Annotated in this window: 61 protein-coding genes (2 of these 61 running past the window's edge); 19 read left to right on the top strand and 42 right to left on the bottom strand. The window is 62.1% G+C overall.

Annotation, left to right across the window (positions count from 1 at the left end):
- The 13 genes from ISG32_RS23055 to ISG32_RS22995 form a co-directional block, all read right to left on the bottom strand.
- Positions 1-52, bottom strand: partial view of a formate dehydrogenase subunit gamma gene (locus ISG32_RS23055; RefSeq protein ID WP_194773373.1) — the start only. It extends 434 nt beyond the left edge of the window; 52 of the gene's 486 nt are visible here — the first part of the coding sequence; it begins with the start codon at positions 50-52; its stop codon lies off the left edge, out of view.
- 205 nt (positions 53-257) lie between these two features.
- Entirely contained in the window at positions 258-1814 is a 1557-nt protein-coding gene (locus ISG32_RS23050) for a Rieske 2Fe-2S domain-containing protein (protein ID WP_194773372.1), read from the bottom strand.
- A gap of 97 nt (positions 1815-1911) precedes the next feature.
- The gene (gene ilvC, locus ISG32_RS23045) at positions 1912-2928 is read right to left on the bottom strand and encodes a ketol-acid reductoisomerase (protein WP_194773371.1); all 1017 of its coding nucleotides are present in this window, start codon (positions 2926-2928) and stop codon (positions 1912-1914) included.
- Positions 2929-2953: 25 nt separating this feature from the next.
- Positions 2954-3799 carry a class II aldolase/adducin family protein gene (locus tag ISG32_RS23040; RefSeq protein WP_194773370.1) on the bottom strand — a complete coding sequence of 282 codons (846 nt, stop codon included), beginning with the start codon at positions 3797-3799 and terminating at the stop codon, positions 2954-2956.
- Positions 3800-3993: 194 nt separating this feature from the next.
- Positions 3994-4248, bottom strand: a complete 255-nt coding sequence (locus tag ISG32_RS23035) for a hypothetical protein (protein ID WP_194773369.1) — start codon at positions 4246-4248, stop codon at positions 3994-3996.
- Positions 4249-4275: 27 nt separating this feature from the next.
- Positions 4276-6153: a TRAP transporter large permease gene (locus tag ISG32_RS23030; protein ID WP_194773368.1), complete on the bottom strand. Its 1878-nt coding sequence runs from the start codon at positions 6151-6153 to the stop codon at positions 4276-4278.
- 127 nt (positions 6154-6280) lie between these two features.
- Positions 6281-7183: an L-threonate dehydrogenase gene (ltnD, locus tag ISG32_RS23025; RefSeq protein WP_194773437.1), complete on the bottom strand. Its 903-nt coding sequence runs from the start codon at positions 7181-7183 to the stop codon at positions 6281-6283.
- Positions 7174-8757 (bottom strand): acyl-CoA synthetase, encoded by a 1584-nt coding sequence (locus tag ISG32_RS23020; RefSeq protein ID WP_194773367.1) that lies wholly within the window; start codon positions 8755-8757, stop codon positions 7174-7176. Before ISG32_RS23020 ends, ltnD begins: the two co-directional genes overlap by 10 nt.
- Complete coding sequence (locus ISG32_RS23015; protein WP_194773366.1) at positions 8754-9914, bottom strand: acetyl-CoA acetyltransferase; 1161 nt, start codon at positions 9912-9914, stop codon at positions 8754-8756. Before ISG32_RS23015 ends, ISG32_RS23020 begins: the two co-directional genes overlap by 4 nt.
- Positions 9915-9948: 34 nt before the next feature.
- On the bottom strand, positions 9949-10959 hold the full coding sequence (locus tag ISG32_RS23010) for a TRAP transporter substrate-binding protein (RefSeq protein ID WP_194773365.1): 1011 nt from the start codon (positions 10957-10959) through the stop codon (positions 9949-9951).
- A gap of 52 nt (positions 10960-11011) precedes the next feature.
- Entirely contained in the window at positions 11012-11809 is a 798-nt protein-coding gene (locus tag ISG32_RS23005; protein ID WP_194773364.1) for an SDR family NAD(P)-dependent oxidoreductase, read from the bottom strand.
- A gap of 72 nt (positions 11810-11881) precedes the next feature.
- Positions 11882-12898, bottom strand: coding sequence for a PDR/VanB family oxidoreductase (locus ISG32_RS23000; protein WP_194773363.1), 1017 nt, complete (start codon positions 12896-12898; stop codon positions 11882-11884).
- Positions 12899-12964: 66 nt separating this feature from the next.
- On the bottom strand, positions 12965-14491 hold the full coding sequence (locus tag ISG32_RS22995) for a Rieske 2Fe-2S domain-containing protein (RefSeq protein ID WP_194773362.1): 1527 nt from the start codon (positions 14489-14491) through the stop codon (positions 12965-12967).
- Between the two features lie 334 nt (positions 14492-14825).
- Between ISG32_RS22995 and ISG32_RS22990 the strand changes: the two genes are divergently transcribed.
- Positions 14826-15722: a LysR substrate-binding domain-containing protein gene (locus tag ISG32_RS22990; RefSeq protein WP_194773361.1), complete on the top strand. Its 897-nt coding sequence runs from the start codon at positions 14826-14828 to the stop codon at positions 15720-15722.
- Positions 15723-15770: 48 nt separating this feature from the next.
- On the opposite strand, the gene ISG32_RS22985 is transcribed toward ISG32_RS22990, so the two are convergent.
- The 5 genes from ISG32_RS22985 to ISG32_RS22965 all read right to left on the bottom strand — a co-directional run bounded on the left by ISG32_RS22985 (position 15771) and on the right by ISG32_RS22965 (position 20775).
- Entirely contained in the window at positions 15771-15959 is a 189-nt protein-coding gene (locus ISG32_RS22985; protein ID WP_194773360.1) for a DUF2970 domain-containing protein, read from the bottom strand.
- Positions 15960-15991: 32 nt separating this feature from the next.
- Positions 15992-17269 carry a c-type cytochrome gene (locus tag ISG32_RS22980; RefSeq protein ID WP_194773359.1) on the bottom strand — a complete coding sequence of 426 codons (1278 nt, stop codon included), beginning with the start codon at positions 17267-17269 and terminating at the stop codon, positions 15992-15994.
- On the bottom strand, positions 17266-17976 hold the full coding sequence (locus ISG32_RS22975) for a c-type cytochrome (protein WP_194773358.1): 711 nt from the start codon (positions 17974-17976) through the stop codon (positions 17266-17268). The genes ISG32_RS22980 and ISG32_RS22975 overlap by 4 nt, the downstream gene beginning before the upstream one ends.
- A 55-nt stretch (positions 17977-18031) precedes the next feature.
- Positions 18032-19186, bottom strand: a complete 1155-nt coding sequence (locus tag ISG32_RS22970; protein ID WP_194773357.1) for an acyl-CoA dehydrogenase family protein — start codon at positions 19184-19186, stop codon at positions 18032-18034.
- Positions 19187-19347: 161 nt separating this feature from the next.
- Positions 19348-20775, bottom strand: a complete 1428-nt coding sequence (locus ISG32_RS22965) for an aminotransferase-like domain-containing protein (protein ID WP_194773356.1) — start codon at positions 20773-20775, stop codon at positions 19348-19350.
- 316 nt (positions 20776-21091) lie between these two features.
- Between ISG32_RS22965 and ISG32_RS22960 the strand changes: the two genes are divergently transcribed.
- The 8 genes from ISG32_RS22960 (at position 21092) to ISG32_RS22925 (ending at position 27769) form a co-directional block, all read left to right on the top strand.
- Positions 21092-21493 carry a CidA/LrgA family protein gene (locus ISG32_RS22960; RefSeq protein WP_194773355.1) on the top strand — a complete coding sequence of 134 codons (402 nt, stop codon included), beginning with the start codon at positions 21092-21094 and terminating at the stop codon, positions 21491-21493.
- A complete protein-coding gene (locus tag ISG32_RS22955) occupies positions 21490-22185 on the top strand; it encodes an LrgB family protein (protein ID WP_194773354.1) in 696 nt (231 codons plus the stop codon). The genes ISG32_RS22960 and ISG32_RS22955 overlap by 4 nt, the downstream gene beginning before the upstream one ends.
- A gap of 336 nt (positions 22186-22521) precedes the next feature.
- The gene (locus ISG32_RS22950; RefSeq protein WP_194773353.1) at positions 22522-22749 is read left to right on the top strand and encodes a hypothetical protein; all 228 of its coding nucleotides are present in this window, start codon (positions 22522-22524) and stop codon (positions 22747-22749) included.
- Between the two features lie 235 nt (positions 22750-22984).
- Positions 22985-23923 carry a LysR family transcriptional regulator gene (locus ISG32_RS22945; RefSeq protein ID WP_194773352.1) on the top strand — a complete coding sequence of 313 codons (939 nt, stop codon included), beginning with the start codon at positions 22985-22987 and terminating at the stop codon, positions 23921-23923.
- 69 nt (positions 23924-23992) lie between these two features.
- Positions 23993-24964, top strand: a complete 972-nt coding sequence (locus ISG32_RS22940) for a tripartite tricarboxylate transporter substrate binding protein (protein ID WP_194773351.1) — start codon at positions 23993-23995, stop codon at positions 24962-24964.
- A gap of 11 nt (positions 24965-24975) precedes the next feature.
- Positions 24976-25974, top strand: coding sequence for a Bug family tripartite tricarboxylate transporter substrate binding protein (locus ISG32_RS22935; protein WP_194773350.1), 999 nt, complete (start codon positions 24976-24978; stop codon positions 25972-25974).
- Positions 25971-26855: an HpcH/HpaI aldolase/citrate lyase family protein gene (locus ISG32_RS22930; RefSeq protein ID WP_194773349.1), complete on the top strand. Its 885-nt coding sequence runs from the start codon at positions 25971-25973 to the stop codon at positions 26853-26855. Before ISG32_RS22935 ends, ISG32_RS22930 begins: the two co-directional genes overlap by 4 nt.
- Positions 26852-27769: an isocitrate lyase/PEP mutase family protein gene (locus ISG32_RS22925; protein WP_194773348.1), complete on the top strand. Its 918-nt coding sequence runs from the start codon at positions 26852-26854 to the stop codon at positions 27767-27769. Before ISG32_RS22930 ends, ISG32_RS22925 begins: the two co-directional genes overlap by 4 nt.
- A gap of 34 nt (positions 27770-27803) precedes the next feature.
- On the opposite strand, the gene ISG32_RS22920 is transcribed toward ISG32_RS22925, so the two are convergent.
- From ISG32_RS22920 to ISG32_RS22860, 13 genes are all read right to left on the bottom strand, one after another.
- The gene (locus tag ISG32_RS22920; protein WP_194773347.1) at positions 27804-27947 is read right to left on the bottom strand and encodes a DUF2474 domain-containing protein; all 144 of its coding nucleotides are present in this window, start codon (positions 27945-27947) and stop codon (positions 27804-27806) included.
- On the bottom strand, positions 27947-28957 hold the full coding sequence (gene cydB / locus ISG32_RS22915) for a cytochrome d ubiquinol oxidase subunit II (RefSeq protein ID WP_194773346.1): 1011 nt from the start codon (positions 28955-28957) through the stop codon (positions 27947-27949). The genes ISG32_RS22920 and cydB overlap by 1 nt, the downstream gene beginning before the upstream one ends.
- Before the next feature lie 3 nt (positions 28958-28960).
- Positions 28961-30388, bottom strand: a complete 1428-nt coding sequence (locus tag ISG32_RS22910; RefSeq protein ID WP_194773345.1) for a cytochrome ubiquinol oxidase subunit I — start codon at positions 30386-30388, stop codon at positions 28961-28963.
- A gap of 26 nt (positions 30389-30414) precedes the next feature.
- Entirely contained in the window at positions 30415-31845 is a 1431-nt protein-coding gene (ccoG, locus tag ISG32_RS22905; protein WP_194773344.1) for a cytochrome c oxidase accessory protein CcoG, read from the bottom strand.
- Positions 31846-32019: 174 nt separating this feature from the next.
- Entirely contained in the window at positions 32020-34011 is a 1992-nt protein-coding gene (locus ISG32_RS22900; RefSeq protein ID WP_194773343.1) for a relaxase/mobilization nuclease domain-containing protein, read from the bottom strand.
- Between the two features lie 634 nt (positions 34012-34645).
- Positions 34646-35197, bottom strand: a complete 552-nt coding sequence (locus ISG32_RS22895; RefSeq protein WP_194773342.1) for a S26 family signal peptidase — start codon at positions 35195-35197, stop codon at positions 34646-34648.
- Positions 35194-35718, bottom strand: a complete 525-nt coding sequence (locus tag ISG32_RS22890) for a DUF2840 domain-containing protein (protein ID WP_194773341.1) — start codon at positions 35716-35718, stop codon at positions 35194-35196. The genes ISG32_RS22895 and ISG32_RS22890 overlap by 4 nt, the downstream gene beginning before the upstream one ends.
- Positions 35715-35987 (bottom strand): chromosome partitioning protein ParB, encoded by a 273-nt coding sequence (locus ISG32_RS22885; protein WP_194773340.1) that lies wholly within the window; start codon positions 35985-35987, stop codon positions 35715-35717. Before ISG32_RS22885 ends, ISG32_RS22890 begins: the two co-directional genes overlap by 4 nt.
- The gene (parA, locus tag ISG32_RS22880) at positions 35984-36622 is read right to left on the bottom strand and encodes a ParA family partition ATPase (protein WP_194773339.1); all 639 of its coding nucleotides are present in this window, start codon (positions 36620-36622) and stop codon (positions 35984-35986) included. Before parA ends, ISG32_RS22885 begins: the two co-directional genes overlap by 4 nt.
- A gap of 289 nt (positions 36623-36911) precedes the next feature.
- Complete coding sequence (locus ISG32_RS22875; RefSeq protein ID WP_194773338.1) at positions 36912-37778, bottom strand: replication initiator protein A; 867 nt, start codon at positions 37776-37778, stop codon at positions 36912-36914.
- A 26-nt stretch (positions 37779-37804) separates the two neighbouring features.
- A complete protein-coding gene (locus tag ISG32_RS22870; RefSeq protein WP_194773337.1) occupies positions 37805-38086 on the bottom strand; it encodes a helix-turn-helix transcriptional regulator in 282 nt (93 codons plus the stop codon).
- Between the two features lie 83 nt (positions 38087-38169).
- Positions 38170-38931 (bottom strand): DUF2285 domain-containing protein, encoded by a 762-nt coding sequence (locus ISG32_RS22865; RefSeq protein WP_194773336.1) that lies wholly within the window; start codon positions 38929-38931, stop codon positions 38170-38172.
- Positions 38932-39271: 340 nt separating this feature from the next.
- Positions 39272-39622, bottom strand: a complete 351-nt coding sequence (locus ISG32_RS22860; protein WP_194773335.1) for a DUF2958 domain-containing protein — start codon at positions 39620-39622, stop codon at positions 39272-39274.
- A gap of 309 nt (positions 39623-39931) precedes the next feature.
- Here ISG32_RS22860 and ISG32_RS22855 point away from each other — a divergent pair, with 309 nt between their 5' ends.
- The 4 genes from ISG32_RS22855 to ISG32_RS22840 all read left to right on the top strand — a co-directional run bounded on the left by ISG32_RS22855 (position 39932) and on the right by ISG32_RS22840 (position 42845).
- Positions 39932-40339, top strand: coding sequence for a transposase (locus tag ISG32_RS22855; RefSeq protein WP_194773334.1), 408 nt, complete (start codon positions 39932-39934; stop codon positions 40337-40339).
- Positions 40336-40677 (top strand): IS66 family insertion sequence element accessory protein TnpB, encoded by a 342-nt coding sequence (gene tnpB / locus ISG32_RS22850; protein ID WP_194773333.1) that lies wholly within the window; start codon positions 40336-40338, stop codon positions 40675-40677. Before ISG32_RS22855 ends, tnpB begins: the two co-directional genes overlap by 4 nt.
- A gap of 101 nt (positions 40678-40778) precedes the next feature.
- Positions 40779-42401 (top strand): IS66 family transposase, encoded by a 1623-nt coding sequence (tnpC, locus tag ISG32_RS22845; protein WP_194773436.1) that lies wholly within the window; start codon positions 40779-40781, stop codon positions 42399-42401.
- A gap of 150 nt (positions 42402-42551) precedes the next feature.
- Complete coding sequence (locus ISG32_RS22840; RefSeq protein ID WP_194773332.1) at positions 42552-42845, top strand: helix-turn-helix domain-containing protein; 294 nt, start codon at positions 42552-42554, stop codon at positions 42843-42845.
- A gap of 126 nt (positions 42846-42971) precedes the next feature.
- On the opposite strand, the gene ISG32_RS22835 is transcribed toward ISG32_RS22840, so the two are convergent.
- Positions 42972-43352 (bottom strand): hypothetical protein, encoded by a 381-nt coding sequence (locus tag ISG32_RS22835; protein WP_194773331.1) that lies wholly within the window; start codon positions 43350-43352, stop codon positions 42972-42974.
- 101 nt (positions 43353-43453) lie between these two features.
- Positions 43454-43768 (bottom strand): DUF736 domain-containing protein, encoded by a 315-nt coding sequence (locus ISG32_RS22830; protein ID WP_194773330.1) that lies wholly within the window; start codon positions 43766-43768, stop codon positions 43454-43456.
- 290 nt (positions 43769-44058) lie between these two features.
- On the opposite strand from ISG32_RS22830, the gene ISG32_RS22825 reads away from it, so the two are divergent.
- A complete protein-coding gene (locus ISG32_RS22825) occupies positions 44059-44202 on the top strand; it encodes a hypothetical protein (protein WP_194773329.1) in 144 nt (47 codons plus the stop codon).
- 283 nt (positions 44203-44485) lie between these two features.
- Here ISG32_RS22825 and ISG32_RS22820 read toward each other — a convergent pair whose 3' ends face one another.
- Together ISG32_RS22820 and ISG32_RS22815 are read right to left on the bottom strand one after the other, a co-directional pair.
- On the bottom strand, positions 44486-44878 hold the full coding sequence (locus ISG32_RS22820) for a YkvA family protein (RefSeq protein ID WP_194773328.1): 393 nt from the start codon (positions 44876-44878) through the stop codon (positions 44486-44488).
- Entirely contained in the window at positions 44875-45213 is a 339-nt protein-coding gene (locus ISG32_RS22815; RefSeq protein WP_194773435.1) for an antibiotic biosynthesis monooxygenase family protein, read from the bottom strand. The genes ISG32_RS22820 and ISG32_RS22815 overlap by 4 nt, the downstream gene beginning before the upstream one ends.
- Before the next feature lie 359 nt (positions 45214-45572).
- On the opposite strand from ISG32_RS22815, the gene ISG32_RS27930 reads away from it, so the two are divergent.
- Entirely contained in the window at positions 45573-45737 is a 165-nt protein-coding gene (locus ISG32_RS27930) for a hypothetical protein (protein ID WP_407645088.1), read from the top strand.
- A 209-nt stretch (positions 45738-45946) separates the two neighbouring features.
- Here the strand turns inward: ISG32_RS27930 and ISG32_RS22805 are convergent, their stop codons facing one another.
- From ISG32_RS22805 to radC, 7 genes are all read right to left on the bottom strand, one after another.
- The gene (locus ISG32_RS22805) at positions 45947-46165 is read right to left on the bottom strand and encodes a hypothetical protein (protein ID WP_194773327.1); all 219 of its coding nucleotides are present in this window, start codon (positions 46163-46165) and stop codon (positions 45947-45949) included.
- A gap of 62 nt (positions 46166-46227) precedes the next feature.
- Complete coding sequence (locus ISG32_RS22800) at positions 46228-48270, bottom strand: ParB/RepB/Spo0J family partition protein (RefSeq protein ID WP_194773326.1); 2043 nt, start codon at positions 48268-48270, stop codon at positions 46228-46230.
- Between the two features lie 63 nt (positions 48271-48333).
- Entirely contained in the window at positions 48334-49158 is an 825-nt protein-coding gene (locus ISG32_RS22795; RefSeq protein ID WP_194773325.1) for a DUF932 domain-containing protein, read from the bottom strand.
- 857 nt (positions 49159-50015) lie between these two features.
- Positions 50016-50294: a hypothetical protein gene (locus ISG32_RS22790; RefSeq protein WP_194773324.1), complete on the bottom strand. Its 279-nt coding sequence runs from the start codon at positions 50292-50294 to the stop codon at positions 50016-50018.
- 64 nt (positions 50295-50358) lie between these two features.
- A complete protein-coding gene (locus tag ISG32_RS22785) occupies positions 50359-50709 on the bottom strand; it encodes a DUF2958 domain-containing protein (RefSeq protein WP_194773323.1) in 351 nt (116 codons plus the stop codon).
- A gap of 327 nt (positions 50710-51036) precedes the next feature.
- Positions 51037-51426 (bottom strand): ATPase, encoded by a 390-nt coding sequence (locus ISG32_RS22780; RefSeq protein WP_194773322.1) that lies wholly within the window; start codon positions 51424-51426, stop codon positions 51037-51039.
- A 281-nt stretch (positions 51427-51707) separates the two neighbouring features.
- The gene (gene radC / locus ISG32_RS22775; RefSeq protein ID WP_194773321.1) at positions 51708-52217 is read right to left on the bottom strand and encodes a RadC family protein; all 510 of its coding nucleotides are present in this window, start codon (positions 52215-52217) and stop codon (positions 51708-51710) included.
- A gap of 486 nt (positions 52218-52703) precedes the next feature.
- Here radC and ISG32_RS22770 point away from each other — a divergent pair, with 486 nt between their 5' ends.
- The 4 genes from ISG32_RS22770 to mutS all read left to right on the top strand — a co-directional run.
- Entirely contained in the window at positions 52704-52907 is a 204-nt protein-coding gene (locus ISG32_RS22770) for an excisionase (protein WP_194773320.1), read from the top strand.
- Positions 52908-53031: 124 nt separating this feature from the next.
- Positions 53032-53262 (top strand): helix-turn-helix transcriptional regulator, encoded by a 231-nt coding sequence (locus ISG32_RS22765; protein WP_194773319.1) that lies wholly within the window; start codon positions 53032-53034, stop codon positions 53260-53262.
- A 3-nt stretch (positions 53263-53265) separates the two neighbouring features.
- On the top strand, positions 53266-54528 hold the full coding sequence (locus ISG32_RS22760) for a tyrosine-type recombinase/integrase (protein WP_194773318.1): 1263 nt from the start codon (positions 53266-53268) through the stop codon (positions 54526-54528).
- Between the two features lie 5 nt (positions 54529-54533).
- Positions 54534-54666, top strand: partial view of a DNA mismatch repair protein MutS gene (mutS, locus tag ISG32_RS22755; protein ID WP_228530036.1) — the beginning only. The gene runs 2483 nt beyond the window's last position; 133 of the gene's 2616 nt are visible here — the first part of the coding sequence; its start codon is at positions 54534-54536; the stop codon falls past the right edge of the window.

Genomic DNA, 54666 nt, shown 5'->3' with positions numbered 1-54666 from the left:
CCACCAACGAAGCGACAGCATCCAGCCCTCCAAGGGTTGTGGCAGTGGTCATCTTGTCTCCTGACTGCGGTGCAGCCTTATATTTCTTGCGATGCGTGTGAGCTACCACACGCACTCCCAGGCTGACTATCGTGGGCCAGTCGCCGGAATATCAACCTCCCAGAAACAGGCCTCCGCAAAGAGACCTGTCATCCGAGAACCTCCGCCCCGGAAGCCAGCATGGCTGAACTTCCGAGGCAGAGCTTTGACAAGAGGCGTCAGCGCTGCTGCTGCGCCTCAGCTTCGAGCGCTTCGAACTTCTCGCGCACAAACTTGGCGCGCTCTTCGCCCTTGAGCTTGTCACTCTCCGTCAGGATGGTGACCACTCCCTTGGCCAGGAAGCGGCGGCGCTTGACCTCCTGCTCCATGGTTTCACCCTCGGGCAGTTCGAACACGTTGCCGGAACAATAGCTGTTCGGCGCACCACCCATCGAGCGGAACCATTCAGCAAAGCCCTCTGCTCCAGCTGCGGGATTGGTGCCGCGCACCGCGTCCCGCAGCATCTTGCGGAACTGATACAGGCCGGCATCCAGCTTCGTCGGGTTCTCCAGCGCGTGGACAGCGATGGGACGCTGGCTGATGATGGCCTCGTAGTCGCCAGGGGCATACTGGGCGCTCTTGTAGCTCGCGCGCGCACGGTGATCGGAGGGGATAGGAACGATGTCCTGCGAGGTCTTGCCGTTGGCAAAGCGATCCGGGCGACGCAATGCCACTTGGCCATCGAGGAAGTCGATGGTTTCGTAGCCCACCAGCGCCTTGTTACCGACATTGCGGGTGTCGATGCCGGGGCCCATCACACGCCAGCCGATCATCTTGGCATTCTCGTCATCGACGGGAACCGTCCAGCGGATGATGTGGAAGCGGCTGAAGAGCTTTTTCTTCTGGCCGTCCTCGGAGGTGTAGGCGTGCAAGCTCAGGTTCGGCAGCACCTGATGCTGGACGCGCACGAACATGTGATCCTTGCTCGACCGGCGAGCGCCGGCGCATGCCAGGCCGCGGCCACCGTGGATCGGGATGAACTGCATGTCGGGGCCAACCTCCATCGAGGCAGCACCAACTTCGTCGAAGGTCGTTTCCTGGTAGTGCCCGCCCACCACGTTTTTGGACGAATGCAGCGCGGCGGTGTGGAAATTGTCGGCAGCGTTATCTTGCACCTGCAGCCAGTTGCAATGCTGGAAGTTGCTGTAGGCAACCAATTCGTCGCCCTCAGCCACGGTGAAATTGCCCTCCCATTCGGGGAACGGAGGCTCTTTCTCCGGCGGCCCCATGTAGGCGAAGATCAGGCCGTGACGCTCCACAGCCTTGTAGGCGCCTTGGCGGATAGAGCAAGCGTATTTTTCAGCTTCCTTCTCTTCCCCCTTAGCGAAGGGAGCATGCAGGCAGGTGCCGTCGACGTCAAAGACCATGCCGTGGTAGCAGCAGCGAATGCCGTGCTCCATGATGGCGCCATACTCCAGCGAAGCGCCGCGGTGCACACAGTGCGCGTGCAGCAGGCCGATAGCGCCACTGCCGTCACGGAAAGCCACCAGCTCTTCGCCGAGAATCTTGAGGTAATGCGGCGTGTCGGTCAGCTCGATCGACATGCAGACCGGATGCCAGAAGCCCCGCAGGTACTCGCCCATGGGCGTACCCGGCCCAACTTCGGTGAGTTCCGGATCATGCGCCGGAACCCGGTTCTGGTAATAGCCGCCGTAGGGAATCAGCTTCTTGACCACAGCAGCAGCACCGCCGCCGGTGCTGCGATGGGCTTCTTGCTGTTCTTGCTTCGTGCTCATGGAGTGTCTCCTGGTGATTCAGCAATAGGAAAGAAATGCCGCGCGCCCAGTGCTGGAGGCTGCGCGCACGGCGCATGGGAAATGGGCTGAAGCCCTTTCAGTTGCGTGACGTATCCACCATACGGTTGCGGGCAATCCACGGCATCATGGCGCGCAGCTTGGCGCCCACTTGCTCGATGGGATGCTCCGCATCGAGGCGGCGGCGCGAACGCAGCACAGGCCCGCCAGCGCGGCTTTCCAGGATGAAGGCCTTCGCGTATTCACCGTTCTGCACCTCGGCCAGCACGTCGCGCATGGCCTGGCGGGTCTGATCGGTGATGATCTTCGGCCCCACACGGTACTCACCGAACTCCGCGTTGTTCGAGATGCCGTAGTTCATGGTGGCAATGCCGCCCTCGTACATCAGATCGACCATCAGCTTGAGTTCGTGCAGGCACTCGAAGTAGGCCATCTCGGGTGCGTAACCGGCGTCCACCAGGGTGTCGAAGCCTGCCTTCACCAACTCCACCATGCCGCCGCACAGCACGACCTGCTCACCAAACAGATCCGTTTCCGTTTCTTCGCGGAAATTGGTCTCGATGATGCCGGCTCGGCCGCTGCCAATGGCGGCGGCGTATGCCAGGGCGATGTTGTGCGAATTGCCCGAGCGGTCCTGCGCCACGGCGACGAGGCTGGGAACGCCACCGCCTGCAGAATAGGTAGCGCGCACCGTGTGGCCGGGGGCCTTCGGTGCGATCATGATCACATCGAGGTCGGCACGCGGCTCCAACTGACCATAGTGGATGTTGAACCCGTGCGCGAAAGCCAGCACCGCCCCCTGGCGAATGTTGGGCTCGACTTCCGCCCGGTAGACATCGGCGATGGTCTCGTCCGGAATCAGCATCATCACCAGATCGGCTTCGGCGACCGCCTGGGCAACCGTACGCACCTGGAGCTGGGCCGCCTCGGCCTTGGCCCACGACGCGCCTTTCTGGCGCAAGCCGACGCGAACGTCGATGCCGCTCTCGCGCAGATTCTGTGCGTGGGCATGGCCTTGGGAGCCAAAGCCAATGATCGCCACCTTGCGCGATTTGAGGAGCGAAAGATCCGCGTCCTTGTCGTAGAAAACCTTCATGTTGCTATGTGCTCCCCAGTGGCGATTACGAGAACATGTCGGGCTGCGTGGCAACCAGGTCTTCCCAGATCGGCTGGAAGTGCAGCCAGCCGATGTAGTCGCTGCCGACATGCTCGCGGCTGTAGCGCGAACGCTCAGGCGTGACCAAGCGCGGCGTGACACCGGTGGCCTCCACCATCAGCTGCTGCTGGCAGCAGCGTTCCAACGCGATGAACCAGAAGGCGGCTGATTCGATGCTGTGACGGCTCGCGGTGAGCAGACCGTGATTCTGGTGAATAGCGGCCTTGACGCCAGCGAAGGCATTGGCGACCTTGTGGCCAGCCTTCACTTCGACGGCCACCTGACCGGCCTCGTCGCCAATGACGACGTGATCCTCATAGAACGCCGCAGCGTCCTGCGAGATCGGCTCCAGTTTCTTGCCCAGTGCAGCGAAGGCAGTGCCGTACAGCGTGTGGGCATGGCACATGGCCACGATGTCCTTGTGATGCTCATGCACGGCAGCGTGCAGCACGAAGCCGGCGCGGTTGATGGCGTGCTTGCCTTCGACGACATTGCCCTGGTGGTCTGCACAAATCAGGTTCGATACCTTCACCTGCGAGAAATGCACTGCCATCGGGTTGGTCCAGTACAGACTCGGATTGGCGGGGTCACGCACGGTCAGGTGGCCGGCAAACCCGTAGTCGTAACCTTGCAGCGCGAAAGCACGGCAGGCACCGACCAAGCGCTCCTTGAGGTGGCGGCGCTCTTCTTCGACGCTCGAAAATGTGGGCTCCTCGGGGTAGATCAACCCTTCTTGTTCCGGCTGGTAGATCGACTTGCGACCATCGTTGAGCAGGGGCGATTTCACTGGCATTTCCATGACTTCAGACATATCTCCGTCCTTTCGTTGTGAAGACCCAATTGAGGGTCAGGAAGACCCAATTGAGGGTCAGGAAATGATCGCTTTACGACGTTTGAATGACAAACGATGCTTGTTCAAGCGACGCATGAATCAGGTTCACATGAACCCAAAAGTGGCACCATTCAGATCAATACGGCTATCAGATGCACCATGCAAAGTGCCCGCTATCTTCTGGCTATCAACGCGCCGAGCGCGAAAGAGGCAACCGGTAGTGCAGCGTCCGCCAGCATCTGCACCGTGTCACCGAACGGCTCTGCCAAAGTCAATTCGGCTACTCCCAGCAGCAGGTTTAAGAGCAGGCATGGAAGCGCCGCACACAGCAGGAATGCAAGGAGCCCCGCAGCTGTTGGCGCGGGCAACGCGCCGAAGCGAACTGCGCCCCAGCCAATGCCGGTGATCAGAACCAGTGGCAAAAGCACAGGCGGCTCCATCGCTTTCCATGCCGATCAGAGAAAGCCGATCGAGAACCACGGCACGGCAGCGATAACAATGATGCCGATCAGCAATGCAAGCATGTAGCCGATGATGGGTTTTATGCCCGCATCGGGATTCACACGCGCGATAGCGCAGGCTGCGTAGTAGCCAACACCCAAAGGTGGTGCGAACAGGCCCAGCCCCATGGAGAGAATTACTATCATGGCGTAATGCACTTCATGCACTCCGACGTCACGCGCAATGGGAAAAAGCAGCGGCCCAAACAGCACGATAGCCGGAATCCCCTCCAACACTGCACCGAGAATGATGAAAGCCACGATCGATGCAAACAGGAACATCGGAATTCCGCCTGGCAGGGCTTTCATCAGGTTAGCCAGACTGTCCGAGAAACCCGATTGAGTCAGCCCCCATGCCATCGCAGTCGCCGTCCCGATGATGAACAGAATTGCACCTGACAGCGATGCCGTACTGACTAATGCCCCGCGCAGCTGACGCCAAGGGAACTGGCGATAGATGAGCAAGCCAGCCAGAATCGCGTAGCCAATGCCGAGGGTTGAGACCTCGGTAGCCGTTGCCACGCCTTCAACCACCGCAGCACGGATGATGAAGGGCAAGGCCAGCGCGGGCAGCGCTATGACAAACAGTCGTAGAACATCTTTCCATGGTGCGCGCGTCACATGGCTCAGATCCTCATGCCGATAGCGGCGCCACACCACCAGACACAGCACCAAACCTAACACCACAGCTGGTACCAGTCCGCCCGTGAACAAGGCCGCGATGGAGACACCGGTAACAGAGCCAATGGTGATAAGCACCAAGCTGGGCGGCACGGTCTCGGTCTGTGCTCCAGTAGCAGCCAGCAATGCCACCAAATCTCCCTCCTCGGCGCCGCGTTTCTTCATCTCAGGGAACAGAGCTGGAGCTATGGCTGCCATATCGGCCGCCTTCGAACCGGAAATGCCGGAAACCAGATACATGGCACCGATCAGCACGTAGGACAGACCGCCTTTGACGTGGCCCAGCAAACTCGCCAAGAATGCCACCATAGCCTTGGCCATGCCGGTCATCTCGATCAGCAAGCCCAGGAAAACAAAAAGCGGCACTGCCAGCAGGATCAGGTGCGACATGCCTTCATCCATGCGACCAATGACCACTGGCAGAGGCGTGCTCGTTGACAACGCAAGGTAGCCAAAGGTTGCTAGACCAAACGAAAACCCGATCGGGACGCCGGAAAAGACGCATAGTGCCGTAACACCCACGAAGAAAATAACAAGATTGACATTGCCCAGATCCTCGAACAACGGACGGGCGAACCAGAAGGCACCCACGATGACCACCACCGAAATGACAGCATGGAACAAATGCTTCGGGCTAGTCGTGTTCAGGAGCCTCATACTGCCAAATAGCGCCATCAGTCCAATTCCCACCGGCAGCGCCGCTGCGCGCCACGCGTTCGACAGCTCCAGTGCAGGGGTTGTGACGACGGCTTCCTCGCTGGCATATTCCCATGCGGGCCAAGCCGCGATTGCCAGGAAGGCCAGGCATGCGGCAATCCCTATCGCTTCGAACAGCGCCTGGCGCTCGGCGCTCAGTTTGCTGACGACGGCGGTCATCCGCATATGCTCGCCACGGCGCAATGCGCAGACCGCCCCCAACGCTGCAAGCCACATGAACAGAATGGAGGCAAGTTCGTCGGACCACACCAGTGGGGCGTGCAAGATGAAGCGCGAGATTACGCCCCAGAGCAGCACGCCAATTTCGACGACCACGAGCAGCGCAGCTGCCGCATCGACGATCGCCCCAAAAAATCGGTCAATCGGAGAAAGTACACCGCTGCGAGCGACAGGCATGGGCCCGTGACCATGCAATTCGTTAGAGGAAATGCTCATATCGCACCTCCCCTTTGCAGCCAACGCTGGTGAGCGCGCGCAGTTTGGTTTTCGGGATGCATATGTGTCTCCTTTTTGTTGAATCAGCTATACGCGACCGGAACATCTGCTTCATCCGGCCCTGGGCTCACTGCAAGCCGCGATGGCCTGGCAGGGAGATTCCTGGAAAGGTCTTGATCACCGCGGTGTCGTCCTCGCCACCGAGGCCGTCACAAGATGCTCTGGCAAACATCTGATATGCCGCTGTGGTCAACGGCAGTGGAAAGTGGCTGGTGCGGGCAGCATCGAGCACCAGTTCCAGATCCTTGACGAAGATGTCGAGGGCGGTGTGCGGTGGCATGTAGCCGCCGCTCAGGATGCGTGGCACGCGATCCGCGAAGGCCCAGGAATTGCCGGCGCTGTTCGTGATCACCTCGTGCAGCACCTCGGGATTCACGCCTTCGCGCAACCCCAGCGCCATGGCCTCTGCCGCCGCAGCGATATGGACGCTCACCAATAGCTGGTTGATGAGTTTGATCTTGGAAGCTGCGCCGTAGACACCACCCAACCGATAGACCTTCTTGGCGATGGCCTGGAGAATGTCTTCGCACACGTGATAGGCCGCTGGCGGCCCAGAAGTCATCAGCGTCAGCTTGCCTTCCGCCGCGCCTTGCACGCCGCCGCTCACAGGAGCTTCCAGCAGCAGAATCTCCCCTTCGGCAAGCACCTTGCCGAGCGTTTGCATGAATTCCGGGGCGGCGGTCACGCAACAGATCACAGCCGCCCCAGGAGGCAGCGCGCGTGCGGCGCCTCCTTCACCAAACATCGCCTGCAACGTCTGCTGCGCATTGACGACGAACACCATCACCACCGAGCATTTGGAAGCTAGCGCGGCTGGCGTCTGGTGCGCTTGACCACCTGCGGCAGCAAATGCATCCAGTGCTTGCTGCCGCACATCACAGCCATGCACTGCAAAGCCCTTACCAAGCAGCACACGCGCCACGCCCAGCCCCATGGCACCCAACCCGATGATGCCGACGTTCATGGCGATATATCTCCACGCTCGTAAAGGGCCTGCCGAACGTCCTTCTTGGTGATCTTGCCGTAGCCTGATTTCGGCAACACTTCCCAGAAGAAGATATGCCGGGGCCAGCGATAGCGAGCGCAGCGCCCGTCCAGGTGTTCCAGCAGGTCCTCAGGCGTTACCGGCGCAGCATGCTTACTGCGCACGACGACAGCCACGCCAACTTCACCCCACTTGGGGTCTGGCACGCCCAGCACGGCCACCTCGGCCACGCCGGGGTGTTGCAGCAGAACTTCTTCCACCTCGCGCGGATAGACGTTCGATCCGCCCGAGATATACATATCTGACTCGCGACCTGTGATGTAGAGCAGACCGCGCGCATCCATCTTCCCCAGGTCACCGGTATGGAACCAGCCACCGTGCAGTGCTTTTTCCGTTGCACCAGGGTTGTTGTGATAGCCAGAGAAAACGCCGGGGCCTCGGCAGCAGATCTCGCCCACAACGCCCATCGGAACCCGTGCGAGGTTTTCATCCAGCACCGCTACTTCCATCCCGGTGCGTGGGCGGCCGCAAGAGCCGATGTTGGCATTGACGTCGTCGTCATCGGCCGAATGCATCGCGGGAGGCAGCACCGTGATGCAGCCGGTGACTTCACCCAGACCGAAATATTGCACCAGTACGTTGCCGAGTTTTCTCAGCGCCAATCTCTGATCGGCCCGGTACATCGGCGCCCCGGCATAGACCATGTAACGTAGCGAACTGTGGTCGTATTGATCGACGGAGGGATGTTCCACCAACATCTTCACGATGGTCGGCACGGTGAACAGGTTGCTGACCTTGTGGGTTTGCACCAGTTGCCAGAACAAGTCGGGATCAAGCTTCTCACTCGGCATCAGCACGGTGCACGCGCCACGCGCGACATTCAGCAAGGCATGGATGCCGGCTCCGTGCGACAGCGGTGCGACCGCTATCGAGCAATCACGCTCCGTCGTGCCTGGGATGAGGTCGGCGAGATGGTTGGTAACCACAAAAGCCATCTGCCCATGCGTAAGCACTCCAGCCTTGGGCTTGCCGGTAGTACCCGACGTATAGAAGTACCAAAGTGGGTCGTCATAGCCCACGGTGGCAGGCTCCTGCCACTCTCCCGTATGGCGGCTTGCCAGTTCTTCGTAGCTGTGCTCACCCGTACGCGGCTCACCGATGCATACGACATGCGTTAACTCGCTAGAGGCCAGCCGGACTGCATCGACATGGGCGGGAAAGTCCGCCTCGTAGATGACCGCCTTCGCACCGCTGGAAGCACCCAGATAGGCCACCTCTGCAGGCGTCAGGCGGAAGTTGGTCGGTACCCAGACACAGCCCAGACGAAAGGCGACCCAACAGCTCTCGAACAATTGGAGGTTGTTGCGCGACTGCACCAGGATTTTGTCGCCTTTGCCCAAACCCAGGCCGCGTAAGGCAGCCACCATGGCGTCTACACGTCGGTCAATTTCACCCCAGGTCCATTGTTGCTCGCCATGGATAAGGCCTGGCTTGTCTGGAAACAGCAGCGCCGTTTGCCGCAGCAGACAGCCCAGATTCATGGTCTGCGCTGGATTCATGCCGCCTCCAGCACACTGAGATAGTTCGCCACTGCCGCGCCACCCATGTTGAAGGCTGCGCCCACCCCTGCATCGCGAATTTGCATGGCGCCGGCCTGACCGGCCAGTTGCATCGCAAGCATGACATACATGGACACACCGGTGGCTCCGATGGGGTGTCCCCGCGACTTCAAGCCTCCAGAGGGATTGACGGGTAGCTTCCCGTCCTTGGCCGTGACACCGTCCAGAATCACTCGCGCCCCTTGTCCATGGGGCGCAAGACCCATGGCCTCGTATTCGAGCAATTCCGCAATGGTGAAGCAATCGTGCGTTTCGACCAGGTCGAGGTCGGCGAGTGATACGCCTGCACTCGCCAGGCCACGCGACCAGGCAAGCGCGGCGCCTTCGAAGCGCGTAGGGTCTCGCATGGACAGTGGCAGAAACTCGTTGACCTGGGTACGGGAACGCCAACGAACGGATGGCGCACCCGACTGTGGTTCCATGGACAGCACCATGGCTGCGGCGCCGTCCGACACCAGAGAGCAGTCCGAACGCTTGAGCGGCCCCGCCAACAGCGGATTCTTGTCGGATACGTTACGGCAGAACTCGTATCCGAGATCCCGGCGCATATGGGCATAGGGGTTGTCCACGCCATTGCTATGGTTCTTGGCTGCAATGGCAGCGAGTGCGTCTGATTGATCGCCGAAGCGCTGGAAATACTCTGCAGCGATCCCGCCAAAGACGCCCGCGAAGCCTCCCGGCGTTCCCCCCTCCTGCGCAACATAGGAGCACTTCAGGAGAACTTCGCCAATCTGGGCAGCTGGAAGCGTGTTCATCTTCTCGAACCCGATGACCAAGGCACGCTTGACGCGGCCACTCTCCAGCGCATCCAGCGCCGCCCAGATCGCGGCGGACCCAGTGGCGCAGGCATTCTCCAGTCGCACGGCGGGCGTATGCCGGAACTCGGGCATAGCCACCGCGACGAGCGAGGCGCTAAAGTCTTGGTTGACAAATCCGCCGTTGAATGTCCCGACGAAAATGCCGTCAATGTCGGCGGCATCGACATTGGCCATGGCAAGCGCCGGCAGGGCTGCATCCCGAATCAACGGCTCCAGTCCGACCTGATCCAGTTTGCCGAAGCTGGTGTGTCCCCAGCCGATGATGTGCGGATTAGCCATGCGTGAACCCATTCTTCAGAAGCTCGCGGCCGTCTCAGGCCAGCTTACCCACTGCCGACTCCAATTGCGCCCATGCCTCGGCGCCGAACTTGCTCTTCCACTCGGCGTAGAACTTGGCCTCTTGCAGTGCTGCACGAAACGGTGCCGGATCTGGCTTATTGAAAACCATGCCTTTGCCCGCGAGCTCGTCCTGCAGCGAGACCGCCAGCTTCTCGCTGTCCGCTCGTTGGGCCAGAGCAGCTGCCTCGAAATGCTTCGAGACGATCTCGCGCATTGGGGATGGGATGGCTTCGAAGGCACGCTTGTTGCTGACAAGCCAGTAGCCATCCCAGACATGGCTGGTGAGTGCACACGATTTCTGCACTTCGTAGAGCTTGGCTGTCGAAATCAGAGGCAGTGGGTTTTCCTGGGCCTCGACCACCTTGGTTTGCAGGGAGCTGTAGAGTTCGTTGAAATTGATGGGTGTGGGCGCCGCCTTCAACGACTTGAACAGCGATACCAGCAATGGGCTCTGGGGAACGCGGATCTTGAGGCTGGCAAGATCGGCCGGCGCATTGACGGTCTTGTACGACGTGATGTGGCGGAAACCGTTGTCCCAAACCTTGTCGAAGACAACGAGATTGACCTTGGCAATGTGAGCGCGGATGTATTTTCCAAGATCACCGTCCATGGCTTTCCAGACGGCGGGATAGTCAGCAAAGGCAAAGCCCACGCTGTTGAGAGAGGCCATCGGCACCAGATTTGCAAGCACGACGCCGGGCACCGTCAGGAACTCGATGCCGCCAGAGCGTACCTGGCTGAGCATGTCGGTATCCGAGCCGAGCTGCCCGTTCGGGAACACACGAATGTTGACCTTCCCGCCAGTCTCGGCCTTGATCTTTTCTGTGGCCTCCGTCAGCCGGATGTAGATGGGGTGCGTGACCGGCACATTGGTGGCCACCTTGTAGTTGAAAGTGCCTGCCTGGGCGCGGGCGGCCGAGCCGGCAAAGCCGGCCAAGCCAACAGCGGAAGTTGCCTTCAAGAGGTCGCGACGGGAAATGCTCATGGTTTGTCTCCAGTAGTTGTAGAAAGAACCCGAAAGTGTTGGAGGCCGCGCTTTAGGCGCAGCGCGCAGTGAGCCCGCCATCAACGACCAGCGTCGTGCCGGTGACGTAACGGGACTCGTCGCTGGCGAGATAGAGCGCGGCATAGGCGGTATCCCAAGCGTCGCCCATCTTTCCGCTCGGTGTCAGCTTGTCGCGCTGCTCGATCATCGAATCGACATTGCCGCCATAGGTCTTGGCAAGCGGTTCGCGGATGAGCGGTGTGTTCATGAACCCGGGCAGCACGCAATTCGCGCGGATGCCGGAGGCCGCATACTGGACGGCCATGTTGGAAGTCATTGCCACCATGGCCGCTTTGGCTGCGCTGTAGGCAAGATAGGGAAAGCCGAGCCAGCGCACGGCGGCAATGGACGCGATATTGACGATGGAGCCGGACCGATGCGCAAGCATGTGCGGAATCACATGTTTGCAGGTGAGGAAGACGCTAGTCTGGTTGACTGCGATCACTCGATCCCAACTTGCTTCGGACGTTTCGACCGGACCACCTGTCTCGACAATGCCGACGTTGTTGTGCAGCACGTCGATGCGCTCATACTTGGCGATGCACGCTTCCACCATGTCCTCGATGTCGGACGCGCTCGATACATCGGCCCTAAAGGCCACACATTGCCCCCCCTCCGACTCAATCACGCGTTGCGTGTCCCGGGCCGCCTCGATCCGGTAGTCCACGGCGAATACCTTCGCCCCTTCGCGCGCATAGAGTGCTGCCGCAGCCTTGCCGTTGCTCCAGCCCTCTCCCGACGATCCCGCGCCGGTGACGATCACCACCTTGTCTTGCATCCGTCCAGCCATGCTTCATCCTGTGCGTCAAAAACTTGATTCCGTTGACCGGAAGCGCCTCGCTCGAAAATTCGGCCTGCAGCCCTAGAGATCGAGTACGAGAACCGAGCTGGTGGCCCGGGAAACGCATGCAGTCAGGCATGTTCTGCGTTCGTCGTCGCTGAGAATGAAGTCGTTGTGCTGAACTTCACCTTCGAGATAGCCGACCTTGCAAGCGCCACAGAGCCCGGCCTCGCAGGAGGTTTCAACGGCCACACCAGCCTCGGCCAGGACTTGCACGATGCTGCGATCTGCGGGTACGCCGTACACAGCACCAGTGCTGGCGAGCTTCACCGAGAACTCGGCATCGCCAGATTGGCCTTGGTGCGCCTGAGCCAACGCTTCGGGCGATGCAGGTGGAGGCACAGGGGCTTTGAAGTGCTCGGAATGCACCGTGCCTGCATCCCAATGCACAGAAGCTTTCTCGCAAGCAGCCATGAAGCCGCCGGGGCCGCAGAAATAGAGATGCGCTCCCTCGGGCTGCACCTTCAGGAGGGCCTGGATATCAAGGCCATCGACAGGATTTCCCCTGTCGAAGTGGAATGCAATGCGTGCAGGGTCGAGCTCGGTCTGGAGTTCCTTGAAAAACGCTGCATGCGCCTCGGTCTTGGCACAGTAGTGCAACTGATAGTCTTCGCCATCAATCTGCAATTGGTGTGCCATCGCTTTCAGCGGCGTGACACCGATGCCGCCTGCAACCAAGATGTGCTTCCTCGCGCCAGACACCAGACTGAAGTTGTTCCGGGGACGGCTCACTTCAACAATCTGCTCCACCTGCAGTTGATCGTGGATGGCTTTGGAGCCACCGCGCCCCCACTCATCTCGCAACACAGCAATGACGTAGCGGTGGCGTTCGGAAGGGTCGTTGCACAACGAATACTGGCGCGTCGGGCCATTCGGTACATGGATGTCGATGTGCGAACCCGCCTCGACTGGCGGCAGCGGCTCGCCGGCAGGATCGACCAGCTCATACGAGCGGATCCCGGTGGCTTCGTATGTGATCGAGCGGATAAGCAACTTCAGTCGCGAAGACGAAGCTGCACCTTGAGAAGATGTAGACATGACGATTTCCTAAGGCCTGGATTTGCCCGTGCCTGCACACACGGCACGGGCTATCGGTGAGTGGGGTTAAGCGGCTTGCATGGAGCGCTCCAGCTCCGAGACCCGCTGCTTCACGAATACGTCTCGCGCCTGCCCTTTGAGCGCGTCGCTTTCCGTGAGAATTTCTGCAATCCGCTTGGTCAGATGGCGTCGGCGCTCGACCTCTTCCTCGATGGTCTTTCCCTCCGGGATGTCCAACACGTAGTCGGAGCAGAAGCTGTTCGGCGCCCCGCCCTCGGTTTGGAACCATTGCAGGAAGCCGTCGGCGCTGGCAGGAGGGTTGGCGCCGCGCAGGCCGTCGCGGAGCATCTTTCTGAAGATATAGACCCCGGAATCGAACTTGGTCGGATGCTCCAGCGCATGAACCGCGATGGGGCGCTGGCTGATGATCGCCTCGTAGTCGCCGGGCGCATACTGGGCATCCTTGTATGCGGCTCGTTCACGATGGTTGGAAGGAATCGGTGGCAGGTCTTCGAGCTTGTATTTCCCAAATCGCTCAGGACGTCGCATGGCAACCTGTCCATCGAGAAAGTCGATGCTCTCGTATCCCACCAGCTCACGCCGTTGCTTGCTACGCACGTCGATGCCAGGGCCCATGATCTGCCAGCCGATCATCTTGCTGTTGACGTCATCGACCGGCACCGTCCAACGCACGATGTTCAAGCGGCCAAAGACCTTGCGCTCGGAACCATCTTCATGAACGTAGGCATGCAGGCTGATGTTAGGCAGCACCTGATGCTGGACGCGCACAAATATCCGATCAGGATTGACGCGCCGCGCGCCGAAACAGGCCAGGCCGCGTCCCCCATGTACAGGCACGAAATGCATGTCAGGCGCGACTTCGAGTGCGCCGTAGCTGGTCTCATTGAAGGTGGTTTCCTGGAACCGGCCATCGACCACATACTTGGCTGCGTGCAAGGCGGCGGTGTGGAAATTGTCGGCAGCGTTGTCCTGAACCTGCAGCCAGTTGCAATGCTGCCAGTTGGTATACGGCACAAGCTCGTCGCCCGGAGCCACCGTGAAGTTTTCTTCCCACTTCGGGAAAGGCGGTTCTTTTTCGGGGTCGCCCATGTAGGCGAATACCAGGCCGTGGTACTCGACTGCGCGGTATGCCCCCTGACGCACGGTGCAGGCGTATTTTTCCGCGTCCTTTTCCTCACCTTTGGGAAAGGGCACTTCGATGCAGGTGCCGTCGATATCCCAGACCATGCCGTGATAACAGCAGCGGATGCCACGCTCCTGAATAGAACCATACTCGAGCGAGGTTCCGCGATGTGCGCAATGAGCATGCAGTACACCTACCCGGCCGCTCTTGTCACGGAATGCCACGAGATCCTCACCCAAGATGCGCACGAATAGAGGCGTATCGGTAAGTTCGGCAACCATACATACCGGCGTCCAGAAACGCCGCATGTATTCCCCCATGGGTGTGCCTGGTCCCACGGCGGTCAGCTCCATATCTGGATCTGGGACTTTGTTCAGAAAATATCCCCCATAGGGGATGATTTTTTTCGGCGCCGCACCCATTGACGGCTTGTCTGATTTCTCGTCCATGGCTTGTCTCCTGGCGAATCTAGGTATCGAAATTCCGGGCTGCGCTGGCACCCCCATTGAATTGACCATCCACGTCTTGGTGCGGGTTACAGGTCTCACCAGAATTGATCGAGACACTCGCAATTCCGGACACCCAAATCATCGCCGCCGCCTTGATCGGTGACAAACGATAGGTGTTCAAGTCATAGATGAATCAGATTCACATGAGCACCCAAAAAGAGCCCGATAGAACCACGCAAGATGCATCTCGTTGGATAATTGGAGGCAGCATCAGCGGCTCATGCGAATGAGCAACCGGCTCTAGGTTTGACCTGGAACAAGGACAAGAAGGCGTATGAGACGTATCCCCAACTTTGTGCTGCTTCGCGCGTTCGAGGCAGCGGCTCGGCTACAGAGCTTCACGCGCGCAGCGCATGAGTTGCACTTGACGCCATCAGCCATCAGCCACCAGGTCAAGGAACTTGAAGAACTCCTCGGACGGCGCCTATTTGTTCGCCTGCATCGCCAGGTGGAAGTCACTCCCGAGGGCCGGCGCCTGCATCAAGGTCTCAGCCGAGTCTTCGATGCTCTGGAAGCCAGTTGCAACGAGGTCGGACTGGCCCCCGAAGGGCAGGTGCTCACAGTCCACTGTGCGCCCAGTCTGGCGTCCAAGTGGCTGGGGCCGAGGCTGCCAAAATTCATGCGGGATCACCCATCTATCACCATCCGTCTCTCTACAGGCGCTGAGCCATTGGATCTCACCACGGCACGGGAATTGGATGTGCTTATTTCATATGGCCGAGCCGTGCAGCGCCCAGGTGTCGATATCACTCCCATGGGGAAGGAACTGATCGTGCCCATGTGCGCTCCGGCGCTGCGCAAACATGGACTTCCGCTTGCCGATCAAATCACACAAATGACATTGATCGAATCACAGCTCAATCCGGTGACCTGGCATGATTGGTTCGCGCGCAATCAACTTGATATGCGATCGCAGACGCGGCTGTCATTTGACCGTGCTGCGATGTCTGTATCTGCTGCGGTTGATGGTGTCGGAATTGCACTTGAGAGCACGCGACTCGCAGAACGCGAGCTCTCAAGAGGCGAGTTGATCATTCTCGGAATCAAGACATTTCAACAATTCGAAGCTGAGATTCACTTTTTTTCGCAGCGCACAAATGAGCGCCATCTGGAGAAAATCCAGATTTTCAAAGACTGGCTTTTTGGCGAAATCAGATGCGCACTCTATTAATCGCGGATAGCGACGCGTATTAACGGCAGTACTCAAGTCGCAGGACACTCACCATCCTGCCGCCCACTTCGCTGTTCCGACCAGTCCACCGACAAGCAACAGCACGAACACGACGGCCAGTACGAGGATCCAGGCGAGACTGCCTTGATCCGCTCTTTTGTCGGCGTCGGTACGACGTCCCCCAAGGCCAATCAATGCCCAGAGAACGGCTTGCAGGGAGCTGAGAAATTTCCGCATGATCGATCCATTAACGAAGACTCCAGCGCGCATCAGCGCCGCATCACCTGGAGCATAGAAACCTCCGGAGCGTTATTTCCCCAGCTGCCTCGCACATAGGTCAGCACCGCAGCAATGTCCTCATCAGCGAGCACATGACCAAATGGCGGCATTCCGTAAGGACGGGGATTGCCTTCGGTGGTCGGAGCGTATCCGCCGAACCGCAGCATCTGCATCGGGTTGGATGGGCTGGCAAGATTCACCGCGCGGTTCGCAGCCAAGGGGGGATACATGCCTGTCTTGCCTTCTCCCGACTCCCCGTGGCAGGAAGCACAATGCAGCGAGTAGATCTTTTCGCCGCGCTGCATCAGCGCCCCACTGCGCTGCAACGGCACGGGCTGCTGCATCGCCGAGCCGTGCGATGGAAGCGCTTGGAGATAGACAGCCATTGCATGAAGATCGCTCTCGCTCAAATGCTGAGTGCTGCGATACACCACTTCTGCCATCGGGCCAGACACTGATGCACGAGGCGTGACACCGGTCTTCAGCAGCGCCACGACCTCAGCGGTCGGCCAACTCTTCAGGCCCGCTTCCGCGTCGGAGTCAAGCGCCGGCGCATACCAACCCTCGCCGGGCAACTGTCCTCCATCCAGGCGATCCCAGTTGGTGGTTGCTCCCAGGCTATTGCGAGCGCCGTGGCAGGCGATGCAATGGCCCAGCCCATTAACGAGATAGGCGCCGCGATTCCATTCCTCAGATCGCTGACTTTGCGCTGCGAAGCCGTCAGGACGGAAGTACAGCGCACGCCACACCGCCAGTGCCGCCTGAGTGTTGTAGGGAAAGCCCAAAGCGTGAGCCTTATTTTCCTTGGAGACAGGAGGCAAGGTGCGCAGCCACGCATAGATGGCATCAGAGTCCTCGCGCGTGATCTGGGTGTAGCTCGTATACGGAAAAGCCGGGTATAGCAACCGCCCATCCCGGGCCCGGCCATTGTGCATGGCACGCCAAAAGTGATCTGGCGACCAAGTGCCTATGCCGGTGCTTGGATCCGGCGTGAGATTGCTCGCGTAGATGGTCCCGAAGGGCGTCTTGATGCCGAGCCCGCCAGCGTATTCAGCACCTCCGCGCGTTGTATGGCAGCTCGCGCAGTTGCCAGCCAGCGCCAGATAGCGGCCGCGTTCAATCTGATCCGGTGAAAACGTCGATGGTACGGCATCGCTCACGATGGAGGCCTCGCCGCGCTTGTTGAGCATGATTACCGTGGCAGCAAGCGCTATGAGCGTGACGGTCAGGACGAGCAATACCAACCAAAGTCTGCGGTGCGCTTTCATGGATGGGTCTCCATGGCGCTGCAGGGCATAGTCGGCTTGGCCGGCAGCGCTACAACAGGCTTGTTGTCCATTGGTACGGGTTGAATCTCAAGCCATGCCACCACAGCCTGAATGTCTTCGCTGTTCAGCTTGCGTCCGACTTCTGCCATGCAATCGGGAGCGATCGCCCGGCGCTGACCCGTCACCCAAGCCCCCAACTGCGCGGCCACATATATTCGCGGCAGTCCGAGCAAGCTCGGAACGCTCGGCAGTGCGCCTGTCAATGCTTCGCCATGACAGCTTGCGCACGCGGGGATGTCGCGTGCCGGATCGCCGCTGAATACCAGCGTCTTTCCACGTGCAAGCTGCTGCGATGGCATTGAAGAAGCCGGTGGTGGTGGATAGGGGTAGTCCAGCGACGCAAAATATTCGGCAATGTCACGCAGATAAGCATCTGACATATTCGCCAGCAGGCCATTCATATATGTTTGCTGGCGGCGCCCGTCGCGAAAGTTGCGCAACTGCTCGAACAGATAACCAGCCGGCTTTCCCGCCAGACGGGGGAAATACTCGGAGTTCGTGGCCCGTCCCTCACGGCCATGACAGGTCGTACAGGCCGCGACACGGGCTGCCATGTCCTGCGAGGCGGGAACGGACTGCGCAAATGCAACACCTGCTAGCAGGCAAGCGGCGGACAGAACGAGGGATTGAATCAAGCGACCAGACATGGTCGCTCAATCATCGCCCGTATGCTCGACGGGCGGAAGGCGCAGATTCTTTGTTTTAGGGCGTATCAGATGCCTGCCGGTTGAGCAAGCTCAGTTGGATTTCCAACTGCGCGAGGCTTGGCGTGATAACAGGAATAAATGCCGACTCTCTCCAGCGTCGCGCGAATCCGGGGGCCTGATCGTCAAGATAGGCTTGACCACCCCAGGCCTGCAGTTCGAGATACAAAGCCTGCTGCACATGCCGCGCAAGCGCGATTCTCAAACGGAACAGAGCCGCAGGGTCACTGCTGAACACACCGCTTTGGAGACCGCCCAGCAGCTCTCCGGTGTCCTTCTCCAGTGCGAGGTGCAGTGTGGCGAGCGGTGCGCGCAGCACTTCGCGGCGGCCGACGCGCTCTTGCGCTGCCGCGATGCTGGCTCGCGCCAGCCCGATCGACATCCCGCATTGGAATCCGAGGAACTGGGGTCTGACTTGAGGAAGCCAGACAGTCAGGTTGTCGTGCAGCCTGTGTTCAGACCCGACGAAGACTCCTTCCAGCTCGACGGCTGCCACGTCACTGCCGCGCAGGCCCATCAATACGAGATCCTGGCTGCGGCGCACGCCTTGCAAGTCCGAGCGAAATGAGAACACCGGCACTGGGCCGGGAGTTGCCGGTTGCGCCGCAGCCGCAACACTGAACCCTCCGGCACGAAGATTCGTGACCCAGGGAAGGGTGCCGTCGATAAGCCACTGTTGGCCCTGCGCCCGGTCGGCCTGCCGGGCGATGACTTCCAGGGGCTCCAGGCCGCAAACGAATTTCATTGCATTGGACATGCCGATCGCACCAGCCCACTCGCCGGCAAGCAGTTTTGGCAGTTCCCGGTCGCGTAGCGCGGGGTTGTTACTGCGCACGACGCACTCGATATAGGTTCGGTGGCTCCATAGAACGAAAGAGGCCGTGAGCGAACGTTGAGCCAACTCCGCAATTGATTCAGCCGCGTCGGCCCAGGAACCGCCATCGCCGCCCAGTTCTTCAGCGACACCGATCCGCGTCAATCCGTCAGAAGCAAATTTCTGAAGAAGGTCAACGCTTGCTGGAGCATGGTCAAGCGGTTCGGCCAGGCTATCGAGCCAAACCGTGGAGCGGGTGTCGGCTCCCGGACTCCGTGGCAGATTACGGGCGGATGCACGGTTGGATTCAGGAAGGGAAATTGTTGCAATGCTTGGCATGAGATTTAGTGCCAAATCAGCCGTAAAGAAGTGGCTGCTCCATAAGGAAAAGTCAGGGCATGTGCCCCACTGGACTTCACCAATATGGCTCTAAACGGTCGCCAAAGAAAGCAGCAGATGCGGAATATTTGAACATATCAGGTTGCCCCGCCACTCACGGTTCACGGCGCCGAGCCGCGTTGGGCCAGCGAATTTGCGAGTTTCCCTAACTGCTTGAGCGCCGCGTCGAGCTGCGCAGAATCCGCCTGCCCGAAGTTGATGCGCAGATGATGGCGGAAGCGATGATCCGCAGAGAAGAGGTGCCCAGGCGCGCTGCTCACGTGATGGGCCAGTGCCAGCCGGTGCAATGCCAGCGCGTCGATGCGGCTGGGCAACTCGATCCACAGGAAGTAGCCGCCTTCCGGTGGCGAGGCCCGCGTTCCCGCCGGGAAGTGCTGGCCAATGGATCGCAGCGCCACGGCCCGATTCCCCTGCAACGTGAGTCTCAGGCGCCGCAAGTGGCGGTCGTAGCTGCCTTGCTGCAGATAGCGCGACAGCGCCTCCTGGGACGGTATCGCGGCGGTCAGCGAACTCATCAGCTTGCGCCGGGCAAGCGTGGCCGCGAAGCGTCCGGCGGCTACCCAGCCAATCCGGTAGCCGGGCGCGAGGGTCTTGGAAAACGAGCTGCAATGCAGCACCAGTCCCTCGGTGTCCCACGCCTTGGCGGGCCGAGGTTTGTGCGTTCCGAAATAGAGGTCGCCGTAGACGTCGTCCTCGATCAACGGGATCTGGCGCTCGGACAGCAGCCGCACCAGCGCCTGTTTGGCCTCGTCAGGCATCAGGCTGCCCAGGGGGTTCTGAAAATTCGGCATGAACCAACACGCCTTCACCGGGTGCCTTTCCAATATCGCGGCAAGGGCGGAAATATCCACGCCTGTGCGTGGATGGGTCTGCACCTCAATGGCGCGCAGGTTCAGGCGCTCCAGCGCCTGCAAGGCGCCGTAGAAGGTCGGCGATTCGACGGCCACCAAGTCGCCGGGCTGGGTGACGACTTCGAGGCTCAGGTTCAGCGCCTCCATCGCGCCGTTGGTGATGACCAATTCATGCGCGTCGATGGCAAAGGCCGTTGCCAGGTAGCGCAGCGTGATCTGCCGGCGCAGTTCAGGATTGCCTGGCGACAGATGCTCGACCGTGCGCCAGGGGTCGAGGTGGCGCATCGCCTTGCTCTGGGCCATCGCCAGTTTGTCGAGCGGGAACAGTGATGGATCGGGGAAAGCCGACCCGAGCGGAACCAGATCGCGGTCGCGCATGTGCTCCAGTAGCTGGAAGACGAGTTCGGAGACTTCGACGTCCTGTTGCTCGCCGCTGGGGCGGGAGGGCTCTGGCTCCGGCACAGTGGCGGCGGCAGCCGCTACGTAGTAGCCAGATCGCGGCCGCGCCTGGATCAGGCCGCGCCCTTCGAGCAGGTAGTAAGCCTGGAACACGGTGGACGGGCTGACACCGCGGCTGTCGCTGGTCTGGCGCACCGATGGCAATCGAGCACCTGGGGGCAATGTGCCATTGGCGATAGACTCAGCAATGTCGCCTGCGAGTTGCTCGTAGCGTTTCACTTTTTTTGATCCACACAGAAGGCATCACGGTGGAACTGATCCGTCTGGAAGCCTTTTAAGAGAGGATTTCCAGTATATCCATACGATCTGATACGGTCTATTTTGAGAATTCTGCATATTGCTATCCATTGGTCTGGTGAGCACACTGGATAGAGCGGATCAGGTGGTGGCACCAAGGATCGGCGCGCGCATACGTGCAGGTGCAATCTTCCAAATATTCAATGGCAGTGCGATGCCCTGGTCGTGGCCCATGACCGTTGCACCCGAACCCTGAGTGCTCATCTAAGCCAGCGCATGTGATCAGAAAGAGTTTGTTGTGAGCGGTACATCCCTGCGCATTCGAGCAATCGCCTCCTGGGGGCGACGGCTGTCTCTGGGCTTTGCAATTTTGGCCACGATGCTGTTCGCAGGCGCGACGCTCGGGCGATGGCTGGCCCTGCCGGTTCCGCCTGCCATCGTCGGCATGATGCTTCTGTTGTTGGCGCTGGGGTGCTCTGGACGGCTGGCGCACGTTGTTGAGTCGGCGAGCTTGCCGCTGCTAAAGCACATGATGCTTTTCTTCATCCCCACCGTGGCGGGAGTGATGGAGCAGTTCCAGATATTGAGGTCTGGCTGGCTCCCTTTCATGGTGGCTAGCATCGCTGGCGCTGCACTGACTTTGGCAGTCACGGCGTTCACCCTGCAGATGCTGCTAAAACGCCAAGGGATAGGAGCATGATCGACGCTCAGCCCTGGATGACCGCGATGGCCGCGATGCTGCTGACGGTTGCTGCATATTCATTAGCGCTGTGGGCGTACCGGCGCAGTGGCTGGAGCCTGCTGTTGCCCGTGCTGACGGGCTCCGCCGTCGTGGTGGCTGTATTGGTGGGCGCAGGAATCCCTTATGGCCCGTACCGGGAAGGTGCGAAGCCGCTCTCCTGGCTTGCAGGGCCGGCGACCGTAGCGCTCGCGCTCCCGCTCTACCGCCAGCGGGGACGGCTTCAGGGCATTTGGTGGCCGGTGATGGGCGCATTGCTAGCGGGCTCTGTCACTGCCGTCATATCGGCGATGGGGATTGCCTGGCTGCTGGGCGGCGACTGGTCGCTGATGATGTCGCTGGCGCCCAAATCGGCCACCATGCCAGTGGCAATGCCGGTTGCAGAAAGTATGGGCGGGTCTGCGCCGATCAGCGCGGTAGCCGTGGCATTGACGGGTATCTCCGCTGCAGTTCTTGCAGGTGGATTGTTGAGTTTGCTGAAGATCCGCAATGACGTGGTTCGTGGTTTCGCACTGGGCGCTTCCGCTCATGCTATCGGCACTGCCCAGGCTTTCCAGATCAGTGAGGCTGCGGTTGGTTTTGCTGCGTTGGCGATGGGCCTGAATGCGATTGCAACGAGCGTCCTGGTTCCGCTCATCGGAGGGCTGTTGTGAGCCTTCCCGTGACTTGGCTCAATCCCCCTTCAGAAATAGATCCGCATACGCTGCAGATACTAGGTATCAGCACCTCCGATGAAATCCTGTTTTCCGTTCAGGCGGTAGATAGGCGAGTGGCGAGTGCACTGACGCCGATAGCCTTCGACCAGTCGGTACTCTGTGCCTACGGCCGTCGGATGCGCCTTGAGGGGTTGGCAACGATCTAGGACTCCATGCAAACCGGAATATTGATAGTGCGTAGCAAGTTCACTGTACTAACAGACGTTTAGTGTGGCCGTGGGTAATGCAACTCCCGAAATATACCCACAAGTAACAATCTGGAAATGCACAAAAATGGATTGGGTTCCAATAGTCTTCATTACGTTCAAGGTTGCCGTGTTCGGAACCTGCATGTTCTTCGCCATCAAGTGGCATTACGACCAAGGAAAAAAGAAGGGGAAGGTCAAACGTGCGGCGTTGCGCGGAAGTTCCCTGCTGGCCGCAGCCTTGGTGCTAGGGATAGTGATTGTGGGGATCATCACCGTAGTCCTTATGTCTCCTTTGGACATGAGCCTTCCATGATTGGAAAGACAGGTCGATCGATAAAGTGTGCACCATTGAATATTCAAAATGAATGCTAACAGCCCCGCCAGTTGGATCGCAACAAGCGAGCTTCATTCTCTCTTCGGGGGTTCATGGTTGGCTCCTCCGCTGAAATATAGATGCGGATCTTTGTCGGCGTGTACTTCCAGTGGCATCTCACCGGAAGAGTCGGTGCACGAGCGTGCCAAGGGCTAGTTTGTGAAGGTCTGGAGCTATGACGCTGAAGCAGTTGGAAGCCTTTTATTGGGCCGCTAGTCTTGGCAGCTTCGCCGCTGCATCGGCACGATTGCATGTCACCCAATCTTCACTTTCCAAGCGAATATCAGAACTTGAACTGAGCCTTGGCCACGTCTTGTTCAATCGCCTTGGGCAGCGCGCTACGTTGAGCGATGCAGGTGCGCAATTATTGCCGTATGCGGCGCGAATGCTGGAAATCGAAGATCAAGCCCGCGCGGCCTTGGGCGACGTCGTACCATTGCAAGGGCTTTGCAGATTTGGGGTAAGTGAGTTGGTCGCCTCGACCTGGCTGCCGCGCTTTGTCAAACGTGTGAATCTTGCATTTCCACAGCTGACACTGGAGCCTCATGTGGATCTCACACGTGGGTTGGAGCGCAAGGTAGAACGCGGAGATTTAGACTTCGCGGTGATTCCCGGCCCCTCGCGCTCCGCTGCACTGCTGAATTATCCCGTCGCAGAGCTGGAATATGCGTGGATGTCGGCGCCGTATCTCCTGTCCGCAGGCACGTTGCTTACTGCTCGTCATTTTCAGGAGCATCCGGTCATCACACTGCCTGCGGAATCCACCCTCAGACACACTTTTGAGCGCTGGGCCGAAAACGCGCGCTTGACCATCCCACGCGCGCTGGTGTGCAACAGCCTGCTCGCTCTGATCGCAATGACGATGGGTGGCGTTGGCATCAGCTTTTTCCCCCTCACCTGTGTGAGGCCGCTGCTGAAGGCTGGGAGCTTGGTACAACTCCGTTGCGAGCCTGCTTTACCTAATCTGAGCTACTGCATTCATTGGCGTAGAGATGATATTCGGCATGTCGTGCATCAATTGAAAAACCTGATAGCCGAAGAAGCTGATTTCTCCATGCCGGGAGTGATGCCCGCCGGTCCATCGATTTTTGGAAAGCACGGGGGTGCAGATTAGTCGCTTTTCTTCATGCGCAAGCATTCCTACCATCGACTCCGTCTCATCGGATCGATTGCAGGAATCAGCATGGCATTCAAACTGTCTCGTTTAAACACTGGAATCTTTTGCGCTGCATTTCTGTGCGGCACGTCTTCCGCCTTGGCGGCCTGGCCCGACGACAAACCCATCGAAGTTCTGGTGGGATTTGCTGCCGGGGGGGGCACCGACGTGATGGTGCGCAACATGCTGCCGTTCGTGCAGAAGCACTTGGGAGGCAAGGCAACTTTTGTGGTGGTCAATCGACCAGGAGCCGCAAGCGAGTTGTCGAACACGGCGCTGATGCGCGCCAAGCCGGACGGCTATACCGTGGGTATCGTCAACGTGCCGGCTCTTGTGTTCGTTCCGATGTACAAGAAGACGCAATACGACCCAGCAAAGATCGCGCTGATAGCACGTGTTCTCAGTGACCCCACGGTACTCGTCGCGCGCAATCAAGGGCCGGCCGCCAGCTTGACCGACATAGTCAAAACGCTGAAGGAAAAACCGTCAAGTGTCTCGTTTGGCCACAACGGCATCGGCACCAACGGTCATTTGGCCATGCTGCAGCTACAGGCCATTGCCGGGGTGAAGTTCAACGAAATTCCGTTCAACGGTACAGCTCAGTCCAAGACGGCACTGTTGGGCAACCATATCGACTTGGCGGCCATGACGACCGGAGAGCTGCCCGAGAGCGGATCCGGCAGCCCTTTCAGAGTGGTTGCGCAACTGAGTCGTACCCGTGCGGCGCGACTACAGGAGGTGCCGACGGCTGCGGAGCAGGGCATCGATGCTGTGATGCCGGCTGAGCGAGGGTTCGCAGGGCCCCAGGGCCTGGATTCCTCGATCCAGGTGCGACTGCAGGCTGCAATCGAGGCCACGCTCAAAGATCCTGCCTACGTATCCAAGGCTGGCGCGGATGCGCCCGTGCTTGCCTATCTGCCCGGGTCAGACTGGAGTCGAGATATCGCCTCTCGCCAAGCTGGATACAAGGCTTTGGCCAAGCAGATGCCGAGTGAGTAAAGGACACATCCATGACGAAGACCGCACTTATTCGGCTGAACTGCCGCATGGCTATGACCCTTGCTGCGCTGAGCCTGTTGTCGGCTGCTCCGGCAGTAGCGTTTGCGCAAAGCTATCCATCTCGCCCCGTCAAAATCGTCGTGCCTTATCCCCCCGGTGGCACGACAGACATCCTTGGGCGCATTCTGGCTGAGGCGTTGGGTCGTCAGTTAGGCCAGCCTTTCGTGGTGGAAAACCGCAACGGCAGTGGGGGGGTGGTGGGCGCAAATGCTGTCGCAAAGTCTGCACCCGACGGATATACGTTGGGAATTGCCACGGTGAGCACGTTGGCGACCGCGCCTGCAGCCATGTGCCAGATCCCCTATGACCCGATCCACGACTTTACCCCGGTTGTGGATATCGCTTCCGTGCCCAATGTGCTCACCATCAATCCCGGAATTCCAGCAAGCAACATGGCGGAGTTCATCGCGTTGCTCAAAGCCCACCCCGGCAAGTACAGCTTTGCGTCGTCGGGAACGGGTGGTATTGCACACATGGATGGTGAGCAGTTTAAAAGCGTTGCGGGCGTGGATATGGTGCATGTCCCCTATCGGGGCTCGGCCCCTGGATTGACCGACACCATCTCGGGTCAAGTGGCTGCGCAGTTCGACAATCTGTCGTCGTCGCTGGCCTTTATCCAAAGCGGCAAGCTACGTGCGCTGGCAGTTGCTTCGCCAAGCCGCGTGGCTGAATTGCCCGATGTGCCGACTTACACGGAAGCGGGCCTTCCTGCACTCAACAATGTCGCGTGGTTCGGACTTGTGGCCCCAGGCAAGACACCTGCGGAAATCATCAAGAAGCTCAATGAGGCGGCGAATGTTGCGCTGAAGGATCCAGCGGTATTGGCCCAGCTGAAAAGAAACGGCGCAGTGGCCGATGGAGGAAGCTCGCCTCAGTTTGCGCGGCGGATTGAAAAGGAGCTTGCCATGCGCAAGGACATTGCCAAGCGCCAGAACATTGTCCTCGAATGATGCAGAACGCTCATCCCAGTTCTCACCAACGAGTGCTGCCGACCTGGATGTCGATGCTGTACTTGCCAGCACATACGGCACACGCCAACGCTTTTCCCTTGGGTTGCCGTCCGGATGCAGTGGTTCTCGACCTTGAGGATTTCGTGCCCTCTGCAGAAAAAACCTATGCCCGGAGCCGACTTGCTGAACTGGCACAGGGCTTCGCCGCGCAGGGCATCGATGTGCTAGTGCGCATCAACCGACCATTGGACGAGGCCGTCGCAGACTTGCAGCAAGCCGTGCGCGCCGAAGTGCGGGGCCTTCTTGTAACCAAGGCCGCCAGCGCTCAGCACCTGTTGCTGCTGGATGAATTCGTCTCTTTGTTGGAAAGGCGTGCTGGATTGCCCGAGGGACAGATTTGTTTCATTCCCTTGGTGGAGACCGCTGCAGCTCTTACGCAGATGGATGACATTGCAGCAGCGACTTCGCGCAATGTTGCCATTGCCCTCGGCGGGGAGGATTTGGCGCGTGAAGCGCGCATGCGTGCGGGACGAGACACATTGGCCTATGGCAAAGCTCGTCTCGTGTCCGCCGCCGCAGCGGCAGGTATCTTGCCCTGTGGCTATCTGGGCAGCGTATTGGATTTTCAGGGGGCAGACGACTTTCGCGACCTTATTGATGCATCACGGGATTTTGGCTTTCGTCTTACCACATGCATGCGCCCTGAACAGGTCGAGATCGTCAATATTGGGTACGCGCCCCGCGCAAATGAGCTGGCTTGGGCCCAGGCGGTGCCAGCGGATGCAGGCATCCAGGATCGGGCCGAGGCAGGCTGGGTGATGGCCCGTGCGCGGCGTTGCTGCGCACGTCCCAAAACGCTGATAGATGGAGAGGCCGCATGACTCAATCGCGCAATAGACTTGCTCCAGGCGCTGGCCCGGCAGCGCTACGCCAAGTGTGGCGCGAGCATCCCTTCGTGATTGCTCCTGGAGTGCACGACCTGTTCAGCCTGCGAATCGTGGAGAGTGCAGGATTCTCGAGTGCGGCCATCAGTGGCGCAGTGCTGTCGCAAGCTTTGCTGGGAATGCCCGATGTGGGACTACTGACGCTAACCGAAGCAGTCGAGCACTGCCGTCGCCTTACGCGCATGGCTTCCATCCCGGTGACGGCTGACGCCGATGCGGGCTACGGAAACCCCCTTGGCGTCTACCACACCGTTCAGATGTTCGAGGAGGCCGGCGCTGCAGGTATCAACCTTGAAGATCAGGTGGTGCCTCGACGATTCGGGGCCGGGTCAGGTAAAGAGGTTGTGCCCGAGGTAGAAATGGTGGCCAAGATTCGTGCTGCTTGCACAGCACGACGGAGCTCGGATTTCGCCCTCATTGTGCGCACCGATGCATTCGCTTGCGAGGATCAAGGTTCTGTCGTTCGACGCTGCAGGGCCTATCAGGACGCTGGCGCTGATGTAGTGATGCCAATCGCACCCAAGAGCGAAGCTGATATCGAGGAGTTGGTTCGCGTTCTGGATGTACCTGTGAGCCTGAATGTTGGTACGGGACTGGCACCAGCTCGCTCTGCAGGGATGGTGCCTGTGCCACGTTTGCGGGAACTGGGTGTGAGGCGAGTTAGCCTTCCTTCGATACTGCCTGTGGCTGCCGCGGCTGCGATGGCTAATGCGCTGGGTCGATTGCAAGTGTCGTTGGATGGCAAGCCGGTCGCTACGGAGCCGGAGCCTCTGGAATTAGCCCAGATCATGGGTGACGCCGAATGGCTTGCGCTTGAGTCGCAGTTGCTGAATAAGCAAATACAGAAATGATTGCTTGCTCCCGCGCATAGCCCGCGATGGCGCCCTAACTACTCATCCCGACAAACCGCATTAGCGCACGGAAAAGCAGAGCCACCCCGGAGAGGGTCGCCACACTGGCGGCCCAGATCAAGACCAGCCAGCCGACACGGCGCCACCACGACACGCCTTGAGGTGCGGGGGACGCCATCAGTGGTAGCCCTCACCCTGCCGCACCTTGCCGCGGAACACGTAGTATGACCAGGCGGTGTATGCCAGGATGAACGGGATAATCAGCAAAGCGCCCACGAGCGCGAATCCCATGCTCTGCGGCGGCGCAGCGGCTTCCCGAATGGTGATGCCAGGCGGAATAATGTTCGGCCATACGCTAATGCCCAAACCGCTGTACCCGAGGAACAGTAGACACAACGCGAGTATGAAAGGCGTGGCACCGGGATCTCCCCCCCGCAGGCTGCGAACCAGACCGTAGCCCGTGAGCAGCACCAGCAGCGGTACCGGCGCGAAAAACGCGATGTTGGGCCAGTTAAACCACCGCTGTGCAATGCCCAAGTGGGCGAGCGGTGTCCACGCGCTCACGATCGCGATGACAACGAGCAGCACCAACGTGACGGGGCGAGCCAATACCACCATCCGGTCGTGGATGAACCCTTCGGTCTTGATGATGAGCCACGTCACACCGAGCAGCGCGTAGGCAACGATAAGTCCCAACCCCGTAAACAGGCTGAACGGCGTGAGCCAGTCAAATGCTCCACCGACGAAAGTGCCATTCCGCACATTAAAACCATTCAGGAATGCGCCCAGTGCAACGCCTTGGAAGAACGTGGCGACATAAGAGCCTGCCATGAACGCTTTGTCCCAGAAAGGTCTGTGGCTCTCGTCGGCCTTGAAACGGAATTCAAAGGCTACGCCACGCCAAATCAGCCCCAGGAGCATGAGCAGCAGCGGCAAATACAGCGCGCTCAACACGACGGCATAGGCCAGCGGGAACGCGGCCATGAGACCGGCGCCGCCGAGCACGAGCCAAGTTTCGTTGCCATCCCACACCGGAGCCACGGTGTTGACCATGACGTCGCGACTATCGCGGTCGCGCACAAACGGGAACAGGATGCCGATGCCCAGATCGAACCCGTCCATGATGACGTACATCATCAAGCCAAATACGATGATGGCAAACCAGACGACTGGCAGATCTATACCCATGATTCAAACCTCTTGATGATGTGTGGGCGAATTTGCGTCTGGCGCGTCTGGCGCGGCGGACAGGGGACGGGCGGGACGATTGGTCGGTACGTCGGCGTCGTTTGCGTCTTCATGGGGTTGCGGCCCTTGCCCCACGAGCTTGAGCATGTAACGCACGCCGATGCCAAACACTGCCAGATAGGCGATGACGAAAATGACCAGCGTGGCCCCTAATACTTCTGCCGAGTGATTGGAGACAGCGTCCTTCGTGCGCATGACGCCGTAGACGATCCAGGGCTGGCGGCCGACTTCGGTGGTGAACCACCCCGCGAGAACGGCGATCAAGCCCGAAGGCCCCATCCACGTGGCGAAGCGCAGGAACGCACGGCTGCCGTACAGTCTTTTGCGCCAGCGTAGCCACGCCCCCAAAACCGCCAGCAGCAGCATGAGCATGCCCAGGCCCACCATCACGCGGAAGCTCCAGAACACGATGAGGACGTTGGGCCTGTCTTCTGGGGCGAACTCCTTGAGTCCCTGATACTGTCCATCCCATGAGTGGGTAAGGATCAGGCTACCCAGTCGGGGCACCTCAACGGCGTTGCGCGTAGTCTCGGCCTCCATATCGGGCCATCCGAACAACACTAGAGGCACGCCCTCACCTGGCTTGTTCTCCCAATGCCCCTCCATAGCGGCGACCTTGGCGGGCTGATGTTTCAGGGTGTTGAGCCCGTGCATGTCGCCAATCGCGATCTGCAGCGGGGTTGCCGCGAGCAACATCCAAAGCGCCATAGAGAGCATGGTGCGCACACGGGGGTTGTCGTTGCCGCGCAGAAGATGCCAAGCCCCCGACGCACCCACAAAGAGCGCGGTGGAGATGAATGCCGCCATAGTCATGTGTGCCAGGCGATAGGGAAACGAGGGGTTGAAGATGACCTCGATCCAGTTGACCGGCACCACCACGTTGTTGACGATCTCGAAACCCTGCGGCGTCTGCATCCAACTGTTGGAAGCCAGAATCCAGGTGGCCGACACCAGTGTGCCCAAGGCCACCATGACGGTCGAGAAGAAGTGCAGGCCAGGCCCGACCTTGTGCCAGCCAAACAGCATCACGCCGAGGAATCCGGCCTCCAGGAAAAAGGCTGTGAGAACCTCATAAGCCAGCAAGGGGCCAGTGATGCTGCCCGCGAAAGCAGAGTAGTGGCTCCAGTTCGTGCCGAACTGGTAGGCCATGACGAGTCCTGACACCACGCCCATCGCGAAGTTGACCGCGAAGATGCGCGACCAGAAATGGTAGAGATCCCGATATACCGGATCTTTGCGCCAAAGCCACAAGCCTTCGAGTACGGCCAGGTAGCTCGCGAGTCCAATGGTGATCGCCGGAAAAATAATGTGGAACGAGATGGTGAAGCCGAACTGGATGCGGGCCAGTTCAAGGGCTGTAAGGCTGAACATTGAATGCTTCCTTCAAGTGGCGCCACTCATCGCGGCACTAAGAACGAGGACTTCTCAGAAACGCGGGCCGCATTGGGGCCGAGCGACTCCACATCGAAATATACCGGGTGTGCCCCTTCTGGGGCTGATCCGTAGGGGATGCGCAGTTGCACCGCCACCCACTGCGCCTGGGTGGCTCCCACCTCGACCTCGGGCTGAGAAGCGACCTCCACACCGTCAATGCCTCGCGCGCCAATGCGGTAGCGCTGTGGCGACTCGGTTGCATTCATGATCTGCAGGCGGTAGACGTTTTCGAGCTTGCCTCCTGCCACGATGCGAGACAGCGCAGCCCGATCACGCACTACATCCACCTTGAGCGGGGTGCGTAGAGCCAGGCTAGCGATCATGGCCGCACTCAGGACAACCAGGACGGCTGTGTAACCCAATACGCGAGGCCGCCCCACGCGGCGAAGCATGCGTGCGGAACTCCAGCGCCCCGCCATGCCGTTGGGTGTTGCCAGCCGGATCAACCCGCGAGGCAAGCTCACCTTGTCAATCACGCTATTGCATGCGTCGATGCAGAGGCCGCAACCGATGCATTCGTACTGCAAGCCGTTGCGGATGTCGATGCCTACCGGGCAGACCTGTACGCACAAGGTGCAGTCGATGCAGTCGCCGAGCGCTGCCGAGGCTTTGGTCTTGCTACGCGCACCCCGAGGCTCGCCGCGCTGCTCATCGTAGGTGACGATGAGCGTGTCCTTGTCGAACATGGCGCTCTGAAAACGCGCGTAGGGGCACATGTACTTGCAGACCTGCTCGCGTAGGAAGCCAGCGTTTCCATAGGTGGCAGCGCCATAAAAAAGCACCCAGAAAATCTGCCATGAACCGTGCAGCGCAAGCAATTCGCCGCCGAGTTGCCGTATCGGAACGAAGTAGCCCACGAAGGTGAATCCCGTCCACAACGAGACCAGCAGCCACGCCCCGTGCTTGGCAGTTCGCTTCCACAGCTTCTCGAACGACCAACCGCTTGCGTCAAGGCGCAAACGCGCGCTTCGTTCCCCTTCAATTCGATGCTCAAGCCACAGGAAGATTTCCGTGTAGACCGTTTGTGGACAGGAGAAGCCGCACCACAGCCGCCCGGCAGTTGCCGTGAAGAGGAACAGCGCCAGCGCCGAGATGATGAGCAGCCCTGTGAGATAGATGAAATCCTGTGGGTACAGCACCAGCCCGAAGAGGTAGAAGCGCCGCGCGCCCAGATCGAACAGCACCATCTGGCGCTGGCCCCACTCCAGCCAGGGCAATCCGTAGAATACGATCTGTGTGATCCAGACCATGATCCATCGCCAAGCCGCGAACTTCCCGCTGATAGAGCGAGGCTGGATCTTCGTGCGAGCCTCGTAGAGCGAAGCAGCCTCCGAAACGATCGGAATGACTTTTGGGGATTTGCGGGCGTGGGGTAGGTGTTCTGTGTCTGACATAGGTACCTCATGGCAGCGGTGCCAAGCGCCTGCGCTGGATACCCCGCTCCAATGGGTAACTATGGCGTTCTCACCATAAAAAGAACAGAAGCAGAAATATCTAGATTTTGCATATCAGATTGGAGAACTACTGTGGCATCGAACGGCGCAGGAGCTAAACCAGCAGCGTCTCGTTTAGATCGTTGGCCCGCGCTGGCGGCCAATCTCCCACGACGTGCCGCCGCCGCGCACAGTGGCGGCGAGCTGTTGGCCCAGGCGCTGTTCGATGACGGGCCTCCAGGGCACGAGGCTGAATGCCTTGCCGTCGTCGAGCATCGCGTAGCGTCCGCTGGCGAGCATGACGCTTCGCCGGTAGATGCCGGCCACACGCTGCCCGTCGGCCACCGGGCGATGCTCCAAGCCGGTATCGGCGGCTATGTCCTTGGCGGCCTGCACCAGCTCCCGGTTGCGCAGCGTGCCCAGCAGGTTGCGCGCCAGGATCACGCGCTGCCCGCATCGCTCGGCCAGCCCCTGTTCGGCCAGGAAGTTGGCGCGCTGCTGCATCGCCTGCTTGGCCTCGCTACCAAAGCCCAGGTCGCCCAGGCCGGAGCCGCCGCCGATCAACTGCTGGTCGAGCCAAGTGGCACCGATCACGCGGGCCTGCCGTTCGATGGGCAGGTGCGATTTCAGCTCCACGGCCACGCCGCCCAGGCGCTGTGCGTCGTAGCGCCGGCCCTGCTCGGGCAGGTCGCCCGGCACCTTCCACAGCCCCTCGGTGACACGCTCCACGATGCCTGCCCGGCGCAGGGCTTCCAGCCGGCGGACGTGGGCCGCCACGACCTCCTGCGGGTCGCGTCCGGGGACGGCCTGGCCCTGCGCGATAGCGAGATGGTGGCCGGTGCGGTACAGGCCACCGCTCGCCAGCGCGGCGATGTTCCTGTCGGCCGCGCGCACGTCGGCCGATCCCTTCACCTCCACGACGGCTCCGGTCGGGTAGTTTGCCAACTCGTCGCGGGCATTGAGCGCGACGTAGTGGGCCTTGCCGTCCACGCCGTCGATGACCAGATAGCCCCGGTCGTGCAGCTCGTCGACCAGCCCTTTCGCGGCCACGCGCCCGAGGATGCCTCTCCCCTCCTCTCCCGGCTCGAACACCGCCAGCTCGCGCGGCTCGCCGCGCATCGCCCTCTGCATGGTGCGGATGATGTCGCCGCGCTCGCCCAGGACGCGCAAGGTCTTTTCCGCATCGGCATGGACGGCCCAGGTGCCAGGCTGCGTCTCGTCGGCCAGGCCCAGGCGCTGCAAGCGTTGCAGGCGACCGATCAGCAGCAGGCGCTGGCGTTGCAAGCGAGGTTCGTTGAGCCGTTCGACATGCACCAGGCCATCGTCGCCAGCCTCGCGCTTCAAGGTGCGATCCAGGCTCGTCCACCGCTCCTGATCCACCTCTCGCCCCAAGGTCTGCTGGATCTCCAGCTCGGTACGTGGCCCCAGCCATTCGGTCGCCAGCTCGGCGGCGCGATGGCGGAAGCCATCGGCGATGTAGTCGCCCGCGATGATGAGGTCTTTGCTCGTGTCGTCACATCCGCGCACGACGATGTGCGTGTGCGGGTTGTCGGTGTTCCAGTGGTTCACGGCCACCCAATCGAGGCCCGTCCCAAGGTCGGCCTCCATGCGGCCCATGAGGTGCCGCGTGTAGGTGCGCAGGTCTTCCAGCTCCGCGCCATCCTCGGGCGAGAGGATGAAGCGGAAGTGGTGCCGGTCGTCAGCGCAGCGTTCCTTGAAGGCATCGAGATCGGCGGCGTCGGTCTGCGGCCCGTAGGCTTGGCCCGGCTCGCCGTCGCGGCCCACGCCATCGCGCTCGATATAGCGCAGGTGCTTGGCGAGCGACTGCGGGCTGGCCCGTTGGTGATTGACCAGCAGCGTCTTGATGGTCACGCGCCGGGACATGGGCGTCAGCTTCGCGCCCGCGAAGCGTGCCGCCGTGTGGCCGCGCCCCAGGCGCGAGCCGGGGCGCTGGCCGGCGCTCCTGCCGCCGCCCGGCGAGCTAGGACGGCGCATCGCGGGCTTGCCGCCGCTGGCCTTGCCGGTCTGCTTGAGCACCTTGGAAACGAAGCTCTGCCCCTGGCCCTTGCCCCGGTTCTTCGGGGCGCTGGGACGCATGCGGAAGTCGTCGTCGCGGCGGTCGCTCATGGCTGCGCTCCTTGCAAGCTCTGGCGTGTCCTGTCGTGCGAAGCACGCGAATATGACCGTATTGGCGCGGGAAACGCGTCCCAAGCAGCACGGCGGCGAAGCCGCTCCGTGCCGCGCCACACCCACGTGCAGACTGGCTTTCGACGTGGCCCGGTGCCGCGTCCTTTTGTCTTGCCTTCCGCATTGGCCTCCCGCATCCGCGCCCGGCCAGTGCGGCCCGGGGGCGCTGTGCTGCGGGCAGCTAGCGCCCCGGCGAACGCGGCCAGGGCCACAGGCCCAGCGCGTTCGAGGCAAGACGCCTGCACGATGGGCAACTGCACGAAGTGCAGGGCCGGATGCAGCACGGTGTGCCGTGCGAAGGCACGGGCACGCCATGCGGAGAGACAAGGCCCATGCAGCCGGGAAAACACGCCTGATAGCACGATAGCCTGCACGCAAGCGTGCAGCGAGTCGGCAGCCCGCAGTGCAGTCGCAGGCACGCCGAAATGCAGCGCAGAAGCCGGTGCGAAATGCGGTGCCTGATGCGCAGCATCAGCACTCGCATTGCACGCGCGAAGACATGCCGCCATGCACCGGAACTGCACGCCCGATGGCACGATGAGATGCACGCCAACGTGCAGCACTTCGGCGGCCGTCATGGGCGAGACGCCAGCCAGACCGGGGGCGCCACGCCGATCACGGCGGACGCGCTGACCGGCCCGAAGTACCGGCTGTCGAATGACGCCGGATTGGTGCTGCTTAACAGGAACAGTTCGCCCGATTCGAGGCGGCGGCAGTGCGGCCAGTATGGCAGCGGGCGGCCCAACCGGTCGGCGGACAGGACGGCGGCCACCGGCACGCCGTCGATCCAGACCAGTGCATCGAAGATGCACACATACTGCGGCGCGATGGCACCGACACGTTTGAGCAACGGCACCCGAGCCGGCAGGTAGCGGCGCTGCGCGGCCAGTGCGGCAGCATCTGGCGGCAGCGCGGTCAGCACGATGCTGCCCACGGGCGCAGCCCATGGCCGCGAGTCGGGCCGGCTGTACAGCGGATCGACGCGATACCAGCCCACCGCCACGCTGTCGGACGGGTTGTAGACCAGGCGCGGCAGCGGCTGCACGAAAGCCGCCCAGGCCAGCGCAGCGAGGCCGCAGGCGGACAGAACCGCCAGCACGATGCGAAAGCGAGTGGGAGCGGTCATGGCAGCGCCCTCCCGGCCAGCCAAGCGGCGTGCCGCTCGGCGATGTAATCGGGCAGCGGCAGGCGCGCGGCGATCCGGTTTGCAAGTGTGCGCCAGTACGCAGGCGAGACGGCGACGGGCGCGATGCCACGCACCTCGATGGCGTCGATGCGTTCCAGCACAGCGCGCACGGCCTTGTCACCTTCGGCGTGCAGCAGCAGGCGCGCGCCCGGCTGCACGCCAGGGATGCGCTGCGCGCCATCCAATGGCGTGCAAGCCTGCATCACCATGAGCTGCCAGCGAATGGTGCCGAAGTCGTTGGACTGCCAGCGGATGCGACAGAACACGGCGCCCGACAGGAACACCGCGCAGCGCCGCCAGCGGTCGAGCCGGAGGGTGCGCGCCGGCTCGCCGAAGCGCAGATAGAGGTCGAAGCGCTGGTCGATGTAGGCCAGCGCCACGCGCGTGAGCGGCGTGGAAGCAGGCCAGGCGGCAGGCATAGCCGTGGCCGCGCCAGCAGCCGGCAAAGCGGATGCATTCATGGAGTGTTCTCCCTGCGGTGTTCTGGAAACTCCCGTTCCAGCAGCGCGCGCAGCAGGTCGGCCACCGTCACGCCCTGCGTGAAGGCCGACACCTTGATGCGCGAGCGCAGCGCTGGTGTGATGTCGAGAGTCAGGCGAGCGGTGAACACATCGCCCTTGCTGAGCGCATCGGCATCGCCCTGGCGAATCCACGCCTCGGCGTACGGATTCGCAGGCGGCCGCGCGCCGATGCCGACGCGCTTTGCGCGTGGCGGTGGCTTCGCGGTCATGACGGCCACCGCAGCAGTTCATCGACCAGCGCAGTGATTTCGCGCGCGGCGGCGCCGTCGGGCGCCGTCTCGCGCGCAAGCCGGCCAGCGGCGACGCTGTCGGCGAACACGATGCGCTGGCGCACTTCCGAGCGCAGCGCGGGCAGCGGCTGCTCGGCGAGCGCGCCGCGTGCCTCGCGCCCGATCACGGTGGCGGCCACGCGCCGGTTGATGACGAAGGCTGCGCGCAACTGTGGTCGAAACATCTGCGCTTCAAGAATCAACGCCACCATCTCGGCACTGGCCCACAGGTCGTAGGGACTGGGCTGCACCGGAATCAGCACCCGCTCGGCCGCCAGCAGCGCGGAGCGCGCCAAGGCTGCGATCCTGGGTGGGCCATCGATGACCACGTGATCGGCCCGCCTGGCGAGTTCTGGTGCTTCGTCGTGCAAGGTTTCACGCGCCAGGCCCACGGCGCTGAACAGCCTTGGAAGACCTTGCTGGCTTCTGCGCTGCGTCCAGTCCAGCGCGGAGCCCTGCGGGTCGGCATCCAGCAGGATGACCGACTGCCCGCGCATCGCCAGCTCGCCGGCGATGTGGGTGGCGAGCGTGGTCTTGCCCACGCCGCCCTTCTGGTGGAGCACGGCGAGGATCATGGCCCGGCCCTCCTTGTTGAACGGCTGGGCTTTGCCCCGCGTGTCAAACCGGCACGCCGATGGCAAAGATCGCTGGCCCGAGCATGCGTTTTTGCAGTTGTCCACCGAAGCGCGGCGCTGCTACTACTAGTGTTAGGAATTAGGTTAGATAAGTTAAGAGAGGCCGAAACCCGCACCAGCATTGGCCTGGCGGCCGATTTCGTTGCCTGATAGCACGAGGATCTGTTGCCTGATAGCACGAGACTTTTGTTGCCTGATAGCACGAGCCCGTCCACAGGATTTGGCGCAGTTATCCCCGTGCCGTGGACGGCACGGGGCGCAAAGGCCGAAACGTCAGCAGCGGCGTAGCAGCCGTGGAGCGGTACTCGATGCCCAGGCGATAGCCTGGCAGGGCCTGCCGCGCCACTAGGGCGCGCAGGTCGGCCGCGAAGTCGTAGTAGCGCGCCGCGCTCCCTGACTTGCGGTACAGGTGCTCGAAATCGAATTGCCAGCCCGACTCCTGCCACCCCGCATGCTTTCTCACGACCCGATACAGCCAGCGCTCGATGCCGCCCGTGAGCCGGAAATACGCCGGGTCGATGGTCAGCACCAGGGCGGCATCCATCACGCCCGCATAGAACCAGTCGGGCAGGATCAGCTCGATGCCCAGCGGCGTTCCCTTGGCATCGGCCAGCTCCTTCCACTCGTTGATCCACGAAAACCGATGCAGGCGCCGCCCGGTCGTCTCGCGGATGGACGTGGCCACCGTGGTCGATTGCAGGCGATCCAAGGCCGCCTTGAGGCGCTGGTAGTCGCGTAGCGACGTGCCGCGGCCGATGAAGCGCAGGATCTCGTAGGGCGTGGCCTGCATCAGCCGCGACGGGCGAAAGCCTGCGTCGCGTGCCTCTACGATCTGCGACGCGGCCCAGATCAGGATGTCGGCATCCCAGATCGTGGCAATGCCATGTTCGGCCGTGCCCTCCACGCGGATCGTGACGTTGCCGCTGTGAAAGTCGATCGGCGCTGTGCGCCGCGACTTGGCCAGCGAGAAAAACGGAAAGGCCATCAGGTCCTGGCTGTCGCGCGGCGCCATGTCGCCCGGCAGGGCGCGGAACAGATCGAGCTGTTCGCGTTCTTGCGAGGGCCGCTGCCGGGACGGCAGCGCGGGGCTGGACATGGCGATGGCCTGGCGCGTGCCAGCGATCAGCGCGCACGGCTGTCCGCCGAGTGGTGCTCGGCATACTCGGGGTCGGACGTGCTGTCGAAGCTGCGCTCGGCCGCCCAGGCATCGAGGTCGGCCACGGCGTACATGACGCGCCGGCCGAACTTGCGGAACTTGGGGCCGCCACCGAACACGCGCTGTTTCTCCAGCGTGCGCGGCGACAGGCGCAGGTACTCGGCGGCTTCGTCATTGGTCAGATAGCGCTGAGGCTGCGTCGGCGCAGCGACAGCAGCGGGAGCGGAATGCAAGGGGGCAGGACGCATGGTGAGAACCTCCATAGCTTTCAAAGCTCCGGCCACACAGCGCAACCGGATGGAGGCAGTCTCAGAAAAAGAAGCCCTCTTGCTCAGGGACGTTTTGCGTCCCCCTCAAAACGTCCCTTCTCAAGCACCTGAATTTGTGCTAATTGCCGGTAGCCGCCGCGCATCAATGCATCGCCCCGATGCACCAGGCGCCGCACGCGGGCGCGCAGGTCGCCGTCGGTGTGCCAGTCAGCGGCCACGGCATCGGCGCCAAACAAGCCTTCGGCGATCTCGCGCAAGGACGCCCCCGCCAGGGTGGCGTCGAGCGCCTGCAGGGTGTGCAACTCCAGCATGGCCGCAGGCGGTGGCCTGGGCCGGACCATAGGAGCTGGCGTATCAGGCGTATGCGTCACACCACGACCGCGATGGGCCTGGGCGACAGCCATACCGTCCTCCAGGCCGGGGGCCAGCGCAAAGCGCAGCCAGCGGCCAGGGCTGCGCGCGATCAGCGCCAGCCCCTTGCCGTCGTGGATCACCTGCTTGTGGCCAGGCATGCTCCAGACATCGAAGACAGGCGCATTGGGAGGTGGGTCGGCATCCGGGTAAAGCTGCACCACCGCGTCGTGGCCGGGCAGCCAGGCCGGATGCGCATCGCGCGCATCCAGGGCCGGGTCTTCCCACAGGCGCAGGCCCCAGCGATGCGCCGCCTGATGTGCAGCCCGCGGCCGGCGATGATGGCGCAGCCAGTCGAGCCGGTAATCGGGGTGCCGGCGCAGGTACTCCCAGGCCAGCGCGAGCACGTCCAGGCTCAGAACGTAGAGGTAGGCAGCAGTCGGATACCAGTGCGCAAGATGATGATCGACCATGACGCAAGCTCCCGTCGGATCGCAGGAACATCGCCGCAGGCGTCAACGCGCAAAGACTATCGCATCAGAATCCAGTCGTTAATAAAATGGATTAACTGTAAATTTGGTGTCAAGACGATTTAAGTCCGGTACATTGCCAAAATCGTCTCAATGCGGCGATGGCGCGTGAATATGGGCCGCGCCCTGCAAGACCTAAACTGCCACAAACCGCCACAGCCGTCACGGCTGTTTGCGTCAGGCTTGCATTGCTTCTCCGCAACAATGCGGATTAAGACCCAATAGGTCTTGAGCAAGACGCAAATAGCATCAATACGCCCGGCTTGGCCGTGGCGCAAACGGCTCAATCGACGATGGAGCCGTTTTCCTGGGCCAGCCGCAGGTATTCCGATAGCGGGCGCACTGCCTGGAAATACCGATCCCGCATCACGGGCTGCTTGCGCGGGCCGACGATGGAGGCTAGGTCGGACAGCTTTACAGTGCCCAGTTCGGGCATGCTGATCCCCAGGTCGATAAGGCCGTAGGCCGTATCGCCATCGGCAGGGTCGAGTGAAACCAATAGCCAGATGGCATGAGCATCTGGCGTAAACAACCGCACCACTGGAAAAGGATCGGTAGTGAGGCCAGCCGCACGGTCCTTGCCATTGGCAAGCAGCTGCGCACGCTCCTGGTCGGTGGTAAGTGGTTGAGTCATGGTTTGAACCCCCATCGGGCAATGATGCGCCCCCATGCCTTGTTTCCCAAGTACGAATCGCAAACCTTCGTCAAGCGCTTGTGCGAAAGTACAAAAGCACTCATACGCTTCGCATCAAATCCGTCAAAGCGTAAATGCACAGAAGCGGAAATGAAGCTTTACGCCAAAGCACGGAAGCGGCTTTGCGCCTCTGTCCAAAACCACGGATACGGATTTCCGTAAAAGCACAGTAAGCGTCTGGCCATCCCATCTTGAACCTTGATCGGCGACGAAGGAGTCTCCTGACCATGTCAACTTCCGCGTGGCCCCATGAGCACAATCACCAGCTCCCCAGACGTAACGGCACGCCCTTACTTTCGGCACGATCAAGCGTTCAAGGATCGAGTAATAGCGAGTTACCGGCAGTCCCGCGACACAATCGCCGACGTTGCACGTGCCTATGGCATCAGGCCCGATCTACTCCAGCGCTGGATCAGCGATGCGGGCGTGCGCGATGACCGTGGCGCGGCAGAGGCTCTGCCGGTCGCTTCTGGCGCGCGTGCCGAGACAAACCAGCCCACCCCGGCGTTCCTGCCCATCGCAATCGAGCCGGGCCCGAGCCGCTGTGCGTCAAGCATCTGCATCGAGCTGAACATCGCAGGCACGCCAGTCACCGTGCATTGGCCCGTCGACGCGGCGTCCTCCTGCGCGGCCTGGCTGCGCGAGGTGCTGCGATGATCCGCATCGACGCCATGTGGCTGGCGGTGCAGCCCATCGACATCCGAGCGGGCGTGGACAGCCTGCTCGCACGCGTGGTGCAGGTCTTCGGTACGGCCCACGCACACCATGGCTATCTCTTTGCCAATGTCCGGGTCAACCGCATCAAGCTGGTAGTGCATGACGGCTTCGGCGTCTGGTGTGCCACACGGCGCCTGCACCAGGGAGGCTTCGTATGGCCGCGCCATGGCGTGGCAGGCGCTTCGTCCATCACGCTCACACGCGAGCAGTTCGATGCCTTGGTGCTGGGCCTTCCCTGGCAACGCCTGGAGCAAATCAAGACGATCACCCGAATGTGAGCACCTGTGCGGGCGGTGCAAAAGTGCAGTTGGGGCAAGGCGCTGGGCAATCGGAAGATGACCCGATGTGCTGGCACGGAGGCGCTGTGCACAATCGGCGCATGCTCGATCTGCCCGCACTCACCGCCCAGGACCTGCGTGCCCTGGACCCTGAGGCGATGGCCCGGCTGGCCGAACAGATGCTCGCACGCATGGCCGAGCAGGCAAGGCAGCTTGGCGAGCGCGACCAGCAGATTGCCCAGCAGGCGCAAGCGCTCAGATTCAAGGACGCCAGGATCGAGCGCATCACGTTCGAGCTGGCGCGCCTGAAGGCGTGGAGGTTCGCCGCCAAGACCGAGCGCATGAACGCCGAGCAGCGCCAGATGTTCGAAGAGACGTTGGCCGAAGACCAAGCCAACCTGGAGGCTCAGTTGCAGGCCTTGCAGGGCGAGACAGACCAGGCATTGGCACCGCAGGCCAGCGAGCGGGCTGCGAGGAGGCCGCGCCGCCAGATGCTGCCGGCTCACCTGCGGCGCGTGGAGCACCGCCATGAACCCGATGACACAACCTGCCCATCACCCGGTTGCGGCCGGCCCATGGTGCGCATCGGCGAGGACGTCTCGGAGCGGCTGGACATCGTGCCAGCAGAATTCTTCGTGCATCGCCACGTGCGCGGCAAGTGGGCCTGCCGGTGCTGTCAAGTTCTGGTCCAGGAGGCCGTGGCCCCACAGGTCATCGACAAAGGCATGCCTGCCCCTGGCCTGCTGGCGCACACGGTGGTCGGCCACCTCGTCGATCATCTGCCTTACTACCGCCAGGAACAGATCAACGCCCGCTCGGGCGTTCACACCCCACGCGCAACGCTGGCGTCATGGGCTGGGCAGGCGGGAGCTGCGTTGACACCACTGTTCGACGCCCACCGGGCGTTCGTGCTCGGCGCCCAGGTGCTGCATGCTGACGAAACGCCTGTGGCGATGCTCGATCCAGGAGCCGGCAAGACCAGGAGAGCGTACATCTGGGCCTACGCCCGTGGGGCCTTCGATGCGATGGCGGGCGTGGTCTACGACTTCTGCCTGAGCCGCGCGGCACGCCATCCCGTGGACTTCCTCAAAGGGTGGTCGGGCACGCTGGTGTGCGACGGCTATGGGGTATATGACAGCGTGATCAAGTTGGAGACCCGTGTCGCAGCCGGATGTGCTGCACATGCCAGGCGCAAGTTCGACGAACTGATCAGGCATGGCCAGAGCCCGGTGGCGATGCAAGCCGTGCAGCGCTTCGCGCAGCTCTACAGGATCGAGCGCGACGTTCAGGCATTGAGCGCCGATGATCGACGGGCTGTGCGACAGGCACGGGCACGGCCCCTTTGGGAGGAAATGCATGCGTGGTTGATCCTGGAGCGCCAGCGCGTGCCCGATGGCAGTGCGATCGCCGCAGCCATTGATTACAGCCTCAACCGCTGGACGGCGCTCACGCGCCACCTGGACGATGGCCATGTGAGCATCGACAACAACCATTGCGAGAACCAGATCCGTCCCTGGGCCCTTGGCCGGCGCAACTGGTTGTTTGCGGGCAGCGAGTTGGCCGGCCAGCGCGCGGCCATGATCATGAGCCTGCTGCAGTCGGCCAGGATGAATGGGCACGACCCCTGGACCTATCTCAAGGACGTGCTCACCCGGCTGCCCACGCATGCCAACAGCCGCATCGATGAGCTTTTGCCGCACCGCTGGCAGTCCGTATCTTCATAGCCCCGGTCCTCACAGGTGCCATGCGTCAAGACGGCATGGCCAGACGCTTACAAAGCACAGAAGCGTATAGCCGCAAAAAAACGAACACTATAGATTGTAGCCCTATAGGGCGCAATCGGCTGTCATCTTGGATTTTGGGGGAGATCCAGGTTGGCAGCGAAGTACAAATTATCGGACGCATTGAAGACCATCCGAAAGGTCCGGGGTCTGAGCCAGGAAGACTTCTCCGACGTGTCCAGCCGCACCTACATGAGTACGCTGGAGCGCGATCTCAAAAGCCCGACCCTGAGCAAGCTGGCCGAGCTGTGCGAGGTCATGGACGTGCATCCGCTCACGCTGCTGACGCTGGCCTATGCCGGCATCAATACACGCAAGGCCGATCAGCTTCTGACGCAGGTGCGGCAGGAACTGGAGGCGGTGCTGCAGGCGGGCACCGAAGCATAGCGATGCCTGCCTGGCCGATCCGGCGTCGCCGGTTCGGGGACTTCAGGGGCGCCAAGCCATGCGCGGCGGGGAGAGTCCGCAGGGCTTTCCCCGGGAGGCAAGCGCAGCGCCGCAGGCGCGTAGGCGTTAAGGATTGGAGCCGGATGGCCGTGACGCCAAAGGCGGCACGGGGCGAAGCCCGCAAAGCCTGGCGGTGCAACGCACCGAAACGCCCTGGTCTGCAGTTGGACACCGCTCAGGCCATGCACGCGGGAAACCAGGCCGCTCAGCAAACCTGGGCTCAAGCCGCAGCTCTGTCGCCATCGCAGCCATCCCCACGAAAACATCATCGTTGGCCCGCAACCAGCCTACGATCCACGGGCATTCTTCCAACACGTCCGGCGCCTTGCTTTGCAGCAGCTCCAGTAGCTCGCGGTTTTCATCGACGCGCTTGTGCGCGCCACCGCCGACCTGCTCCAGCAGCGTCACGAGCGCGGGCGTTGTCCTGGACTTGAAAAAGTGGAACATCTGCTCTCCCTGAATAGCGAAGCTGCCACGCCAGCTTCCAGCGTTGCATTGCGCTGCGACAGCAGCACAATGCCCCGCCCGGTGGGCGGGGCTGGCGGGCGTCAGTCCGCCTTGGGCTTGCTGCGCGACCAGATCAGGTCGTGCGTGCCGTCCTCGGCCTCGATCAGGCGAGCGTAGACCGTGGCCGGGAACGAAGGGTCATCAATCGCGCAGGAGACGTACACCAGCCCGGCCTTGCTGGTCTTGCGCCACCCTGCCCCCACGTCGTGGCCTGCGACCTGAATGCGGTAGTCCGGGGCGTGCTCGTTGCTGCCCTTGTCATTGGGGACGAGCTTGGCCTTGACATTGATAGTCAGGGTGCGCAGCGTGCCGTTGAAACCGTCCTTGTCCGCGGTGAAGTTGCCGATGTTTGCCATGATCTTTCCTTTCGGTTGAACAAGTTCGCGCCCATCGCGTCCTTGTTGTGATCCGGCCGGCGGGGGTCGGGCTGGCTGCACCGCCTGCGGGCGCAACGCAGTGGAGCGCCTGGAGGCACAGATTTTTTGTCTCGCGAGGAATGCGCAGCAGGGGAAAAAATCTGTGCTGCAAGGTTGCAGCCACAAAAGCCCGGCTCCCGCCAGGATTCACAACCAGACAAGGACGCCTTGGGCTGAACCACCACCGAAAGGAGCTACGGCCAACTCGGCATCCCCGCACCAAGGATTCAGTGGCACGTCCCCTGACCTCGGCAAGGCCCTATCTCCACAACGAGGGCACCCGCGCGCCCCGCCGCATCCTGCAGGCCATGCCCGTGGCGCTGTGCAGCAATACCCGCAAGGCTGGCCTGGCGCCCCTCTGCGTGACTGCGTGATCCTCCTTCGTGACGCCATGGGCGAGAACCGCCAGCATCAAGGACGGCACGCCTGCACACAACCTGCCGCAGCAAGCCCTGGCGCACCTGCCGCGCCTGTCCATCGGGCGGGGCGCTGACCCGGCCGATCCGGCAATGCCGGTTCGGCGCTACCCCAGGGGCGCCAAGCACAGCGCGGCGGGGATGGGCCTTGCGTCGATCCCCTGGAGGCAAGCGAAGCGCGCAGCGCCGCAGGCGCGAAGGCGTGATCAAGCCGAAGGGCCATGACGCCATCAGCGACAAGCTACAGATGCGGCTTGAACCAGAACCACAACCCTGCGCCCACCGCCAGCCATACGGCCACAATCAACACCGCCCCGAATCGGCTCTTCGGCTTGGCCCCTTCCGTCTGCATCCATTCATCGGCCTGCACCCGGCATTCCGCCAGCACCTCGGCGGGCAGCAGCTTGACGGTCAGCCAGATCAGGACGGGCAGCAGAATCATGTCATCCACATACCCCAGCACCGGGATGAAGTCGGGAATCAGGTCGATGGGGCTGAGCGCATAGGCCACCACGAACAGTCCCAGGGCCTTGGCATACCAGGGCGTGCGCGGATGCTTGCCCGCAAACCACAGCGTCACGCCATCGCGCTTGATGCGCCTGGCCCAGGTCTTGAGGGTCGTGCCGATGCTCATGACGGCCAACGCACCTGCCTCTGCGCCAGCGGGTGGGCAATGCCACCATCCCCATAAGACCCCTGCACCTGCGCGATCACGACGTGGTAACCCTTCAACCATTCGGCCTGCCGCCGCTTGGCCTCGATGTGGGCCGGATGAGCCATGAGGGCTTGCAGAGCCTCCATGCTGTCCCAGTAGTAGACGTTGGATACCAGGCCGGAGGAAGCATTCTCCCAAGCCTCCTCGCCCAGATAACCGGGAATGGACTTGGCGGCATCGGCAATGCGCTGGTCCAGCGCGTGAAACTCCTCCCCGACTTCGCCCCAGGCGAAAGTGAAGGTGGATGTATAGATCGTGGCCATGTTGTTCTCTCCCTGACTTCCCTGGCAACCGGTCAGTGTGCCATGGCGCTGCGAACTTGCGACGGTACGTGCGGCAGCGCCCGGAGCGGGAAGCAACATGCCAAGTGCGCCACCATTGGTTACACGGAAGGTCAACCTTCGCGCAGACATGGCGTTGAACCTTCTAACACCATGGCGATGGCCGGTCATCGCTGGAGAAATATCAAGATGAACTACAAACAATGCCTGCTCGCCAGCCTTCTGGTCGCAGCAGCCACGGGCGCATGGGCCGGTGTGGATGTAAATATCGGTATAGGAGTTCCCGGCGTGCTGGTGCAGCCGCCCCGGTATACGCTCCGCCGCCGGTCTATGTGGCGCCCCAGCCGGTCTACGCGCCCCGTCCGGTGATGGTCGTTCCGGCCCCGGTCTACGCGCCCGGCTGGCAGTACGAGGACGACAAGCGCCGCAGGAAGTGGGAAAAGGAATGGCGCAAGCAGCAGCGCAAGCGCTGGCACCATGACGATGAGGACGACTGAAAACGTCTGCCAGGAAACGGGCCGCAAGCCCGCTTGCGCAGGCATCGCGCCTCACTGCGATGCCTGCCACGCCGCCGCCTGAGCTCCAGCGAAGGCGGCGGCATGGTATTTCGGCTATCCGCCTTCCACCCGGTCGCGGCCACGCCGCGACCGGGTTTTGATGTTCACCGCGCCCAGGACGGAACGGCCTGGGCGCGGTGCTGATCGGGTTATTCCTTCGTCTCCACAATCCACCACACGGCGCGCGGCAAAGCGCGGCCCGTGATGGGGTGAATATCCGTGAGGTCGGCTTGGGCCGACCAACCCGCAGGCGGACGGTAGCCGCGCACGTCGCCTTCGCCGTGCCAGCGGCGGGCGCGCACCGTGCCCGATGCGTAGACCGCCGCCATGCGCGGGCGGCTGGGGTTTGGTGTCTTGGTAGTGGGCATAGTCCGGCTCCCTGCAAGCCAGCGCCCCGACCGGGGCCGGGGCGCTGCTCTGCGGGTGAAGGTCAATCGGCCAGCACTTCGGCGGGTTCATCCGCCAGGGCTTCGGCATCCTCCGGGGCGTCATGCTCCGCCATGCCTTCCTGCAACCCAGCGGCCTTGAAGATCGCAGGCATCCAGCCCGTGCCATCGGCCAGCCGCTCGGCTTCGCTGGCAATGTCAGCCTTCTTGAGCTTGCCCAGCCGGTTGACGGAATCCGGTGCGAACTCGCCCACGGCATCCAAGATCACGGCCTTGGACACGTGCTTGAAATAGCCTTCCGCCGTCGGCTTCCACCACGCGGCCATATCGAGGCCCACGGCCTGCGCCAATTCCGCGCCGGGCTGGTACGGCATGGCTCGGGGCGTCACCACGTCCACCGTGGAGGCCACGCACACGGCCAGCAGCTTGACCAACTCGCCTTGCTCCATCGCCAGCAGTGCGGCGAACAGTTCGGCGCTGTCCTGGGGCAGTCTTTCGCCCCATACCTCCTGCATTTCGCGCAGCGCCACAGCAGCGGGCGATTCCGGCACGTCCGGGGCCAGTGCTTCCAAGCGGTCTTTCACCGTGAGGCGAACGCCCACCGGCATATCGTGGCCGTAGTAGCGCCCCTGCAAAACCGTTTGCACCATGCCATGCACCAGCGCAGCCAGCGCGACATGCGGATGGCGGGCGACTTCGATTTGCAGCGCGGCGGTACGGTGCGCGCTCAGGCGCTGGGCCAGCCGGTCGGAGATTGCCGCCTGGGGCGCGGCGTCCGTCCCTTCGCCTTCGTCGTCGTTCTCGGCTTCACCCTCGGCAAAACCGTGGCGCAGCCGCTCCAGCGTGCGCAGCGCCTTGGCTTCGGCTTCGCGCATCAGCCCGCGATGAATCACGGCCTGCCCGTTGCGGTCGATGGTCACAACGGCACCGGCTGCGGCCTTCACCGTTTCGCTGTACCCCTGCAAGCCATCTTCCAGCGCCTGCAACTGCTCGCCCAGGGCTTCGCCTTCCTCCTGCAAGGCATCGGCCTTGTCCTCGTCGTCAGCGTCCATCGCTGCGTCCACGGCTTCGCCGATGGCCTGCATCTTCTCTTGCAACTTCTCGATGCGCTGCGCTTCGCGCTTGGTGGGTTCGCGCCGCTCACGCGGGGCACGCTGGAAGGCTTGCAGGTCTGCAAGCGTAGCGGCGGGCGCGGCGTCCACCCAGCCCCAGCCCTCGGCCTTCGCCTTGGCGGCGATGCCCGCCAGCTTGTCTTGCGCCAGCCGTTCCAGCAGCGCGGCATCGGTCAGGTACACGCCCGCGTCACCCTCCGCGAACAGGTCGCGGCGCACGCCACCGCCTGCGGCCTCGTAGGTGTCCAGTCCGACGAACCGCACCAGCGGATGCCGGTAGGCGTCAATCTCGCGCTCCGTCAGACGGTCACGCAACGCGGACGGGCTGCGCTGCCACGTGGGTGCGTCGTAGAAGGCGCTTTCCTGCGCCGCATGGTCATCCGTCCCCGCAAGGGCCATCAACTGGTCAAGACTGAGGGCATCCGCCCGGTAGTCCGCCATCAGGCGCGGCGAGACATTCGCCAGTTTCAGGCGGCGCTGCACCACCAGCGGCGTGACGCTGAAATCCGCCGCAATGTCCTCGATGGGCCTACCTTCCGCCACCAGTGCCGCGAAGGCTTCAAACTGGTCTGCCGGATGCATGGCTTCGCGCTGCACGTTCTCGGTCAGGCTGGCGGTGCGAGCCGTGCCATCGGCCACCTGCAAGCAAGGCACATCCCAATCCTTGGCGATGCGGTGTTTCTTGGCCAGCAGCTTCAACGCGGCCAGCCTGCGGCCACCAGCCACCACCTCGTAATGCAGGCCATCGGCAGCGAGGATGACGATGAGGTTTTGCAGCAGGCCAACCCTTTGGATAGATGCTGCCAGCTCTGGCAGAGACATGCGCGGCGTGGTCTTGCGCACGTTGCGGCCCGCAGGGCGCAGCACCAGCCGCGACAGCGGCACCAGAATCATGTGCTTACTCGGGTCGGCGGCTTGCAGCGTGGTCGCTGCGGTGCTGACGGCTTGGGCTTCGGTTTGGTTAACGGCGTTCATGGTGAATCTCCAATCAAGTGAAACAAGGGAATGGAGGGGAACCGCCCCTCCGGCGGGGAACGGTCAAGCCTTCAACTGGCGCATACCATCGGCCAGCAGCCACAGGGCGCGGTTCAGGCGAATGTCGGAATCAATGCCTTGCACGGGGCGGGTTTGCTGCCTGCGGCCATTGGCGGAACGGCCATGCAGTCCGCCCTTGGTGAGGTTTTCTTGCGTGCGGTTGAACACGCTCCACAGGTCAGGGCGACGGTCTTCAAACCGGCGCGGCATCAGAATCTGGCTTTCGGTGATGGGCGCAGGCTTGTCGGGGTCGTCGTACTTGAGGGCCAGAGCAGCACGAGCGAACACTTCCGATTCGCCTTCGTCCAGGGTGACGGCGCGCATGGCATCGCGGGAATCGCGCACGCGCTCGAAGCCCTGCAGCACCTCGAAAGCGCCTTCGATCACCAATCCGGTCACATCGCCTTTGTGGGGCACGCGTACATCGGCAAAGGTGTCGCCACAGACAAGGCCATTTGCACACACAAATCTGAACTGACCTGCCATCATTTGATAGCTGCTGGTGCCGTCGTGCGAGTTCAGCAGGATGATTTCGTTGGCTTCCGCGCCATTGATCTGGCTGGCATGGCGCAGGCGCAGCAGGTGCTTGGTGAAGTCGCGCCGGTCTTCGCGGCGCACGCGGGTCTGGCACACCATGAAAGGCTGAAACCCCTCCTTGCGCAGTTCGGTCAGCACCTCCACCGTGGGGATATAGGCGTACCGCTCGGAACGGCTTTCGTGCGGAGCATCCGCGAAGATGGACGGGGCCACCCTCCGGATTTGGTCATCGGACAGCGGTGTGTCGCTGCGCAGCGCGGGGGAATGGTTTGCGAAACGGGATGCGAGCATGTCTTTCTCCTGGCTTGGCTGTTGAAGAAAACCGCACACCGGATTCCTAGATTCGGAGCCCAGCCTTTCGGCTGTTCGGTGCGGGTGGCACGAAGAACCCGCTTGGCCTCTTGGCCCCGGTTCTCACCGTCTTTCCTGAGTTCATCGCCCGCGACGAAAGGGAGCGCGCGGACGGGGGCCGTCAAGGAAACCAGCGCCAGGTTGGTGCGGCCCGCAGCGCAGCGAGGACACGGCCTGGCGCGCCTTGACGGCACCCGGCCGCGGGCTACAGTCGCGGACAAGGTGATGAAGTCAGGGAAGACGGCTGGACATGGAGCGGCCGCCTCGATGTGCCGACCGCACGGCAAGCGCAAGCGCGCAGGCCCGGATCTGGAAAGCCGGGCCGGAGGCGTCAGCCGACCGGAGGGAGGGAACGATGGAAGCCCGACAGGGGCGAAACCCCGCAGGGGGTTCGATGCGCAGCACGACAGCGCGCCCGGCCATCTCCCAGGGGGCCGGGACGCCCATATGACTTCCACGAAATCCCCGTAGACCATGGCCTTTCATGGCATTGGCACAATCAAGCCACCCATGGACATACGAGAACTGCAAGACGAGGATTTGCTCGCTCACGCCCGCGAGTGGAGACAACGCGCACTGCGAGGCGAGAAAGATGCACGCGGCCTCGCGCACGAACTGGAGTGCGAAGTGCGCCGGCGTTTCCCCCGTACCGACATACCCCACCCACTGGCGCCAGTACACCGCCTTGGCTCCATGCTGGAAGCTACCCAGCGCCGCAGAAAGCTCTGGTGAACGCCCGCAGGGCGTTCACCGAAAGCAAGCGCAGCGCGCAGCGCCCCGCCAGGGGCGCGTAGGCGTCAGGCCGAGTCGTCGGGACGCAAGCTGGCTTCCGCCACCGGCATCCACGGCGCGGACGAGTCCAGGTAGTAGCGCCTGCCGCGCGCATACAGCCCCGACGGTTCGGTGGGCTTGTAGAACCCGGTGACGCGGCGGCGGAACCACGCTCCGAACTCGTTGGTGTAGATCACCGCGTCGCCAATCGCAAAGCGCAGCGGCTGGCCGTTCTCCGGCGCGAACGGTTTGAGCGCATCATGCTGCGCGGTTATTTCGATGATGTAGTCGTGATGGCTGCTCATGGCCTCGATCTCCTGCAATGGTTGAGAACGCACAAGGAGCGCCTTGCGGCGCCCCAGGGCCAGGTCAGACAACGATCCGACTGGCCAGCCGCGCATCGCGCGCATAGCCGCTCAACCGCTTCTCAGCCCGGAAATACAGATCCCGCTCGACCGGCAAGCCCAGCCGCCCGCGCACGGTCGCCAGTTCATCTAGGCTCACATGCCCCAGCTCGGGCATCCCCAGGCCCAAATCGCACAGGCCGAAACAGAGGTCGCCATCCTCGGGGTCCATGGCGCCCAGCAGCCAGGTGGCGCCCGCATCGGGCGTGAACAGTTTGACCACCGGGGCCGGATCGAAGTCCGGGTTCTCCAAGGATTCGCGGCCATTGGCCAGCAGCAGCGCACGCTGCTCGTCGGTGATGAGGTCGTTGTTCATGCTGAACTCCTGAAAGTTGCCGGGCGGAATTGCCCAGCCCTTCCGGGTCACGGCGCAGCGCAAGCAGTCAAGGGTCGCAGACGGCCGCAGGCCGCCAGCGTGCAAGGCACGCGCCCGCCCTTTACAGCGAGCACGCCGTGGCACCATGAAGGGAACAGCAAGCCGCCCACCCCCCACCCGTCGCACACATCAGGCATTTGGTTTTTGTATTTTGTTTTTGGTAATTTGCATCAAGCGCAGCGCCGCAGGCACGGAGACACCCACACCCAGCGCAGCAGAAAAAAAAGCGCGCAGCCCTATCTGGCCGCGCGCTGGATGGATACGCGCTCAGTGCGCAGGCGCCACCATTGCCTCCAATTGCTCGATCACGCCCGGCTCCACGAACACGCAAGCCTGCTGGTCCGCGATCGGCGCATTGAACACCTGCGCGAACACCGCGCGCCGCAGGTGCGCCAGCCGCCCCGTGCGATACGCCTGCTCGGGCTTCATGCGCCCGCCGGCCTGCGCGCCGCTGCGCTGCGGGTCACATTCGACCAGCGCGACAAAGCCGTCATCGGCCATCTTCTGATGCTCGGGACACAGGCCCCAGCCCGTCTTCGTATGGTGCTCCATGCTCGCGCGCAGGCGGCGATCCAGCAGAAGATTGCCCGTGTCGAAGGCCGCGCCGCAGACCAGGCAAACGTGTTGTTCAAGGGAAACGTGAGATTTGTCGCTCATGATGGACTCCGGTTACTCGGGCGGAATTGCCCGGAACCGTCGCCCTCACGGCGCAGCGCAGCAGTCAAGGGTCAAGGACGGCCGCCAGGCCGCAAGCGCCATCGGCGCGCCGCCCTTGCACGGCGAGCACGCCGTGATACGGTGAAGGGGACAGCAAGCCGCCCCCCCCACACACACCTCCACACACCCCGGTATTTGCGGCAAGTGCGAAGCACGCGCAGGCCCGCAAGGGCAGGAGCTGCACCATCAGGCGCAGCAAAAAGGGGGCGAAGCCCCCGAGGTCAGAGCAGGCCGCTTTCGGCGAATGACGTGGTGCAGTTGCCCGCGACGATGACGTGATCGACCACCCGCACGTCCACCAGATTCAGCGCTGCCTTGAGCTGCTGGGTCATGCTCCGGTCGGCCGCGCTCGGCTCGGGGTTGCCACTCGGATGGCAGTGCGAGACGATGACCGCCGCCGCATTGAGCCGCAGCGCCTCCTTGACCACCTCGCGCGGATGCACCGATGCACAGTTGATGGTGCCCCGGAACATCTCGACGTACTCGATCAGACTCAATTGCGAGTCGAGGAACAGGACGGCAAACACCTCGTGCTCGAAGCCAGCCAGCTTGGCGCGCAGATACTCCTTGACCGTCGCCGGCGAACTGAACGACGCACCGCGCTGCAGCTTGTGGTCGATGGCCTGGCGCGCGGCCTCCAGAATCTGGTCGGTGGTCGCCAGCAGGTAGCGGCCCTGTGCGTCACGCACCATCAGCGAGGCATCGAACGAGGAAAAGGACAGTTGCGACATAGTCGTGCTCCGGTTGCTCGGGCGGAATTGCCCGGAACCGTGGGAAACACGGCGCAGCGCAAGCAGTCAAAGATCGAAGACGGCCCAGGCCGCAAGCGTGCTCGCACGCGCAGTCATTGACGGCGCGAACGCCGTGATACGGTGAAAGGGACAGCAAGACCGCCCACCCCCCGCCCGCCGCACACCCGGTATTGGGTATTGCGGCAAGCGCAGCGCGCAGGCCCGCCAGGGCCGGAGGCGTCAGCCGACCGAAGGGAGGGGACGATGGAAGCCCGAACGGGGCGAGACGCCGCAGGTGGCTCGATGCGCAAGCACGACAGCGCGACGGCGGAACGCCGGGACGCCATTTCGATACCTCACAGCGCCCTCCTACGCCCACGCACGCCCACGCAGGTTTTCCATTCACCCTTCAACTCAGACACTTAGCTCCAGGCACGGCCACCGGACTTTGAGGCGCCGAGGGCCGCGACATGAGCGGAGGTCAACATGGGCAATCAGAGCCAGTGGGTACTCATCAAGCGCTTCGCCGAAGTCACCGGCTACAGCGAAAACGCCGTGCGGCACAAGATTAAGGGCGGCATCTGGATCGAGGGCCGCATCTGGCGCAAGGCCCCGGACGGGCGCATCTTCGTAAACCTGGGCGAATTCGAGCGCTGGGTCGAAAGCGATGCCCTCGCCCACGCCTTCTAGCCCCTGCAGCTTGGCCGCAATGGCGGCAATGCAAAAAGGTTTTCGTGCGCTCATTGAGCGTATAATGCACCCGCGTAGTTCCCTCCCGACCGCTACCGCAGATCGGGCTTTCGCTCGCGGCGCCATGAACGCACCAAAACCTCACAACCCCACACCCGACGCCATCCGCAAAGCCCGCCTCACCGTGGGGCTCACGCAGACCGAAGCCGCCCTGACGGTGCGTGCCTCGCTGCGTGGATGGCAACAGTGGGAGGCCGGCGATCGAGCCATGCCACCCGGCCTGTTTGAGCTGTTCATGCTCAAAACAGGCCAATGGCACCTCGATGGCATCACCGAAAGGCAACCTGTGAGGTAAGAGATGGCAAAAACGGCAGCAACCAATACGGGGTATCCCGGCGTCGAAGCACGCGGCAACTCGATCCGCGTGTTCTTCATGTTCAAGCGCGCACGACACACGCACACGTTGCGGCTGGAACCGACGCGCAACAACATCAAGCACGCAGTCAAGCTGCGCAGCGCGGCACTATTCGCACTGCACAACGGCACCTACAACGAGGCCGAATTCTTCCCGCACGCCCGCTCGGCTGCGAGCATGGCACCCGGCAAGCGCGTGAGCGATCTGTGCGAGCGCTACAAGCCACTCAAGGCAGTGGACATCACGCCCGAAACCCAGGACCGCTATGAAACGGCCCTCGACATCTGTGTCGCCACGCTGGGAGGCAACCGCATGGTCGATTCCCTGCTCCCTGAGGACATTCAGAAACTGCGCGTAGACCTGATCGCCACGCGCGCCGTCTCCACGGTGAATCACTATCTGGCAACGTTCTCCGGGTTCCTCTACTGGTGCGAGAACAACCAATACTGCGCCGACCTGGGCAAGCATTGCGTACGCTTCACCAAGAGCATCAAGGACCCGGACCCACTGAGCTACGAGGAATACCTGGCGCTCATTGATAAGGGGTGCCTGCACCCCATCGACAAGGCCGCCGTGACGGTGGCCGTCTATACCGGGCTGCGGCCGGGCGAACTGTGCGCCCTGGCCGTGGAAGATGTGGCCCCAGACTTCAGCCGGATCACGGTGCGCCGCTCGATCACGCAATCCGTGGCGTTCAAGGTGCCCAAGACCAAGAAGGAGCGCACCGTGCTGTTGCAGCCGCCGGCGCGCGAGGCCATGAAGGTGCTGGTCGCCGACGCCGAAAGCCGCAAGGCAGAAGACCTGACCGTATGGCTCAACCGCCATGAATCGCGCATCGACCATGTGCGCGTACTGTTGTCGCCGAAGACGCAGGCCCGCAAGAAAGTCGTCAACGACTACTTCGTGCCCAGCGCCTGGAACACCAAATGGGCCAACCTGATCCGGCGCGCAGAGATCCGTGCGCGGCCGGCCTACCAAACCCGCCACACCTTCGCCTGCTGGAATCTGACGGCCCGGGGCAACCTGGCCTTCATCGCCAACCAGATGGGGCACAAGGACTATTCGATGCTGGTGACCGTCTATGGCCGCTGGATAGACACGGAGTCCTCGAAAGAGCTTGAGCGCATCTGGGAGGGCATGCAAAACATGGCCCGGATTACACCAAAATTACACCAAGAGGCTGCTGAAGAATCAGTAAGCCGTTGATTTAAATGACAAAATTAGATAACGCCACGCATACTCCGATGATGGCGCAGTATTTGGCGCTGAAAGCGGGGCATCCCGACACGCTGCTGTTCTATCGCATGGGTGACTTCTACGAGCTGTTCTACGCCGATGCCGAGA

Source organism: Diaphorobacter caeni (assembly GCF_015354245.1).
GTDB classification, from domain to species: Bacteria; Pseudomonadota; Gammaproteobacteria; order Burkholderiales; family Burkholderiaceae_C; genus Diaphorobacter_A; species Diaphorobacter_A caeni.
Note: the sequence above shows the minus strand (reverse complement) of the source record. Positions and strands in the feature narration are given on the sequence as shown.

Excerpts from the sequence above, each read along its gene's own strand:
- ISG32_RS23050 (WP_194773372.1), bottom strand. The coding sequence starts at position 1,814 with ATGAGCACGAAGCAAGAACAGCAAGAAGCCCATCGCAGCACCGGCGGC.
- ilvC (WP_194773371.1), bottom strand. The coding sequence starts at position 2,928 with ATGAAGGTTTTCTACGACAAGGACGCGGATCTTTCGCTCCTCAAATCG.
- ISG32_RS23040 (WP_194773370.1), bottom strand. The coding sequence starts at position 3,799 with ATGTCTGAAGTCATGGAAATGCCAGTGAAATCGCCCCTGCTCAACGAT.
- ISG32_RS23030 (WP_194773368.1), bottom strand. The coding sequence starts at position 6,153 with ATGAGCATTTCCTCTAACGAATTGCATGGTCACGGGCCCATGCCTGTC.
- ISG32_RS23020 (WP_194773367.1), bottom strand. The coding sequence starts at position 8,757 with ATGAATCCAGCGCAGACCATGAATCTGGGCTGTCTGCTGCGGCAAACG.
- ISG32_RS23015 (WP_194773366.1), bottom strand. The coding sequence starts at position 9,914 with ATGGCTAATCCGCACATCATCGGCTGGGGACACACCAGCTTCGGCAAA.
- ISG32_RS23010 (WP_194773365.1), bottom strand. The coding sequence starts at position 10,959 with ATGAGCATTTCCCGTCGCGACCTCTTGAAGGCAACTTCCGCTGTTGGC.
- ISG32_RS23005 (WP_194773364.1), bottom strand. The coding sequence starts at position 11,809 with ATGGCTGGACGGATGCAAGACAAGGTGGTGATCGTCACCGGCGCGGGA.
- ISG32_RS23000 (WP_194773363.1), bottom strand. The coding sequence starts at position 12,898 with ATGTCTACATCTTCTCAAGGTGCAGCTTCGTCTTCGCGACTGAAGTTG.
- ISG32_RS22995 (WP_194773362.1), bottom strand. The coding sequence starts at position 14,491 with ATGGACGAGAAATCAGACAAGCCGTCAATGGGTGCGGCGCCGAAAAAA.
- ISG32_RS22990 (WP_194773361.1), top strand. The coding sequence starts at position 14,826 with ATGAGACGTATCCCCAACTTTGTGCTGCTTCGCGCGTTCGAGGCAGCG.
- ISG32_RS22985 (WP_194773360.1), bottom strand. The coding sequence starts at position 15,959 with ATGCGGAAATTTCTCAGCTCCCTGCAAGCCGTTCTCTGGGCATTGATT.
- ISG32_RS22980 (WP_194773359.1), bottom strand. The coding sequence starts at position 17,269 with ATGAAAGCGCACCGCAGACTTTGGTTGGTATTGCTCGTCCTGACCGTC.
- ISG32_RS22975 (WP_194773358.1), bottom strand. The coding sequence starts at position 17,976 with ATGTCTGGTCGCTTGATTCAATCCCTCGTTCTGTCCGCCGCTTGCCTG.
- ISG32_RS22970 (WP_194773357.1), bottom strand. The coding sequence starts at position 19,186 with ATGCCAAGCATTGCAACAATTTCCCTTCCTGAATCCAACCGTGCATCC.
- ISG32_RS22955 (WP_194773354.1), top strand. The coding sequence starts at position 21,490 with ATGATCGACGCTCAGCCCTGGATGACCGCGATGGCCGCGATGCTGCTG.
- ISG32_RS22950 (WP_194773353.1), top strand. The coding sequence starts at position 22,522 with ATGGATTGGGTTCCAATAGTCTTCATTACGTTCAAGGTTGCCGTGTTC.
- ISG32_RS22945 (WP_194773352.1), top strand. The coding sequence starts at position 22,985 with ATGACGCTGAAGCAGTTGGAAGCCTTTTATTGGGCCGCTAGTCTTGGC.
- ISG32_RS22940 (WP_194773351.1), top strand. The coding sequence starts at position 23,993 with ATGGCATTCAAACTGTCTCGTTTAAACACTGGAATCTTTTGCGCTGCA.
- ISG32_RS22935 (WP_194773350.1), top strand. The coding sequence starts at position 24,976 with ATGACGAAGACCGCACTTATTCGGCTGAACTGCCGCATGGCTATGACC.
- ISG32_RS22930 (WP_194773349.1), top strand. The coding sequence starts at position 25,971 with ATGATGCAGAACGCTCATCCCAGTTCTCACCAACGAGTGCTGCCGACC.
- ISG32_RS22925 (WP_194773348.1), top strand. The coding sequence starts at position 26,852 with ATGACTCAATCGCGCAATAGACTTGCTCCAGGCGCTGGCCCGGCAGCG.
- ISG32_RS22920 (WP_194773347.1), bottom strand. The coding sequence starts at position 27,947 with ATGGCGTCCCCCGCACCTCAAGGCGTGTCGTGGTGGCGCCGTGTCGGC.
- cydB (WP_194773346.1), bottom strand. The coding sequence starts at position 28,957 with ATGGGTATAGATCTGCCAGTCGTCTGGTTTGCCATCATCGTATTTGGC.
- ISG32_RS22910 (WP_194773345.1), bottom strand. The coding sequence starts at position 30,388 with ATGTTCAGCCTTACAGCCCTTGAACTGGCCCGCATCCAGTTCGGCTTC.
- ccoG (WP_194773344.1), bottom strand. The coding sequence starts at position 31,845 with ATGTCAGACACAGAACACCTACCCCACGCCCGCAAATCCCCAAAAGTC.
- ISG32_RS22900 (WP_194773343.1), bottom strand. The coding sequence starts at position 34,011 with ATGAGCGACCGCCGCGACGACGACTTCCGCATGCGTCCCAGCGCCCCG.
- ISG32_RS22895 (WP_194773342.1), bottom strand. The coding sequence starts at position 35,197 with ATGACCGCTCCCACTCGCTTTCGCATCGTGCTGGCGGTTCTGTCCGCC.
- ISG32_RS22890 (WP_194773341.1), bottom strand. The coding sequence starts at position 35,718 with ATGAATGCATCCGCTTTGCCGGCTGCTGGCGCGGCCACGGCTATGCCT.
- ISG32_RS22885 (WP_194773340.1), bottom strand. The coding sequence starts at position 35,987 with ATGACCGCGAAGCCACCGCCACGCGCAAAGCGCGTCGGCATCGGCGCG.
- parA (WP_194773339.1), bottom strand. The coding sequence starts at position 36,622 with ATGATCCTCGCCGTGCTCCACCAGAAGGGCGGCGTGGGCAAGACCACG.
- ISG32_RS22875 (WP_194773338.1), bottom strand. The coding sequence starts at position 37,778 with ATGTCCAGCCCCGCGCTGCCGTCCCGGCAGCGGCCCTCGCAAGAACGC.
- ISG32_RS22870 (WP_194773337.1), bottom strand. The coding sequence starts at position 38,086 with ATGCGTCCTGCCCCCTTGCATTCCGCTCCCGCTGCTGTCGCTGCGCCG.
- ISG32_RS22865 (WP_194773336.1), bottom strand. The coding sequence starts at position 38,931 with ATGGTCGATCATCATCTTGCGCACTGGTATCCGACTGCTGCCTACCTC.
- ISG32_RS22860 (WP_194773335.1), bottom strand. The coding sequence starts at position 39,622 with ATGACTCAACCACTTACCACCGACCAGGAGCGTGCGCAGCTGCTTGCC.
- ISG32_RS22855 (WP_194773334.1), top strand. The coding sequence starts at position 39,932 with ATGAGCACAATCACCAGCTCCCCAGACGTAACGGCACGCCCTTACTTT.
- tnpB (WP_194773333.1), top strand. The coding sequence starts at position 40,336 with ATGATCCGCATCGACGCCATGTGGCTGGCGGTGCAGCCCATCGACATC.
- tnpC (WP_194773436.1), top strand. The coding sequence starts at position 40,779 with ATGCTCGATCTGCCCGCACTCACCGCCCAGGACCTGCGTGCCCTGGAC.
- ISG32_RS22835 (WP_194773331.1), bottom strand. The coding sequence starts at position 43,352 with ATGTTCCACTTTTTCAAGTCCAGGACAACGCCCGCGCTCGTGACGCTG.
- ISG32_RS22830 (WP_194773330.1), bottom strand. The coding sequence starts at position 43,768 with ATGGCAAACATCGGCAACTTCACCGCGGACAAGGACGGTTTCAACGGC.
- ISG32_RS22820 (WP_194773328.1), bottom strand. The coding sequence starts at position 44,878 with ATGAGCATCGGCACGACCCTCAAGACCTGGGCCAGGCGCATCAAGCGC.
- ISG32_RS22805 (WP_194773327.1), bottom strand. The coding sequence starts at position 46,165 with ATGCCCACTACCAAGACACCAAACCCCAGCCGCCCGCGCATGGCGGCG.
- ISG32_RS22800 (WP_194773326.1), bottom strand. The coding sequence starts at position 48,270 with ATGAACGCCGTTAACCAAACCGAAGCCCAAGCCGTCAGCACCGCAGCG.
- ISG32_RS22795 (WP_194773325.1), bottom strand. The coding sequence starts at position 49,158 with ATGCTCGCATCCCGTTTCGCAAACCATTCCCCCGCGCTGCGCAGCGAC.
- ISG32_RS22790 (WP_194773324.1), bottom strand. The coding sequence starts at position 50,294 with ATGAGCAGCCATCACGACTACATCATCGAAATAACCGCGCAGCATGAT.
- ISG32_RS22785 (WP_194773323.1), bottom strand. The coding sequence starts at position 50,709 with ATGAACAACGACCTCATCACCGACGAGCAGCGTGCGCTGCTGCTGGCC.
- ISG32_RS22780 (WP_194773322.1), bottom strand. The coding sequence starts at position 51,426 with ATGAGCGACAAATCTCACGTTTCCCTTGAACAACACGTTTGCCTGGTC.
- radC (WP_194773321.1), bottom strand. The coding sequence starts at position 52,217 with ATGTCGCAACTGTCCTTTTCCTCGTTCGATGCCTCGCTGATGGTGCGT.
- ISG32_RS22770 (WP_194773320.1), top strand. The coding sequence starts at position 52,704 with ATGGGCAATCAGAGCCAGTGGGTACTCATCAAGCGCTTCGCCGAAGTC.
- ISG32_RS22765 (WP_194773319.1), top strand. The coding sequence starts at position 53,032 with ATGAACGCACCAAAACCTCACAACCCCACACCCGACGCCATCCGCAAA.
- ISG32_RS22760 (WP_194773318.1), top strand. The coding sequence starts at position 53,266 with ATGGCAAAAACGGCAGCAACCAATACGGGGTATCCCGGCGTCGAAGCA.